The organism is Nocardia sp. 348MFTsu5.1, assembly GCF_000383535.1.
In the GTDB taxonomy this organism is placed as follows: Bacteria; Actinomycetota; Actinomycetes; order Mycobacteriales; family Mycobacteriaceae; genus Williamsia; species Williamsia faeni.
The window spans coordinates 57539-115209 of the sequence record NZ_KB911524.1; the positions used below are offsets into that span (position 1 = coordinate 57539).

Annotated in this window: 57 protein-coding genes and 1 pseudogene (2 of these 58 running past the window's edge); 21 read left to right on the plus strand and 37 right to left on the minus strand. The window is 64.3% G+C overall.

The features are described 5' to 3' along the window. Together aroA and rsgA are read left to right on the plus strand one after the other, a co-directional pair. Positions 1 to 128: the end of a 3-phosphoshikimate 1-carboxyvinyltransferase gene (gene aroA / locus H290_RS0123630; RefSeq protein ID WP_020109324.1), read on the plus strand. 1135 nt of this gene lie to the left of the window's left edge; 128 of the gene's 1263 nt are visible here — the last part of the coding sequence; the start codon falls outside the window, past its left edge; the stop codon is at positions 126 to 128. After that, positions 125 to 1117 (plus strand): ribosome small subunit-dependent GTPase A, encoded by a 993-nt coding sequence (rsgA, locus tag H290_RS0123635; RefSeq protein WP_028463615.1) that lies wholly within the window; start codon positions 125 to 127, stop codon positions 1115 to 1117. Before aroA ends, rsgA begins: the two co-directional genes overlap by 4 nt. Before the next feature lie 95 nt (positions 1118 to 1212). On the opposite strand, the gene H290_RS0123640 is transcribed toward rsgA, so the two are convergent. Continuing rightward, positions 1213 to 2466, minus strand: coding sequence for an acyl-CoA desaturase (locus tag H290_RS0123640; protein WP_020109326.1), 1254 nt, complete (start codon positions 2464 to 2466; stop codon positions 1213 to 1215). A gap of 124 nt (positions 2467 to 2590) precedes the next feature. Then, on the minus strand, positions 2591 to 3892 hold the full coding sequence (locus H290_RS0123645; protein ID WP_020109327.1) for a fatty acid desaturase: 1302 nt from the start codon (positions 3890 to 3892) through the stop codon (positions 2591 to 2593). Positions 3893 to 4311: 419 nt separating this feature from the next. On the opposite strand from H290_RS0123645, the gene H290_RS0123650 reads away from it, so the two are divergent. Continuing rightward, positions 4312 to 5769, plus strand: coding sequence for a DEAD/DEAH box helicase (locus H290_RS0123650; protein ID WP_036520081.1), 1458 nt, complete (start codon positions 4312 to 4314; stop codon positions 5767 to 5769). A 63-nt stretch (positions 5770 to 5832) separates the two neighbouring features. Here H290_RS0123650 and H290_RS0123655 read toward each other — a convergent pair whose 3' ends face one another. The 10 genes from H290_RS0123655 to mtrA all read right to left on the minus strand — a co-directional run bounded on the left by H290_RS0123655 (position 5833) and on the right by mtrA (position 18791). Further along, positions 5833 to 6954 (minus strand): ferredoxin reductase, encoded by a 1122-nt coding sequence (locus H290_RS0123655; protein ID WP_020109329.1) that lies wholly within the window; start codon positions 6952 to 6954, stop codon positions 5833 to 5835. A gap of 61 nt (positions 6955 to 7015) precedes the next feature. Then, on the minus strand, positions 7016 to 7540 hold the full coding sequence (locus tag H290_RS0123660) for a hypothetical protein (RefSeq protein ID WP_028463617.1): 525 nt from the start codon (positions 7538 to 7540) through the stop codon (positions 7016 to 7018). Positions 7541 to 7587: 47 nt separating this feature from the next. After that, a complete protein-coding gene (locus H290_RS0123665) occupies positions 7588 to 9024 on the minus strand; it encodes a wax ester/triacylglycerol synthase family O-acyltransferase (protein ID WP_231373819.1) in 1437 nt (478 codons plus the stop codon). 62 nt (positions 9025 to 9086) lie between these two features. Further along, positions 9087 to 9656 (minus strand): Rv3235 family protein, encoded by a 570-nt coding sequence (locus tag H290_RS30395; protein WP_020109332.1) that lies wholly within the window; start codon positions 9654 to 9656, stop codon positions 9087 to 9089. A 161-nt stretch (positions 9657 to 9817) separates the two neighbouring features. Continuing rightward, positions 9818 to 12646, minus strand: coding sequence for a preprotein translocase subunit SecA (gene secA, locus H290_RS0123675; protein WP_020109333.1), 2829 nt, complete (start codon positions 12644 to 12646; stop codon positions 9818 to 9820). Positions 12647 to 12776: 130 nt separating this feature from the next. Beyond that, positions 12777 to 13433 carry a ribosome hibernation-promoting factor, HPF/YfiA family gene (gene hpf / locus H290_RS0123680; protein ID WP_028463618.1) on the minus strand — a complete coding sequence of 219 codons (657 nt, stop codon included), beginning with the start codon at positions 13431 to 13433 and terminating at the stop codon, positions 12777 to 12779. A 403-nt stretch (positions 13434 to 13836) separates the two neighbouring features. Further along, entirely contained in the window at positions 13837 to 14520 is a 684-nt protein-coding gene (locus H290_RS0123685; RefSeq protein WP_020109335.1) for a ComF family protein, read from the minus strand. A gap of 134 nt (positions 14521 to 14654) precedes the next feature. Further along, positions 14655 to 16433, minus strand: coding sequence for an MtrAB system accessory lipoprotein LpqB (gene lpqB / locus H290_RS0123690; RefSeq protein ID WP_231373820.1), 1779 nt, complete (start codon positions 16431 to 16433; stop codon positions 14655 to 14657). Between the two features lie 40 nt (positions 16434 to 16473). Beyond that, complete coding sequence (gene mtrB, locus H290_RS0123695; protein WP_020109337.1) at positions 16474 to 18117, minus strand: MtrAB system histidine kinase MtrB; 1644 nt, start codon at positions 18115 to 18117, stop codon at positions 16474 to 16476. Beyond that, on the minus strand, positions 18114 to 18791 hold the full coding sequence (gene mtrA, locus H290_RS0123700; protein WP_020109338.1) for an MtrAB system response regulator MtrA: 678 nt from the start codon (positions 18789 to 18791) through the stop codon (positions 18114 to 18116). Before mtrA ends, mtrB begins: the two co-directional genes overlap by 4 nt. A 103-nt stretch (positions 18792 to 18894) precedes the next feature. Between mtrA and H290_RS0123705 the strand changes: the two genes are divergently transcribed. The 4 genes from H290_RS0123705 to H290_RS0123720 all read left to right on the plus strand — a co-directional run bounded on the left by H290_RS0123705 (position 18895) and on the right by H290_RS0123720 (position 22010). Next, the gene (locus H290_RS0123705; protein ID WP_028463620.1) at positions 18895 to 19530 is read left to right on the plus strand and encodes a dTMP kinase; all 636 of its coding nucleotides are present in this window, start codon (positions 18895 to 18897) and stop codon (positions 19528 to 19530) included. Positions 19531 to 19650: 120 nt separating this feature from the next. Beyond that, the gene (locus H290_RS0123710) at positions 19651 to 20166 is read left to right on the plus strand and encodes a nuclear transport factor 2 family protein (protein ID WP_020109340.1); all 516 of its coding nucleotides are present in this window, start codon (positions 19651 to 19653) and stop codon (positions 20164 to 20166) included. A gap of 187 nt (positions 20167 to 20353) precedes the next feature. Continuing rightward, positions 20354 to 21256, plus strand: a complete 903-nt coding sequence (locus tag H290_RS30400) for a hypothetical protein (RefSeq protein WP_020109341.1) — start codon at positions 20354 to 20356, stop codon at positions 21254 to 21256. A 43-nt stretch (positions 21257 to 21299) separates the two neighbouring features. Continuing rightward, positions 21300 to 22010 (plus strand): hypothetical protein, encoded by a 711-nt coding sequence (locus H290_RS0123720; protein ID WP_155977007.1) that lies wholly within the window; start codon positions 21300 to 21302, stop codon positions 22008 to 22010. Positions 22011 to 22133: 123 nt separating this feature from the next. Here the strand turns inward: H290_RS0123720 and ahcY are convergent, their stop codons facing one another. The 16 genes and pseudogenes from ahcY to H290_RS0123795 all read right to left on the minus strand — a co-directional run bounded on the left by ahcY (position 22134) and on the right by H290_RS0123795 (position 34360). Then, on the minus strand, positions 22134 to 23609 hold the full coding sequence (ahcY, locus tag H290_RS0123725; protein ID WP_020109343.1) for an adenosylhomocysteinase: 1476 nt from the start codon (positions 23607 to 23609) through the stop codon (positions 22134 to 22136). A 40-nt stretch (positions 23610 to 23649) separates the two neighbouring features. Then, positions 23650 to 24309, minus strand: a complete 660-nt coding sequence (locus H290_RS0123730) for a TetR/AcrR family transcriptional regulator (protein WP_028463621.1) — start codon at positions 24307 to 24309, stop codon at positions 23650 to 23652. 35 nt (positions 24310 to 24344) lie between these two features. Next, the gene (locus tag H290_RS0123735; RefSeq protein ID WP_020109345.1) at positions 24345 to 24524 is read right to left on the minus strand and encodes a rubredoxin; all 180 of its coding nucleotides are present in this window, start codon (positions 24522 to 24524) and stop codon (positions 24345 to 24347) included. An 11-nt stretch (positions 24525 to 24535) separates the two neighbouring features. Beyond that, positions 24536 to 24691 (minus strand): annotated as a pseudogene (locus H290_RS30940) (rubredoxin); the annotation flags it as partial. Then, complete coding sequence (locus H290_RS0123740; protein ID WP_028463622.1) at positions 24688 to 25938, minus strand: alkane 1-monooxygenase; 1251 nt, start codon at positions 25936 to 25938, stop codon at positions 24688 to 24690. The gene H290_RS0123740 and the pseudogene H290_RS30940, both read right to left, overlap by 4 nt. Positions 25939 to 26109: 171 nt before the next feature. Next, positions 26110 to 27651 (minus strand): APC family permease, encoded by a 1542-nt coding sequence (locus H290_RS0123745; RefSeq protein WP_028463623.1) that lies wholly within the window; start codon positions 27649 to 27651, stop codon positions 26110 to 26112. A 145-nt stretch (positions 27652 to 27796) separates the two neighbouring features. Further along, complete coding sequence (locus H290_RS0123750) at positions 27797 to 28717, minus strand: cation diffusion facilitator family transporter (protein WP_020109348.1); 921 nt, start codon at positions 28715 to 28717, stop codon at positions 27797 to 27799. A gap of 199 nt (positions 28718 to 28916) precedes the next feature. Next, positions 28917 to 29201, minus strand: coding sequence for a WXG100 family type VII secretion target (locus H290_RS0123755; protein WP_020109349.1), 285 nt, complete (start codon positions 29199 to 29201; stop codon positions 28917 to 28919). A gap of 14 nt (positions 29202 to 29215) precedes the next feature. After that, positions 29216 to 29575, minus strand: a complete 360-nt coding sequence (locus tag H290_RS29590; RefSeq protein WP_020109350.1) for a WXG100 family type VII secretion target — start codon at positions 29573 to 29575, stop codon at positions 29216 to 29218. A gap of 118 nt (positions 29576 to 29693) precedes the next feature. After that, the gene (locus H290_RS0123765; protein WP_028463624.1) at positions 29694 to 30521 is read right to left on the minus strand and encodes an ESX secretion-associated protein EspG; all 828 of its coding nucleotides are present in this window, start codon (positions 30519 to 30521) and stop codon (positions 29694 to 29696) included. Between the two features lie 5 nt (positions 30522 to 30526). After that, complete coding sequence (locus tag H290_RS29595; protein WP_020109352.1) at positions 30527 to 31564, minus strand: PPE domain-containing protein; 1038 nt, start codon at positions 31562 to 31564, stop codon at positions 30527 to 30529. Positions 31565 to 31578: 14 nt separating this feature from the next. After that, on the minus strand, positions 31579 to 31884 hold the full coding sequence (locus H290_RS0123775; protein ID WP_028463625.1) for a PE family protein: 306 nt from the start codon (positions 31882 to 31884) through the stop codon (positions 31579 to 31581). A 19-nt stretch (positions 31885 to 31903) separates the two neighbouring features. Continuing rightward, the gene (locus tag H290_RS31310) at positions 31904 to 33244 is read right to left on the minus strand and encodes a hypothetical protein (RefSeq protein ID WP_020109354.1); all 1341 of its coding nucleotides are present in this window, start codon (positions 33242 to 33244) and stop codon (positions 31904 to 31906) included. A 27-nt stretch (positions 33245 to 33271) separates the two neighbouring features. Beyond that, positions 33272 to 33589: a hypothetical protein gene (locus tag H290_RS0123785; RefSeq protein ID WP_020109355.1), complete on the minus strand. Its 318-nt coding sequence runs from the start codon at positions 33587 to 33589 to the stop codon at positions 33272 to 33274. A gap of 94 nt (positions 33590 to 33683) precedes the next feature. Beyond that, positions 33684 to 34052 carry a YbaB/EbfC family nucleoid-associated protein gene (locus H290_RS29600; protein ID WP_020109356.1) on the minus strand — a complete coding sequence of 123 codons (369 nt, stop codon included), beginning with the start codon at positions 34050 to 34052 and terminating at the stop codon, positions 33684 to 33686. Then, entirely contained in the window at positions 34049 to 34360 is a 312-nt protein-coding gene (locus H290_RS0123795; protein WP_020109357.1) for a hypothetical protein, read from the minus strand. The genes H290_RS29600 and H290_RS0123795 overlap by 4 nt, the downstream gene beginning before the upstream one ends. A gap of 236 nt (positions 34361 to 34596) precedes the next feature. Here H290_RS0123795 and H290_RS0123800 point away from each other — a divergent pair, with 236 nt between their 5' ends. The 6 genes from H290_RS0123800 to H290_RS0123825 all read left to right on the plus strand — a co-directional run bounded on the left by H290_RS0123800 (position 34597) and on the right by H290_RS0123825 (position 41149). Then, complete coding sequence (locus tag H290_RS0123800; protein ID WP_020109358.1) at positions 34597 to 36039, plus strand: MinD/ParA family protein; 1443 nt, start codon at positions 34597 to 34599, stop codon at positions 36037 to 36039. A gap of 27 nt (positions 36040 to 36066) precedes the next feature. After that, the gene (locus tag H290_RS0123805) at positions 36067 to 36576 is read left to right on the plus strand and encodes a TM2 domain-containing protein (protein ID WP_231373821.1); all 510 of its coding nucleotides are present in this window, start codon (positions 36067 to 36069) and stop codon (positions 36574 to 36576) included. 66 nt (positions 36577 to 36642) lie between these two features. Beyond that, the gene (locus H290_RS0123810) at positions 36643 to 36984 is read left to right on the plus strand and encodes a hypothetical protein (protein WP_155977008.1); all 342 of its coding nucleotides are present in this window, start codon (positions 36643 to 36645) and stop codon (positions 36982 to 36984) included. Positions 36985 to 36990: 6 nt separating this feature from the next. Further along, the gene (locus H290_RS0123815; RefSeq protein ID WP_020109361.1) at positions 36991 to 39402 is read left to right on the plus strand and encodes a hypothetical protein; all 2412 of its coding nucleotides are present in this window, start codon (positions 36991 to 36993) and stop codon (positions 39400 to 39402) included. 1 nt (position 39403) lies between these two features. Next, entirely contained in the window at positions 39404 to 40270 is an 867-nt protein-coding gene (locus H290_RS0123820; protein WP_036520045.1) for a hypothetical protein, read from the plus strand. 6 nt (positions 40271 to 40276) lie between these two features. Continuing rightward, complete coding sequence (locus H290_RS0123825; protein WP_020109363.1) at positions 40277 to 41149, plus strand: hypothetical protein; 873 nt, start codon at positions 40277 to 40279, stop codon at positions 41147 to 41149. A 110-nt stretch (positions 41150 to 41259) separates the two neighbouring features. On the opposite strand, the gene truA is transcribed toward H290_RS0123825, so the two are convergent. The 8 genes from truA to infA all read right to left on the minus strand — a co-directional run bounded on the left by truA (position 41260) and on the right by infA (position 46023). Next, entirely contained in the window at positions 41260 to 42090 is an 831-nt protein-coding gene (gene truA / locus H290_RS0123830) for a tRNA pseudouridine(38-40) synthase TruA (RefSeq protein ID WP_020109364.1), read from the minus strand. 112 nt (positions 42091 to 42202) lie between these two features. Further along, positions 42203 to 42766: a 50S ribosomal protein L17 gene (gene rplQ / locus H290_RS0123835; RefSeq protein WP_020109365.1), complete on the minus strand. Its 564-nt coding sequence runs from the start codon at positions 42764 to 42766 to the stop codon at positions 42203 to 42205. Positions 42767 to 42819: 53 nt separating this feature from the next. Further along, positions 42820 to 43875: a DNA-directed RNA polymerase subunit alpha gene (locus H290_RS0123840; RefSeq protein ID WP_020109366.1), complete on the minus strand. Its 1056-nt coding sequence runs from the start codon at positions 43873 to 43875 to the stop codon at positions 42820 to 42822. Positions 43876 to 43965: 90 nt separating this feature from the next. Continuing rightward, positions 43966 to 44571, minus strand: coding sequence for a 30S ribosomal protein S4 (gene rpsD, locus H290_RS0123845; RefSeq protein WP_020109367.1), 606 nt, complete (start codon positions 44569 to 44571; stop codon positions 43966 to 43968). A gap of 23 nt (positions 44572 to 44594) precedes the next feature. Then, positions 44595 to 45002, minus strand: coding sequence for a 30S ribosomal protein S11 (rpsK, locus tag H290_RS0123850; protein ID WP_020109368.1), 408 nt, complete (start codon positions 45000 to 45002; stop codon positions 44595 to 44597). Positions 45003 to 45005: 3 nt separating this feature from the next. Beyond that, positions 45006 to 45374 (minus strand): 30S ribosomal protein S13, encoded by a 369-nt coding sequence (gene rpsM / locus H290_RS0123855; RefSeq protein ID WP_020109369.1) that lies wholly within the window; start codon positions 45372 to 45374, stop codon positions 45006 to 45008. A 182-nt stretch (positions 45375 to 45556) separates the two neighbouring features. Continuing rightward, positions 45557 to 45670, minus strand: a complete 114-nt coding sequence (rpmJ, locus tag H290_RS0123860) for a 50S ribosomal protein L36 (RefSeq protein ID WP_024332746.1) — start codon at positions 45668 to 45670, stop codon at positions 45557 to 45559. A gap of 134 nt (positions 45671 to 45804) precedes the next feature. Further along, positions 45805 to 46023, minus strand: coding sequence for a translation initiation factor IF-1 (gene infA, locus H290_RS0123865; RefSeq protein ID WP_020109371.1), 219 nt, complete (start codon positions 46021 to 46023; stop codon positions 45805 to 45807). A 333-nt stretch (positions 46024 to 46356) separates the two neighbouring features. Between infA and H290_RS0123870 the strand changes: the two genes are divergently transcribed. The 8 genes from H290_RS0123870 to H290_RS0123905 all read left to right on the plus strand — a co-directional run bounded on the left by H290_RS0123870 (position 46357) and on the right by H290_RS0123905 (position 57652). Then, the gene (locus H290_RS0123870) at positions 46357 to 46710 is read left to right on the plus strand and encodes an L-rhamnose mutarotase (RefSeq protein ID WP_020109372.1); all 354 of its coding nucleotides are present in this window, start codon (positions 46357 to 46359) and stop codon (positions 46708 to 46710) included. Positions 46711 to 46800: 90 nt separating this feature from the next. Then, complete coding sequence (locus tag H290_RS0123875; protein ID WP_020109373.1) at positions 46801 to 48177, plus strand: MFS transporter; 1377 nt, start codon at positions 46801 to 46803, stop codon at positions 48175 to 48177. A gap of 1 nt (position 48178) precedes the next feature. Continuing rightward, positions 48179 to 49348, plus strand: coding sequence for an L-rhamnose isomerase (rhaI, locus tag H290_RS0123880; protein WP_020109374.1), 1170 nt, complete (start codon positions 48179 to 48181; stop codon positions 49346 to 49348). Between the two features lie 64 nt (positions 49349 to 49412). Beyond that, the gene (locus H290_RS0123885) at positions 49413 to 51449 is read left to right on the plus strand and encodes a bifunctional rhamnulose-1-phosphate aldolase/short-chain dehydrogenase (protein ID WP_020109375.1); all 2037 of its coding nucleotides are present in this window, start codon (positions 49413 to 49415) and stop codon (positions 51447 to 51449) included. Then, a complete protein-coding gene (locus H290_RS0123890) occupies positions 51446 to 52927 on the plus strand; it encodes a rhamnulokinase family protein (protein WP_020109376.1) in 1482 nt (493 codons plus the stop codon). Before H290_RS0123885 ends, H290_RS0123890 begins: the two co-directional genes overlap by 4 nt. Beyond that, a complete protein-coding gene (locus H290_RS0123895; protein ID WP_020109377.1) occupies positions 52924 to 54171 on the plus strand; it encodes an alpha-hydroxy acid oxidase in 1248 nt (415 codons plus the stop codon). Before H290_RS0123890 ends, H290_RS0123895 begins: the two co-directional genes overlap by 4 nt. 107 nt (positions 54172 to 54278) lie before the next feature. Beyond that, positions 54279 to 55292 carry a substrate-binding domain-containing protein gene (locus H290_RS0123900; protein WP_020109378.1) on the plus strand — a complete coding sequence of 338 codons (1014 nt, stop codon included), beginning with the start codon at positions 54279 to 54281 and terminating at the stop codon, positions 55290 to 55292. A gap of 89 nt (positions 55293 to 55381) precedes the next feature. Continuing rightward, positions 55382 to 57652 carry a molybdopterin-dependent oxidoreductase gene (locus H290_RS0123905; protein WP_020109379.1) on the plus strand — a complete coding sequence of 757 codons (2271 nt, stop codon included), beginning with the start codon at positions 55382 to 55384 and terminating at the stop codon, positions 57650 to 57652. On the opposite strand, the gene H290_RS29605 is transcribed toward H290_RS0123905, so the two are convergent. Beyond that, positions 57640 to 57671: the end of an LLM class F420-dependent oxidoreductase gene (locus H290_RS29605; RefSeq protein ID WP_155977010.1), read on the minus strand. Its footprint extends 775 nt past the window's final position; the window shows 32 of its 807 coding nt (coding positions 776-807); its start codon lies off the right edge, out of view; the stop codon is at positions 57640 to 57642. The two genes, H290_RS0123905 and H290_RS29605, sit on opposite strands and share 13 nt — an antisense overlap.

The window sequence follows — 57671 nt, forward strand, 5'->3', positions numbered from 1 at the left end:
ACCGGATGGCAACCGCGGGAGCGCTGATCGGACTGGTCACCGAAGGGGTCGGGGTCGACGATGTCGAGACCACCGCCAAAACTCTGCCAGACTTTCCGGGTATGTGGGCGAGGATGATCAGCGCTTGAGTAAGCGGCAGTACGACGAAACCGATGTCCGGGTACGCCCGGGCCGGGGAAGTCGGCCACGCACCAAGACCCGGCCCACCCATGACGATGCGGCCACCGCCATGGTGGTCTCCGTCGACCGGGGCCGGTGGGGATGTGTGCTGGAAGACGACCAGGACGTCCGGGTCGTCTGCATGCGGGCCCGCGAACTCGGCCGCACCCCGATCGTGGTCGGCGACGACGTGTCGGTGGTCGGCGACCTCTCCGGCAAGCCCGATACCCTGGCCCGGATCGTGCGTGTTGCGCCCCGGCGAACCGTGTTGCGCCGCACTGCAGATGACACCGATCCGTATGAACGGATCGTGGTGGCCAACGCCGATCAACTGCTGATCGTCACAGCCCTGGCCGATCCGCCACCGCGGACCGGATTCGTCGAACGGGCTCTGGCCGCAGCCTACGTGGGAGGACTGCAACCGGTCCTGTGTCTGACGAAGAGCGATCTGGCCGACCCGGAGTCATTCCGCTCCTCGTTTGCCGACCTGGATCTGCCGGTACTCCTCGCCGGCCGCGACGACCCCCTCGAGCCGGCGCAGAAACTCCTCACGGGCAAGGTCACCGCGCTCATCGGCCACAGCGGCGTCGGTAAGTCGACCCTGGTGAATCGGCTTGTGCCCGATGCCTATCGCGCCACGGCGGTGGTATCCGGCGTCGGCAAGGGACGGCACACGTCCACGCAGTCGGTGGTCCTGCCACTCCCCGGCGGCGGGTGGGTGGTGGACACCCCGGGCATCAGGTCGTTCGGCCTGGCGCACATCGGACCCGAAGACGTGATCAAGGCGTTCGACGATCTCAGTGAGACCATCAACGACTGTCCACGCGGCTGCACACACCTCGGACCGCCTGCCGATCCCGAGTGCGCCCTCGACGCACTGACCGGCCAACACCATCGACGGGCCATGGCCGTGCGCGAACTCATCGCCGCGCTCAGCGTCGCCAACCATTGGGACTGAACCCCGGGGGTCCCCGCTCGACAAAACCACATGGTGCAGTCACAACCACACGTTGCAACAGGTGATTGTGACTGCAACGTGTGGAGATACCGAAATCAGCGGGCGCGCAATGCCTTTCGGCGCAACTTGAGCTCGGCTATCGCGGTCTTCAAGCCGTCACGCTTGCCTTCTCCGGCCGCCACGATCCGCTTACCCCGTTCGGTGGCAGCGGCCCGCAGCTCGGCGAACTTCTTCTCCGACGCGGTTTCCGGGGCATCGTCTGAGCTGGCGATCAGCATGCTGTTCGGCAGCGTCAACTTGTTGATCGTCCGGAAGGTCTGCCAATACTGACGGCCCAGCGAACCCGTGGTGTAGGGCAAGTCGTACTTTTCGCAGAGCTGCCGAACCCGTACCGCGATCTCGGCATACCGGTTCGAGGGCAGATCGGGGAACAGGTGGTGCTCGATCTGGTAACAGAGGTTGCCGCTCATGAACGCCATCGCCGGACCGGCATCGAAGTTCGCCGTACCCAGCATCTGACGCAGGTACCACTGACCGGGCGTCTCGTCGACGAGCGATTCCTCGGTGAACTTCTCAGCACCGTCCGGGAAATGTCCACAGAAGATGACGAGATATGCCCAGATGTTGCGGACGAAGTTGGCGGTCAGGTTGGCGGTCAGAGTGCTGCGCGCCGACCCGACGGACAACAGCGGGAAGATCACGTAGTCCTTGGCCAGCTGACGGACGACCTTCTTGGCGAAGTCCTTGATCTGCGGAACCGCGACCTCCTTGGGCTTGATGCCCTGGAAGTATTCCTTCAGTTCGAGATCGTGCAGCCCGATCCCCCATTCGAAGGTCGCGGCAAGGAACAGGTTCGCCAATGGCTGCGCGGCATGCTTCTTCTGCCACGGCTCGTCGCGGGTGACCCGCAGGAGGCCGTAGCCGACATCGTGATCCATGTTGAGGACGTTGGTGTACTTGTGATGGATGTAGTTGTGGGAGTGCTTCCAGTGTGCCGAATAGCAGACCATGTCCCACTCCCACGATGTGGAGTGGATCTCGGGATCGTTCATCCAATCCCATTGGCCGTGCATGACGTTGTGGCCGAGTTCCATGTTCTCGATGATCTTCGCCGCCGAGAGCAATGATGTGCCGGACAGCCAGAGGAGTCGATTCCGGCTGCCCAACAACACAATCCGGCCACCGACCTCGAGGATCCGCTGAGCCAGGATGGCACGACGCAAGTACCTTGCGTCACGCACACCACGATCTGATTCGATCTCACGCCGCAGGGCGTCGAGTTCGGCACCGAGCGCCTCGACATCGGACTCGGTCAGATGTGTGTATTCGTTGATGTCAGTGATTGCCATGCGCCTGTGCAGCTCCCTTGCTGGCGTTTCGCCGGGCCGAGGGGGCCTGTGCCCACGACCAACCGCCATCGTTCAACGTCGACGTCCAGCGTACGGCGTTCGGCGCCGGGGCGCCTGTCTCTGGTCAGGCAGCTCGCACGTCCTTGGCCTGCCGTTGACCGGCGATCGCCGGTACCGGTGAGCGCCGACGACGAAGTTTGCCGATCGCGGTCCGCAGACCGGTGCGACGTCCGGTGGCCGGATCGACTGTCGCAGTGAGACGTTGGTCGGGATCGGTCTTGAAACGCAGTTCCGATGCCGTCTCGGGTGCGTCGTCTACGGTGCCCTTCAGGTACTTGTTCGGCAACGACAACTTCGCAATCGTCCGCCACGCCTTCGCGTACTGCAGCAGGAACGGTCCGGTGGTGTACGGCAGGTCGTACTTGTCGCACAGTGCGCGGACGCGGACGGCGATCTCCGCGTACCGGTTGGACGGCAGATCAGGGAACAAGTGGTGCTCGATCTGGTAGCTCAGGTTGCCGCTCATGAACGCGAGGGTCTTACCCGAGTCGAAGTTGGCGCTCCCCAGCATCTGACGCAGGTACCAGTGGGCCTGCGATTCATCTTCGAGGTCCTGCCTGGTGAACTTCTCGGCCCCGTCGGGGAAGTGTCCGCAGAAGATGACCGCGTTGGTCCAGATGTTGCGAATCGTGTTGGCGGCCAAGGTCGCAGTGATCGCCCGCAGCCAGGTCTTGCGTGACCGGGTGACGGCACCGACCAGAGCCGGGTACACCACGTAATCTTTGCCGACCTGTCGGCCGATCTTCATGCCGACGTCACGCAGATCTTGCTTGAAGGCGTCCGGATTCGGATGCCGGCCTGCGGCCACCCGCCCGAGCTCCAGATGCTGCACCGCGACGCCGTACTGGAAGAACAGCATCAGCAAGGTGTTGTACGCGATGTTGCCGAGGTAGAAGGGCTTCCACCGCTGATCGCGGGTGACCCGGATCAGGCCGTAGCCCACATCGTCGTCCATGCCGAGCACGTTTGTGTACTTGTGGTGGATGTAGTTGTGGGTGTGCTTCCAGTGTGCGGACGGGCCGGTGTTGTCCCATTCCCATCCGGTGGAGTGCACCTCGGGATCGTTCATCCAATCCCATTGGCCGTGCATGATGTTGTGACCCAGCTCCATGTTCTCCACGATCTTGGAGACACCGAGCACACCCGCGCCCAGGGCCCAGATCTTGCGGTTACCGGAGCCGAACAACAGCGCCCGTCCCGAAAGCTCCAGTCCACGCTGGAAGCGGATGGAGTTGCGAATGTATGTGGCGTCGCGTTCACCGCGATCGTTCTCGACGTCGCGACGGATCGCGTCGAGTTCCTGACCCAGCGCCTCGATATCGGCGTCGGTCAGGTGTGCGTACTCAGGAATGTCGGTAATTGCCACCGCTTCGAACCTCTCGTAGTGGGGACCGAACCGAGGTCGGTGCAGTCGTTGCAACAAACCTACGGATACGTAACTTACGCAATCGTAGGTTACGTCTCGGGAGGTGTCCAGAGGAGGGTGAGACTGATCTCACCTGCCTCACGATGGGAGGAAACCGCTCCCGCCGGGCTATGGTTGTCGAGTACTTCGCGCAAGATGCGCGGAACCGTCGTGGAACTGCTTCCTCGCGACGTGGTCCCCAGGGAAACCCGGGCCACCTGTTGCGAGTCGATCAACCCCACTGAGCTATTCACACGGCGATCGTTACTGCCCACCATCTGCGGTGGTCGACCTTGTCGGCCCCCAGATCCGGGCAGTCGCGCCAACCAGCGGTGAATCGTGCTCGAGACGCCGCGTAATCCAGAAACGTGATCTATTTGATGACCCCTGTTTCCAGTCCTGCCACAACAACGTTCGCCGAGCTCGGCGTGCCCCCTCGTCTGGTCAAGACGTTGACGGCCGGCGGCATCACCGCCCCGTTCCCCATCCAGGCCGACACTCTTCCCGACAGTCTTTCGGGACGCGACGTGCTGGGCCGCGGAAAGACCGGCAGCGGCAAGACGCTCGCTTTCGCAATCCCTCTCGTTGCTCGCCTCTCCGCCGGCTCGTCCGCCGGCGCCGGCCGCCCGCGCGGCCTGATCCTGGCTCCAACCCGTGAGCTCGCCACCCAGATCACCGCCGTGGTGCAGCCGATGGCCCAGGCCCTCGGCCTGACCGTGACCACCATCTTCGGTGGCGTCCCCCAGGGTCGCCAGGCCTCTGCACTGCGCGCCGGTGTCGACATCGTGGTGGCCTGCCCCGGCCGTCTCGAGGACCTCATGCGCCAGCGCCTCGTGCGTTTGGACCGCGTCGAGATCTCCATCCTCGACGAGGCCGATCACATGGCTGACCTGGGCTTCCTGCCCGGCGTCACCCGCATCCTGACCGCCACCCCCGAGGGCGGCCAGCGACTGCTGTTCTCGGCGACCCTCGACAACGGTGTCGACAAGCTGGTCAAGCGGTTCCTCAACCAGCCGGTCATGCACTCGGTCGACGAGGCCACCTCACCGGTCGCCGCCATGACCCACCACATCTACGAGGTCTCCGGCGCCGATTCCAAGAAGGGTGTCGTCTTCGCACTCGCCTCGGGCCGCGGCCGTCGCATCCTGTTCATGCGCACCAAGCACCAGGCCCGCAAGCTGGCCAAGCAGCTCACCGACGCCGGCATCCCCAGCGTCGACCTGCACGGCAACCTCTCGCAGGGTGCTCGTGACCGCAACCTCCTCGCGTTCTCCAGCGGCAAGGCACGAGTCTTGGTCGCCACCGACGTCGCAGCCCGTGGCGTACACGTGGATGACGTCGAACTCGTCGTCCACGTCGACCCGCCTGCCGAGCACAAGGCGTACCTGCACCGTTCGGGTCGTACCGCGCGCGCCGGCAGCGCCGGTGACGTTGTCACCCTGACCCTGCCCGAGCAGCGTCGCGACATGTCGCAGCTGCTGCGCAAGGCCGCCATCAAGGCCACCCCGATCAAGGTCACCGCCGATTCGGCAGAGCTCAAGGCACTGGTCGGCGAGACTGCCGAACTGGTCGCACCGCCCGCCGTCACCTCGGTTCCCAACCGCTCGGTGAAGTCGCCGGGCAGCCGTACCGGTCGCAGCCCGCGCCCCACCGCTGACGGATCAGCTCCGTACGAGGGCCGTGGTCGCGGACAGAGCGCCCGCTCACAGGGTGGTCGCGCAGCGGCCGGCCATACCGAGGGCAGCCGCAGCCGCGGCGGATACTCCGGACACAGCGGCGGCGGATCGTCGCAGGGCGGCGCACGTCGCAGCCAGTCGCGCGCGAGCAGCGCCCGCTAGTCCCGCAGACAACACAATGGGGGCCCAAGTGAAAACTTGGGCCCCCATTGTTGTCGGTACAGGTCAGACCTCGAGGGTGCAGTCCCCGGCCGCGACGCTGATGCAGGTTTGAATACGTTCTCCGGCAACATGTTCCGCACCGCTGCGCAGGTCCCGGACCACACCCTTGTCGAGCATCACCACACAGCTCTGGCAGATACCCATCCGGCAACCGAACGGCATCTGTACGCCGACGTCCTCGCCGGCGGCCATCAATGTGGTGGCACCATCGGCCGTGGCGGTACGCCCGGTCTTCGAGAAGGTGACCGTGCCACCTTCGGCACCGACCTCGCCGCGTTCGAGCGCAAATCGCTCGATGTGCAGGTGATCCCGCAATCCGGCCTGCGTCCACATCTGGGTCAGCGAGTCGAGCAACGGGGCCGGGCCACAGGCCCACGTCTGTCGCTGCCCCCAATCCGGACACAAGGCGTCCAGACCTTCTGCGTCGATCTTGCCCTCGGAACGCGTCCGCTGAACATGGACCCGCAACAGGCCGTCGGCCTCGAACTGCTCGAGTTCGGCAGCGAACATGAGGTCTTTGTCGGTGGGCACCGAATGGATCAGGTGGACGTCGGTGTGCTGTTTGCGCGACGACATCGTCCGCAGCATCGACATGATCGGCGTGATGCCGCTGCCCGCCGTGACGAACAACAACTTCTCGGGCAGCTCCGCCGGAAGTACGAACTCCCCCTGCGGCGCGGCGAGCCGCACCACCGTGCCGGGTGCCAAACCGTTGACGAGGTGGCCGGACAGGAATCCCTCGGCCATCGCCTTCACCGTGATCGACACGATCTTGCCGTGCGTGTCGGATGTCGTCAGCGGTACCGACGTCAGCGAATAGGAACGCCACGTCCATCGACCTTCGACCAGGACGCCGATGCCCATGTACTGCCCGGGGTGGTAGTCGAACGAAAAACCCCAGCCCGGCTTGATGACCAGGGTTGCCGAGTCGTCGGTTTCGGGCCGAACCTCGACGATCTTGCCGCGCAGTTCCCGCGCCGACCACAGCGGATTCGCCAGGTGCAGGTAGTCGTCGGGCAGCAACGGGGTCGTGACCCGCGATGCCGCGGCACGGACCATGTTGACCGCCCGGCTACGGCTCGCGATATCGCGAACCGGCTCCTCGAATCGTTCACGCCAACCCATCAGGTGCCTCCAGTCGAAGAGCTTCAATACTGCTAACTTACGCTACCGTAGGTTAGCGGGGTCAGAGCAACTCGAGCAGGAATGGAAGCTCCTGGGTGGCGTACCAGCCCAGGTCGAAGTCTTCGACGTCGCCGATGGCCAGTTCGGCATCCTCGTCACCCAGATCTGCGGCGTCGACGAGTTCCATCGCCCGGATGACCTTGTCCTCGGCCTCGCTGCCGTCGACCAGCAGCGATGCGACAGCCGAGAGAGTCACCATTCCAGAGGTTTTCACCACCGCCACATCGAGATCCGGGCGCAGCTTCACCTCATCGACATCAGCGGCGATCACCACGCGCCGGGCCGGCAACGGTGTCCCCTCACCCTCGCCGTCACCGGGTCCGTCACCTTCGGCTGCCATGAGCCGCAGCGAGGCACGTGCGGCTTCGCGAATCGCGGCCTCGGCCAATTCCTCGTCGTCGCCATCGAGGTACGACTCCCGGAGCGCGGGTGTGAGTGCAAATGCCGTTCCGCCGACGGGCCGGAACTCGCCGGAGGAGTTGAGCGCTGTCAGCATTGACAGGGTGGCGGGCAGATAGATTCTCATCGGACCTTTCTCAGGGTGATTCGTGGGCGGGACCCGGGTGGGGGGTGTCACCGTTGTGGAAGCAATTCTTCGAACGAATCGGTGAGATATTCGGCCATCGCACCGAGATCCCACATCACACCGCGGTCGGCGTTGAAGCCGAAGCAGATTCGACCGTTGTACGACGTGATACCGATCGCCAGCGCCCGCTTGCGGACCAGCACCGGGACGGGATAGATGGCCAGGATCTCGTTGCCGCCCAGGTATTGAGCCGAGCGTGGACCGCGTGCGATGGTGACCGGCACATTGAACGAACGCCGCGACAACGACGCCGTCGCCCGTGCGCTCATCGCATGGAAGGTGGCCGGCCCGATTTCCGGGATCCACGGTTCGACCGCGGCAGACCAGTTCCGGTTCGAATGTGAGTGCCGCTCCGCCAGCTGCGCGACCTGCGACAGCCTCACGACCGGATTCGGTTCTCCCACCGGGAGATCGGTGACAAAACCCTGTAATCCGCCGACCATCCACGACGCAGACGACGACTCACCCTGCGCATCGAGGTCGGTTTCGAACTCGGGTTGGTCCTCCCCCGCCGGGTACGCCGACAGCGGCACCATGACACGCACGGTCTCCACCTGATCAACAGCCTGTGACCGCGAGAGCAGCCACCGGCGAATGGCTCCCGCGATCGACGCCAGGAGCACATCGTTGGGAGAACAGCCATGACGCTCGGCGATATCCACACAATCATCGGCCGAGCAGGATGCCACGGTGAAGCGACGGGTGGGGGCCGTCGAACCGTTGAGCGGACTCGGCGGTGCCGTGGTCGTGGCCATCTTCATCACCGATTCCACCCGGCGGACGGCACCGGACAGGACCTGGCCCACGGAAGCCAGCTGGTTGGACGCCGCACGCACCTGATCGACCATCTCCCACGGCCGGGTCAGCACATCGGTGATCGCGCCGACGACCAATTCCCCGCTCCCCGGTTCGCGGTCGGGCAACCACAGATCCTCGGGCATCGACGGCGGCTCGCGGACGTCGTCGACGATGATCTGATTGATCTCGAAGGCCTCGGATCCATCGACCAGCGCACGATGGGTCTTCGTCAGGATCGCCATCCGGTCGTCGGACAAACCCTCGACCAGGTACATCTCCCAGAGCGGCCGCGTCCGTTCCAACGGGCGCGACATCAAGCGGGCAACGAGGTCGTGGAGCTGATCGTCGGCGCCCGGGCTCGGCAACGCCGAGCGGCGAACGTGATAGGTGATGTCGAACTCGCGATCGTCGACCCATACCGGACGGGCCAGACCGAGCGTGACCTCACGGATCTTCTTGCGATACCGCGGGACCAGCTGCAGACGGCTCTCGACGGTACGCAAAAGGCCCTGGTAGTCCAGACCTCCGGCTCGTCGCTCGAGGATCAGCAGTGAACCCACCTGCGTTGTCGAGCCGCGGTCATCGAGGTAGTAGTACATCGAATCCTGAGGGGACAGCCGGTTCACCGGGCAATCGTAACCGGCTGATAGCCGCCCGGTCGCCGCGAACCTCTGACGCGCAGCAGAGATCAGCCAACGCTGACCGACACCAGGACACATCGCCGCTCTTTGCGCCTCCGGCCGCCGGGCGTGGTGGGGCGGACGGTCATCAGGCGGCGCTCCACCCGGGCGCCCATCGCCTGGACCCTCTCACCCCGGCTGTACACAACCGTGATCTCGGCGACGTCCGGGCCCGGGTGCTGGGTGTGCAACCGCAGCAATGTGCAGGCCGGCCCGCGAGCGAGGTCGGCGGCGAGCAGCACCCGGAACTGATCGACGATATGCGGCAACGCGACACCGCTGAGATGCGCAACGGGCCGCCGCCCTCCCATCAACTCGAGCAGCACCGTTGTCGCGCTGATCGCGAACCGGCGCAATCCCACATCGATGGGGTCCGGCGGCGGTACCGAAGTCCGTACCGGTGCAACAGGATCCAACGTGACAGACAGCGGTGATCGGAGACCGAGTGGCGGCGGCTCACTGTTGGGCACCCGGCTGATCCGCAGGCCCCCGCCCGCCCCCGGATCTCCACCGCTCTCCCCGATCTCACCGGCTTCACTTCCGCCGCAGCCGATCTCGGCGATATCCGTGGTTGTCATGGCGCCCCCCCGGGCCGTGTCCGGCAGGACCGGCGACGCCGGCCCGATAGCCGGAAAACCCGGATACCAGCAGTACGACGCGTACTGCCCGTTCCTGGTTCCTTTCGGAACAGAACGGCGGTATCCGGGTTTTCAAGCGCTACGTTGTCAGCGCCGCGGTGTCAGCGCCTGCGGCGGGCCTTCGGGGGTTTCGGGGCGTCGCCCTTCGTTCCGGCACGGGCGGCTGCACGCCGCTCCTTGCGGGTGCCCGACTGTCCGTCCGAGGCCGCACCGGAACGACGGACGGTCGTACCACCGGTCTCGGACGGGCCGCTGTACGTCAGGCCCGCGTTGCCCGAACCCTCGTCGATACCCTTGGCCCGCAACGCCGCCGGAGCAGCCGTACGGACAGGGGCGGCCTGCTCGGTGGGCAGCGGAGCCGGCGCGGCAGGAGCCTTCGCCGGCGGTACCGCCGCCGCGGCCGGCTGGGCCGCTACGGGGGCCGGGGTGGCCTCGACACTGACGTTGAACAGGAACCCGATCGACTCCTCTTTCAGGCCTTCGAGCATGCCCGTGAACATGTCGAAACCTTCGCGCTGGTACTCGACCACCGGGTCGCGCTGTGCCATGGACCGCAGGTGGATACCTTCACGCAGGTAGTCCATCTCATAGAGGTGATCGCGCCACTTCCGGTCGAGAACGCTCAGCAGGATGGTCCGTTCGAGCTGACGCATGGCCGTGTCACCGGCAATCGACTTGATCTGTTCTTCCCGCTTGTCGTAGGCCTCGTGGGCATCCGTCACCAGGATTTCGCGCAGTTCCTCGGCCGGGAGGTCCTTGCGCTCACCGAACTCGTCCTCCTCGAGCAGCTCCTTGTAGTCGAGCTCGATCGGATAGAGCGTCTTCATGGCCGTCCAGAGCTGGTCCAGATCCCAGTCCTCGGTGTAGCCCTCCGACGTGGCGCCATCCACATATGCGCCGACGACATCGTCGATCATCCGCTTGACCTGCTCGCTGTGATCCTCGCCCTCGAGAATCGTGCGGCGCTCGGCGTAGATGACCTTGCGCTGCTGGTTCATCACCTCGTCGTACTTGAGGACGTTCTTGCGGACCTCGAAGTTCTGCTGCTCGACCTGGGTCTGCGCGCTGCGGATGGCCTTGGTGACCATCTTGGCCTCGATCGGGACGTCGTCGGGAAGGTTCACCCGGTTCATGATCGATTCGAGCGCGGCCCCGTTGAAGCGGCGCATCAACTCGTCACCGAGCGACAGGTAGAACCGCGACTCACCCGGATCACCCTGTCGACCGGAGCGGCCACGCAGCTGGTCGTCGATACGACGCGATTCGTGCCGCTCGGTGCCCAGGACGTACAGACCGCCGAACTCCTTGACCTTCTCCGCGTCTTCGGCAACCTCGGCCTTGACCGCAGCGATCACCTCATCCCAGGCGGCCTCGTACTCTTCCGGGGTCTCCACCGGGTCCAGACCCGCCTTACGCAGGCGGATGTCGGCCAGGATGTCCGGGTTACCACCGAGCACGACGTCGGTACCGCGACCGGCCATGTTGGTGGCAACGGTGACCGCGCCACTTCGACCCGCCTCGGCGATGATCTGCGCTTCCTGCTCGTGGAACTTCGCGTTGAGCACGTTGTGCGGAATGCCACGCTTCTTGAGCTGACGCGCCAGGTACTCCGACCGTTCCACGCTGGTGGTACCGATCAGGACCGGCTGGCCCTTCTCATGCCGTTCGGTGATGTCGTCGACCACCGCGTCGAACTTGGCTTCTTCGGTCTTGTAGATCAGGTCGGTCTGATCCGTCCGGAGCATCGGCTTGTTCGTCGGGATCGGGAGCACACCCAACTTGTAGATCTGGTCGAGCTCGGCGGCCTCGGTCTGTGCGGTACCGGTCATCCCCGACAACTTCTCGTACATGCGGAAGTAGTTCTGGAGGGTGATGGTGGCCAGCGTCTGGTTCTCGGCCTTGATCTCGACCCGCTCTTTGGCCTCGAGGGCCTGGTGAAGCCCCTCGTTGAAGCGACGACCGTCCAGCACGCGGCCGGTGAACTCGTCGACGATCAGGACCTCGCCGTTTCGGACGATGTAATCCTTGTCGCGTTCGAAGAGCTCTTTGACCTTGATCGAGTTGTTGAGGTAACTCACCAGCGGCGAGTTGGCGGCCTCATACAGATTGTCGATGCCCAACTGGTCCTCGACGAACTCGACACCCTCTTCGTGCACACCGATGGTCCGCTTGCGGATATCCACCTCGTAGTGGACGTCTTTCTTCAAAAGCGGTGCGATGCGGGCGAATTCGGCATACCACTTGCTCGAGGAATCGGTCGGGCCCGAGATGATCAGCGGGGTCCGCGCCTCGTCGATGAGGATCGAGTCGACCTCGTCCACGATCGCGAACGCGTGGCCACGCTGGACCAGATCGCCGAGCGAATGCGCCATGTTGTCGCGGAGGTAGTCGAAACCGAATTCGTTGTTGGTGCCATAGGTGATGTCGGCGGCGTAGGCCTCACGACGCGCGGCCGGTGTCATCCCGGTCAGGATCACCGCGGTGTCCAGACCCAGGAACCGGTGGACGCGACCCATCCACTCGGAGTCACGCTTGGCCAGGTAATCATTGACCGTGACGACGTGGACGCCTTCACCGGCAAGTGCATTGAGGTAGGCCGGGAGCACACAGGTCAGGGTTTTGCCCTCACCGGTCTTCATCTCGGCGATGTTGCCGAAGTGCAGGGCGGCGCCGCCCATGATCTGGACGTGGAAGTGTTTCTGCGAAAGCACCCGCCACGCGGCTTCACGGGCTACGGCAAAGGCCTCGGGCAGCAATTCATCGAGGGTCTCGCCGGCGATGAACCGTTCCTTGAACTCGTCGGTCTTCGCACGGAGTTCCCCGTCTGACAGGGCTTCGGTCTCTTTGTCGAGCGTCTCCACATGCGTAGCGATGGCATCCAGGCGTTTGACCATCCGGCCTTCGCCGACGCGCAGCAGCTTGTTGAGCACTGGTAATTCCCTCTATCCGGTCGACTACACACGAAATCCGACCTACAGATTCCCGCAGGTCGGACTCCATGGTAGCCAGCGACTCGGTCGACCGAGTCACGCGAGGCGAATCAACGGCCCCGCCGCCCTCTCAGGCGAGGCGGATCAGGCCGTAATCGAACGCATGCCTGCGGTAGACGACGGTCGGTTTGTCTGATTCCTTGTCGTGGAAGAGGAAGAAGTCATGTCCGACCAATTCCATCTCGTAAAGGGCGTCGTCGACGGACATCGGATCAGCAGGGTGGTCTTTCACCCGGATGATCTGTCCTGGACCCGCTGCTTCCGGATTGTGGTCGGCCCAGCGGTCTTCGGCGCTCTGTTGCGCCGGGGCATTACCGTTCAGCGACGGATCGGCCGCTGCGGTGGCTTCGGCCACAGAAATGGGTGTTCTGAGACCGTGGTGGACCTTACGACGATCTTTGGTCCGGCGGAGCCGCGATTCCAGTTTGGACAATGCGGCATCGAGTGCGGCGTAGAAGTTGTCAGCGCAAGCCTCTCCTCGGACCACCGGGCCTTTGCCCCGTGCGGTGATCTCGAGTCGTTGACAGATCTTGGACTGACGGCGATTTCGCTCGTGGTGAAGTTCGACATCAAACCGGAAGATCCTCGGATCGAACCGTTCCACCCGGGACAGTTTGTCCATCACATGTATGCGGAAGTGGTTGGGGATTTCGACGTTGCGGCCACTGACCTGCACTTCGGCGTCAGGGCGGGAGAGTTCTTCGGACGAGTCGGTTCGGACGTATATGCCGGGATCAAACGGGTCGGTTCGGGTGGTGGTGTCGGGACTCGTGCTGGAATCCGCGCTTTCAACAGATTCGGAAACGGCTGTTTTGCCGACGCTTGTTGTCACTTGCGATACCTCCTGGATCGGTGAACAAAGATCCCGGTCCCCGCAGCGCGCACACTCGGGCAACCGGTCTGTGAGTTGGGCTCTCACCTCCCCCGGTCGCCTCTGACTTCGGCAACCTTTGTGCGGCTAACTGACGCACCTCCGACCGTAGTCCCCCGGCCAACTGTTCGCCACAGTTTCGTCCCTGCGCGTTCATCGACGCGTTCCCGCCGGTCATCCGATCGAGCGACGTTTCGCTTTGTCCGAATGGCTTTGGCCAGCACATCGTTTCGCCGCGGTCGGGGCCACACCCCGGCGATCACGCGGCAGCGATCACCAGCACGAGGTGCACCTCGACGCCGGCATTCGCCAGAACCGAGACGGACTCGGCCACGGTCGCCCCGGTCGTCAGCACGTCGTCGAGCAGGACAACCGCGGCATCAAGGCCGCAAACCGCCGAGAAGCGGCTGCGAACGCTGCGGCGGATCCGGATCGCGCCGGTGAGATTGTCACCGCGCTCGCCTGCCGACAGGTGCGCCGAGTCACGCGCCCACATCGACGTCACGAGCAGCGGCGTCACCTCGACCCGGCCACCCAGCGCACGGGCCGCGGAGCCGGCGATCGCCGTCACCGGATCACCTCCACGACGCCGCGCCGACATCCGTCTGGTCGGTGCCGGGATCAGCAACAGACGTTCGGCAGCGGGTAGTTCAGACCAGCGGTCGAGTGCCAGCAGCGCCGTGGCCACAGCCCGGCCCAACGGGACGGACAGGTCGCTGCGGCCGCGCTCCTTGAGCTCGAGGATCGCCTGCCGGCGGACACCGGAGTACCGCCCCAGCGCGTACGCAGGCACAGGCAATGCCACCCGGGTCCGAACCTCGATCGGCGCATCGGCGATCTCCCGGGCGCACGTACGACACCACCGGGTCCCGGGTCTGGCGCATCCACCGCACTGCAACGGAACCACCAGATCAACGAGTGCCGGCCACACCCGCTCGACCATGGTCGGAAATGATGCCCGGACGGCGCGCCCCCGGGGCACCCGGCCCGCCGTCGCCGAGCAGACCTGTCCACAGATCGCCGCCCTCTCCACAGGCACACCGGATCGTGGTCCGGCAGTCCGCGTGGTGCAGGAAACTAATGTGGCAGAACAGGTATTGCCGCCGAGCCCATCGTCGGCGGAACCTCGCTCCAATACTGGTCCGGCTCATCACTGGTCCCACCGAGGCGCAGGACACCTCGACTGTCGGCCGCGTAGATGGTCGACGGACTTGCGGCAACGGCCGTCACCGGCGGGGTCAGGTTGCCACTGGGCAACGCTCCCGGCGGCATCCCGTCGATCCGTAGCTGCACCACCGGTCCCTCGGTCGAGCTGCGCCCGACCACCAGTTTCTCGCTGCTCAACCAGTCCAGCGACACCGCGCCGACGATGTTCAGGGCCTCCGCACCCAGCGGGTTCGACAGCAGCAGTCTGCCGTCGGCACTGTCCTCGATGATCGCGAGCACCACCTGGCCACCGACGATCAGCGCGGCGCGTGCGCCGTCCGGGGACACCTGCAACTCGGTGATCGGGCCCTGTGCCACTGCCCGGATCGCCGACGAATCGACTTCTTTCTCGGTGACCTGACTATTGCCCGACATCTGCGTGATCTGTGTGACCCGCGTCTCGTCGACGACCGCCCACACTGTTTGCGAATCACCGGCAAAAGAGGGTCGCGTGATCCGCTCGCCCTCGATCACGGGTGTCACACCGGCACCATAGTCACCGATCGAGAGCGCCAACGCCGGCGCCGGGCCCGGTGCGGGGTTCCGCGACACCGCTGCCACCCGCCCGCCGTCCGCCGAGAGGTCGGCCGAGGTCAGATCCCGGGTCTCGCCCAACGCACCCGGGACCGGTGTCAGGGCATCATCCGCGACGAGCTGGAACGAACCGCCCTGCACGACGTGCAGGCCCACCGGACTGCTCGGTGGATGCGGATTGAGCGACTCCACGTCCTTTGTCTGCCATCCACCCGCGTAACGCTCGTTCAACGGCGCGCCGTCGGCATCGATCACGTACGGGCCGCTGATGTCGGCATCACTGAGCGTCCAGATGATCTGCGCCGCCAGGCGATTACGCTCGGCACCACCGAGCGCGCTCAGACCGACCAGGTCGATCCGGATGCCGCCCCCGGTGAGCGACTCGATCGATCCACGCAACGACGACCGGGCCGGGAACTCATTCGTGACAGCACCGCGGAGGTCGTCAACAGGTCCGGCGATCAGCGCCCCGACCAGCTGATCGGCCAATTGGTCGCTGCCCGAGTAGAACCAGCGGGGGTCGGCGACCAGATGCTGATCGTCGTTGCTCGGGAAATAGAGCACGTGCGGCCGGTACGACGCCTCGAACTGTTCGCGGTCCATGATCACGCCGGCCGGCAATGGCCCGTTGATCCGCCACTCACCGTCGACCCTGGTCAACGACAACCGGATCTCGATGCGTCCCGAACTCGGGATGAGCTGCCCGCTCGGATGGAGTACGCCGGTGTTCTCGCCGTTGACCCGGACGGTGATCGTGTCGTCGGTGCGGGCGTCGGACAGGACGTTGATCTCGTCGAGCAGCAGTGCGCCACCCTGGTCGTCCCACGTATCGGAAGCGTCCTTGGTCAGGAACTGCCGGGCCGCGAGATGATCCGAACCAGGTTGCGCGGAGGCTTTGAGGTAGCCCCGGACCAGCGCCTCCGGGTCCATCCCGGGACCCGGCGTCGGGACGTTGGTGGTCGGCTGCCGGCGCTCGAGCGATCCGAGCGGCTGCGGGCTGGAATTGTTCGGAATCGAGACGCAGGCCGACAACAGCGATACCAGGATCCCCATCACCAACCCGGCGCAGAGTCGGCGACGACCAGCGCGCCGACGCATCACACGGCCCATCGTCATCTCACGTCGCCTTTGCCCATCGGCTGCCACCTTCTGCCCCTCACTCACCGGAGGCCCCCGGATCCCGGGGTGCGCGACGCGAACCCGGAGGTTTGAGCGGCAGCGGGCTGCCCAGCACCTTGTGGCCGCGCACGAGTGGCAGGGTCAACCGGAAGCAGGCACCGTTGCCCGGTTCACCCCAGGCCTCGAGCCGGCCCTGATGAAGTCTTGCGTCCTCGACGCTGATGGCCAACCCCAGGCCGGTACCGCCGGAGCGGCGGAAGCGGGACGGGTCGGACCGCCAGAATCGATTGAACACCAGCTTTTCCTCACCCGGACGCAGACCGATGCCCCGGTCGCGCACGGTGATGGCCACCGCGTCCCCATCCGTGCGCATGGTCAGCGTCACCGGCTGCTGATCGCCGTGATCGATCGCGTTGGCCAGCAGGTTGCGCAAGATCCGCTCCACCCGCCGAGGGTCGACCTCGGCGATGATCGGGTCGTCCGGGAGATCCAGGATCAGCTCGGTGTTGGTCTCTTCGGCGAGGTGCCGCACGGTCTTCACCGCGGCATCGATCGGGATCGTCATGTTCAGCCTGTCCGCCGACAGCTCGGCGACGCCGGCATCGTGGCGGGAGATCTCCAACAGTTCGCCGAGCAGGGTCTCGAACCGTTCGAGTTCCATATCGAGCAGTTCGACGGATCGCTTCAGAACTGGTTCGAGGTCTTCGCGACTCTCGTAAAGGACGTCGGCGGCCATCCGGACCGTGGTCAACGGGGTCCGCAATTCATGGGAGACGTCGGAGGTGAACTGCCGCTGCAACCCACCGAACTCTTCGAGGTGGGAAATCTGTTTCGACAGGCTTTCGGCCATGTCGTTGAAGGACATGGCGAGCCGGGCCATATCGTCCTCGCCACGCACCGGCATTCGCTCGTTCAGTCTGCCGTCGGCGAAGCGGACAGCGATCCGCGACGCCGAACGGACCGGGATCACCACCTGACGGGACACCAGAATGGCGATCGCGGCCAGCAGACCGAGCAACACCAGGAAACCGGTGAAGATCGTGCCGCGGACCAGGGAGACGGTGCTCTCCTCATTCGTCAGTGGAAAGACCAGATACAGCTCGAGACCGGGGATGTCGGTGTTGGTCGGGGTGCCGATGATCAGCGCCGGAATCTGCTGACCATTCGATCCGGTGACCGACGAATACCGATACGCGATCTGACCGCCCTGAACCATCGAACGCAGGTTCTCGGGGATCTCGCCGATCGAGCCGACACCGGTGGGTCCGGTCGGGCCAGAACTCGGCACCAGCAACACCGTGTCGAACGTACCGACAGAACCCGAGGTCTCACCCGAATCGATGCCCGTGTCAGTCAGGATCGACCGGGTCTGGCGCAGACGGTTTTGCAGCGATGCATCCGCGTCGGCTCCCGTCAGATCACGTTCGACGGCGAGTCGGGTGCGCTCGAGTTGCTCGGTCGCGGCCTGGAGCTTGAGGTCGAGCAGACGGTCGGTGATCTGACTGGTGAGCACAAACGCGAGGATCAACACGACCACAAACGACAACACGAGGGTCGACACGACCACTCGCAACTGCAGGGACCGCCGCCACATCTGGGCGACGAACCTGCCGACCGAGCCCACCCGGCGCATCGCCGGTCCGAACGTCCCATTGATGCGGCGCCGTGGGCGTCCGATCACGGCGGTCCGGCCTTGTAGCCGACCCCCCTCACGGTGAGAACCACTTCAGGGTTCTCCGGATCTGTCTCGACTTTGGCCCGCAGGCGCTGCACGTGCACATTGACCAGCCTAGTATCCGCCGGATGGCGGTAGCCCCACACCTGCTCGAGCAGCACGTCGCGGGTGAACACCTGCCGCGGCTTGCGCGCCAGGGCGACCAGGAGGTCGAACTCGAGCGGCGTCAGCGAGATGGGCACGCCATCGCGGGTCACCTTGTGCGCCGGGACGTCGATCTCGATGGGCCCGATGGCAAGTAACTCGGCAGGTTCGTCCTCGGTGCGCCGCAACCGGGCGCGCACGCGGGCCACCAGTTCCTTCGGCTTGAACGGCTTGACCATGTAGTCGTCGGCGCCGGACTCGAGCCCGAGGACAACGTCCACGGTGTCCGACTTCGCCGTCAGCATCACAATCGGAACACCGGAATCCGCGCGCAATACGCGGCACACGTCGATGCCGTTCATGCCGGGCAACATCAGGTCGAGCAACACCAGATCCGGCCGGATCTCCCGGACTGCGGTGAGGGCCTGGGTGCCGTCGCCGACGACAAAAGGCTCAAAGCCCTCTCCGCGCAACACGATGGTGAGCATCTCCGCCAATGCTGCATCATCGTCCACAACCAGAATCCTGGGTTTCATTTCCACATCGTGTCACCGAATCGTTGCAATGTGTGCGTGACGCGCCGACTTTCGTCACCTGGGCTGTGGCACCCCGCTTCCCAAGACAGTTAGTCTCGACGGTGTGGGCGTATTGATCGCAGTAGAGGGCTTGGACGGCGCCGGTAAACACACCCTGGTGTCGGGACTCGTAAACCGTTGGGCCGCAGAGGGTTATCGCGTCGCGACCATCACCTTCCCCAGGTATTCCGAATCAGTGACCGCCGACATCGCAGCCGAGGCACTGCACGGCGAGCACGGCGATCTGAGGTCGAGCGTGAACGCAATGGCGTTGCTGTTCGCGCTCGATCGCAAAGACGCCGATGCGGAACTACGGAAGTTGTTGTCCGCCAACGACGCCGTGATCCTCGACCGGTATGTCGCATCGAATGCCGCGTACAGTGCGGCCCGTCTCGGGCAAGGCGACGATGGCGAAGTGGTCGAATGGGTGACCGCTCTCGAGTTCGGGCGTTTCGGCCTGGCCGTACCCGACCACCACCTACTGCTCGACGTGCCGACCGAACTTGCGATCGACCGGGCCAAGTCGCGCGCCGCGACCGACGTCTCGCGCACCCGCGACCACTACGAACGCGATCACGTTCTGCAGGAACGCACGGCGCTGGTCTACCGCGGTCTGGCCGACCGGGGCTGGATGTCTCCATGGTCACGACTTGGTACCGAACCCGACCCCGATCTGGCCGATCGGCTCATATCCATCTGAGATTCAGCGGATTTGGTCACAACCCCATCAAGAGAACGTAACGCCGACCGTGACGTGCCCGGTTTAGCCACCACCTATCGCTAGCGTCTGGGGATAGTCGCAGTCGGATGGGAGGTCTTGATGATCCATCTCCCGGTCCATGTCGGCCACCATCACGGATCTCACTCCACCGCACCGGTGCCCGTGCGGCCCATCGCGGCGATCACAGCTGGTGTCCTGCTCGTCAACATCGTGCTCCTCTGGATGGCCTTCGGCCTTCGCGGCGGTCCGCCGAGCGACTCCGCGCAGATCGAAGAACTCGTCCACCGTCAGATCACCGCGCTCAACAACCGCGACCCGGCCGCGCTGCAACTCACGTACTGCGCCGAGAGCGGTCCGATCGGCGCACTGATCATCGACACCCTGGGTCCCGCCGACTCCGGGAGCACAGTAGATGTCGCCCGGATAACCGACATTCGGTTCATCGGTTCATCGCCGGCGGATCTGGCCACCGCAAGCGTCACACTGACTGTCTCCGGCACCGGGAACGAGGCGCTGTCGACACCGCCACAGTCCGTCTCGTATTTCAAGCGCGAGGAAACCGGCTGGAAGATGTGCCAACAGAACGATCTGCAACAGTTCACTCGATATCTTTGATCATCCGTTGCCCCCTCTGAACGAACGGACAACCGCGCGGCGACACGTACGCGGCGTGGGCACGATGAGGTGTTCGGTGTCGTCCTCGCGACGTAAAGTTCGCAGTCAGCGAACTCACCCCGTACCCACCCACCGCCCTGTCCCGACCGTCCTCATCCTGCCTGCCTGATCCCGCTCGGAGGTCTCCATGACGCAACCACCCAACGGTCCATCCGGATCCGGTGACAACCCGGACAACTCGGGATGGGGCCAGGGCCCGGACCGCGGACCGAATCAACCGGGTAGGGGCGACCAGTCCCCGTCAGAACCGACGTGGGGTGGACAGACCGGATCCGAACCCACCTGGTCCGGGTCTCCGGGAGCCGGACCCGATTGGGGTCAGACCCAACCACCCCAGAACCAGCCACCCCAGAACCAGCCTCCGCAGTATGAGCCGACTGCCGAGTATCGGCCGGATCAGTCCGGCACCGGATATGGCACCGGCTACGGAACGGGCTACGGCACCGGTTACGGAGCCACCACGCCACCACCGGCCGGACCTGGTGGAGCGGGACCGGCCGGACCCGGTGGAGCGGGACCGGCCGGATACGGTCCCCCACCGACCGGACCCAAGCCACCGAGCAAGACACCGTGGATCATCGGGATCGCCGCCGCCGCAGTGGTTGTGGTGGTCCTCGCAGTGGTTCTGTTCGTGACCCTCGGCAGCGACTCCGATCCCAAGGCCGACCCGGTACTGCCGACCACCACGTCACAGTCATCTGAGGAAGAGGCCGAACAGCAGATCGAGGATGCGATCCGGACGTACACCATCGCGTTCAGCGACGCCGACTGGGACACCGCGCTGGCGGTCACCTGCGGGGCCGAGCAGGACATCATCCGCGACCTCCAATCGGACACCAGCGTCGAACTGAACGACATGCAACTGAACTCCGTGACCGGCATCATGGTCAACGGCGACACCGGCGAGGCCACCGTGTCACTGACCTATGTCGACCCGGCCGACCAGAGCCCGGTCAAGACCAGTCAATTCACCTTCACCATGGAGAATCGACTGGAAACCTGGAAGATCTGCGACACCCGCGAGATCTGACAGTGAGCCGGACGCATATCGTCGACCCTGCGGGGAGGAATTCTTGACCTATCCACCGGCGGGTCCTTTCGGGCGGCCGAACCCCGACCCACGTCAATATCCACAGCACCGGGGACCGCAACAACCACCCCTGCAGCAACCACAGCCGGGTCCGTGGGGACCGGCGCCCGGTTATGGCTCGCCGCACTCGGGGCAACCGGGTCAGTCCGGCGGCTGGCGCGCGCCACCCCCGCAACCGCCGAGGAAGAACCACAACGGCCTGATCATCGGGGCGATCGTCGCCACCCTCGTGGTTGTCCTGGGTGTGGTGATCACCGTGGCCGTACTCGGTGGTGGCAACGAGAGCACCGACAATGAGGTGGTCGCCGACCCGTCCACGAGTTCTTCCGCCGAGAAGAGCCCGGGCGCATCCCCAGACGAGGACGACGTTGCGGCCGCCGCCGAAATGCGCGTCGAACTGATCAACGAACAGGACGCGGTAGGCCTGCACCAGATGGCCTGCGAAGCCGACTCACGCACGGAATCCACCGCCGGATATCAGGACCTCTTCGACGAGAACGGGCCCATCTCGGCATCCATCGATGTTCAGGATGTGGTGGTCGACGGGCAGGTCGGCACCGTCGAGGGTGTGATGTCGATCGAAGACGACAGCGGCGACATCACCTGGTCATTCAAGAAGGAAGACGGTGAATGGCGCTTCTGTCCGAGCCTGATCCAGACGCCGACCGAAGACGACGACATCATCACCGGATAGCCCCACAAACCCGAAAATGGTGGGTTCGGGCGAGCGTCACCAGGAGACGCAGCCGGAGGCGGACCTCGACCATGTCATGCATGAATGCTCGCCGGAACCCACCATTTCCGGTGGTTCTAGAAATCAGTAGCGGTAGTGCTCGGGCTTGTACGGGCCCTCGACGTCGACGCCGATGTATTCGGCCTGCTCTTTGGTGAGCTTGGTCAGCGTGCCACCGAGTGCTTCGACGTGGATCTTGGCGACCTTCTCGTCCAGTGCCTTGGGCAGCCGGTAGACCTCGTTGTCGTACTCGTCGTTCTTGGTCCACAGCTCGATCTGGGCGATCACCTGGTTGGAGAAGCTGTTGCTCATCACAAACGACGGGTGGCCGGTGGCGTTGCCCAGGTTCAGCAGGCGACCTTCGGACAGAACGATGATCGACTTGCCGTCGGGGAAGATCCACTGATCGACCTGCGGCTTGATGTTGATCCGCTTCACCTCCGTGGACGACTCGAGGCCGGCCATGTCGATCTCGTTGTCGAAGTGACCGATGTTGCCCAGGATCGCCTGGTGCTTCATCTGCTTCATGTGGTCGAAGGTGATGATGCCGAGGTTGCCTGTCGAGGTGATGATGATGTCGGCGTTCGCGACGGCCTCTTCGACCGTGACGACGTCAAAACCGTCCATCAGTGCCTGCAGTGCGTTGATCGGATCGATCTCGGTGACCTGGACACGTGCGCCCTGGCCGGCCAGCGATTCTGCGCAACCCTTGCCGACATCGCCGTAGCCGCAGATCAGCACCTTCTTGCCACCGATGAGGACGTCGGTGCCGCGGTTGATTCCGTCGACCAGCGAGTGCCGCGTGCCGTACTTGTTGTCGAACTTGCTCTTGGTGACCGAGTCATTGACGTTGATCGCCGGGAACACCAATTCGCCGGAAGCAGCGAACTGGTAGAGCCGCAGGACGCCGGTGGTGGTCTCTTCGGTGACGCCCTGGATCGAGTCGGCGATCGTGGACCACTTGGTCTTGTCGCTCTCGAACCGCTCGCGCAGCAGTGCCAGGAAGACCTTGTACTCGGCCGAGTCGTTCTCGTCGACCGGCGGTACAACGCCCGCCTTTTCGAACTGGGCGCCGCGCAGGACCAGCATGGTCGCGTCGCCGCCGTCGTCGAGAATCATGTTGGCCGGTTCACCGGGCCAGGTGAGCATCTGCTCGGCAGCCCACCAGTACTCCTCGAGGGATTCACCCTTCCACGCGAAGACCGGAACACCCTTGGGCTCGTCGACGGTGCCGTACGGCCCGACGACGATCGCGGCAGCGGCTTCGTCCTGGGTCGAGAAGATGTTGCAGGACGCCCAGCGCACCTCCGCGCCCAGCGAGACCAGCGTCTCGATCAGCACTGCGGTCTGGACGGTCATGTGCAGCGAGCCCGAGACGCGAGCGCCCTTGAGCGGCAACACATCCGCATACTCACGACGCAATGCCATCAGACCCGGCATCTCGTGTTCCGCAAGCCCGATCTCCTTACGGCCGTATTCGGCCAGCGAAAGATCCGCCACCTTGAAGTCGATACCGTTGCGGCTGTCCGCGATGAGCGGGCCGTTCTGGACCGATGTCATATACCACTCCTCAAAGTCCCACTGAATGTTGCCTATCAGGCTAACCCGTGGACGTAGAAGGTCCACCTCCGGCTGCGGCATCGACGACGGGGGCGAAGATCTCGGCCAGATCGTCGGCGACATCTCGATCGGCTTCCGGTGGCATCGACACATAACTCAGTGCCATCCGGACCACTGCGCGAGCGATCCGCACGGCCGCGGTCTCGTCGGCCCGCACCCAGCTGTGCTGCAGAAGTTCACTGATCCGGTGGCTGGCCTGATCGATCAACGGCCCGGCATCGGTGGTGATCAGCCGGAGCAGGTCGGGCTTGGCCTGCCCGGTCAGCAGCGACTGGATCAGCGGATCGGTGGCAGCAGAGGCAAAGAAATCCGAAAAACCTTCTGCCAGAGCCGTTTTGACCTGACCCTCGTGGGCGAGCACGGCTTCGGAGATCAGGTCGACGAACTCATCGGTCAGACGGAGTGCATACGCCGTGGCCAGCCCCTGCCGCGAACGGAACTCGTTGTAGACGGTCTGCCGACTGACCCCTGCGGCCGCCGCGACATCGGCCATGGTGACCGCCGACCAGTCCTTCGACCGCAGCAACTCACGCATTCCGTCCAGGACGCTGTTGCGCAGCAGTCGTTTGCTGACCTGCGCGAACGGGATTGGCGCAGCAGACTCCGCAATGGCCGACGCGGATTCCGATACCTCTGACATGTCGGTCAGGGTAACGGCCCGCTCGGCCACCGGGTTCACGAGCGGGTCACTTCCTCCATATAGAAGTCCGATTTGGCGGCTCCGCAATCCGGGCAGGTCCAGTCGTCGGGGATGTCCTCCCAGCGGGTCCCGGGGGCGATCCCCTCGTCGGGCCAGCCTTTCGCCTCGTCATACTCGAATCCACACTGCATGCAGACGTAGAGCTTGTAATCCATGGTGACACCGTCTCCTCGAAATCGATCTTCTCGCGGACGCCGCAGTCGGGGCAGGGCCAGTCGTCGGGTATCTGCGCCCACTCGGTCCCGGCCGGAAATCCCTCACGCGGCGCGCCGGCGGTCTCGTCGTAGACGTAGTCGCAGACCGGGCAGCGATACGCGCTCATCTCCTGGTTCCCTTCGCATCACCGGGTGTGGACAGCGAGTGGGCGGCGAGGATCTTCTCGCGCCGCCGCGGCACGATGTTGGCCCGCGACAGGTCGCCCTCGTAGTGCTCGATCACCCTGTGATCCATGACCTTTCGCCATAGTGGGGGGAAGTAGGCCAGCCCGATCATGCTCGCGTAGCCGCTCGGCAGATTGGGGGCGCCGTCGAAGCTGCGCAGGGTCTGATAGCGCCGTGTCGGGTTCGCATGGTGGTCGCTGTGCCGCTGCAGGTGGTACAGAAAGATGTTGGTGCAGATGTGATCGGAGTTCCAGCTGTGTTCCGGACGGGCGCGTTCGTAGCGACCGCCGGCGGTCTTCTGGCGCAACAGGCCATAGTGTTCGAGGTAGTTGACGGTCTCGAGCAACGAGAAGCCGAAGACAGCCTGGATGACCAGGAACGGCAGGATCTGCCAGCCGAAGATCGCGGTCAGGACACCCCATAGGATCACCGACATCAGCCAGGCGTTGAGTACGTCGTTGCGAATGTTCCACGCCGAACGGTCCAGTCGATGCATCCGGGTGCGTTCGAGGCTCCACGCAGACTTCAGACTTCCCCACACACTGCGCGGGAGGAAGGCCCAGAAGGTCTCACCATATTTGGAGCTGGCCGGATCGTCCGGCGTCGCCACCCGCACGTGGTGGCCGCGGTTGTGCTCGATATAGAAGTGTCCGTAGAACGTCTGCGCGAGAGTGATTTTCGACAACCACCGCTCCAGCGAATCCTTCTTGTGCCCGAGTTCGTGGGCGGTGTTGATGCCGATGCCGCCCATCACACCGATCGACAGGGCGAGACCCAGCTTCGACACGAGCCCGAGGCCACCGTCGATTCCCAGCCAGCTCAGGTCGTCGGCGGACCACAGGTAGCAGGCAAAAGTCAGGCTCGCCAGCTGGAACGGGATGTAGGCGTAGGTGCAGTAGCGGTAGTACTTGTCGTTTTCCAGTTCATCCATCAGCTCCTCGGGCGGGTTCTGCCCGTCGGGCCCGAAGAACAAATCGAGGATCGGCAGCAACACGTACACGAGCAGCGGTCCGATCCACCACCAGACCGGAGCGAAGGCGTCGGCGCCGATCCAATTGAAACCGGCCACCAGCGCGGTCGCAAGAAACAGAGCCGTCGGCGGGATGAGGCCCAAGAGCCACAGGTGCCGCTTCTTGTCCCGCCACTGGTCCACCGACTGTTCGACGGTCGACGATTCCCCCGTACTCATCATCATCCTCCTGGCTGATTTTCGAACTAGATCTGATGTGGACAATACTGCGGTTGCCGTCGCGTGTCTATACAAATTCTCTTGTTTGTAAAGTCCGCACATACACAAAGAACCCCGGCCCGAGGATCGAAACTCGGACCGGGGTCAATGCGCCGTCAACTCATGGACTGCCTACGCCGGCGGATCATTCGCCTTCGCGACACTCGCTCGCCTGTCGTCGCCGACTTGATCAGGTATCTCACCCCGAGCGCGCTTCCCGACCATCGAATGCTTCTGGCTGTACAGGAAGTAGAACGCGACACCGATCGCCATCCAGACAAAGAACCGCACCCAGGTCAGCGCCGAGAGGTTCAGCATCAGCCACAGGCAGGAGATGATCGCCAGGATCGGGATGACCGGCATCAACGGAACCTTGAAACCGCGCGGCAGATCCGGGCGCGTTTTCCGAAGCACGATCACGCCGGCGGCGACGACCACAAAGGCGAACAGAGTACCCACGTTGACCATTTCTTCCAGTTTGTTGATCGGGAAGAACGCCGCCACCACCCCGACGACGACACCTACCGCGATCTGAATCCGAGCCGGGGTACCGAACCGGCTGGTGTGGGCAAATGTGCGGGGCAGCAGACCGTCTCTCGACATCGCGAACAACACGCGTGACTGGCCGAGCATCAACACCATCACAACGGTGGTCAGGCCGGCGAGGGCACCGATCGAAATCACCTTCTCGGCCCATGTCACACCGTTCAGGCCGAATGCGTACGCAAGGTTCTTGGGCTCCCCGTCACCGGCGGAGGTCGCCAACTCTTTGTAATTGACCATGCCGGTGACAACGATGGTGACCAGGATGTACAGCACCGTGACGATGGCCAGGGAGCCGAGGATTCCGCGTGGCACATCCTTTTTCGGGTCCTTGGTCTCCTCGGCGGTGGTTGCGACCACGTCGAACCCGATGAAGGCGAAGAACACGATCGAGGCGGCGGCGAGGACGCCGTACCAGCCATAGCTCGAATCACCACCTCCGGTGATGAGCGAGAAGACAGTCGACTCGATCGATTTGCCACCAGATTCCGACGGTTGAGATTCCGGCACAAACGGCTTGTAGTTGTCGGTCTTGATGTAGAAGGCGCCGACGACGATCACCAACAGGACAACGCTCACCTTGATCGCCGTGACCACTGCACTGAACCTCGAGGACAACTTCGTGCCCACCACCAGCAAGACGGTGATCGCGGTGACCACGATCAGAGCACCCCAGTCGACCTCGATACCCGCGATTTCTGATGTGCCGCCGGAGAATCCGAACACGGTGCCCAGGTAACTCGACCAGCCCTTGGAAACAACCGCCGAACCCACCGCGAACTCGAGGATCAGGTCCCAGCCGAGGATCCAGGCCAAGAACTCACCGAAGGTCGCATACCCGAACGTGTACGCCGAGCCGGCAACCGGAACGGTCGAAGCGAACTCGGCATAACACAGCGCCGCCAGCGCGCACGCCACCGCGGCCATGACAAAGGACAGCGAAATCGCCGGTCCCGCTTTATCTCCGGCCGTCGATGCGGTGATGGTGAAGATACCGGCACCGATCACCACCGAGACGCCGAAGACGGTGAGATCCCACCAGGTCAAACTCTTTTTCAGCTGAGAACCGGGTTCTTCGGTGTCAGCCATGGATTGCTCCACGGATTTTGTCCGTGTCAGCGGATTGCTCATCACAACTCCTCACGTGAATTGCGTTCACTGCGGCGAAAGCAGCCTGCCTGCGAAACTATCGGACCACACCGATAATCGTCGGTTAATCCGCGGCGATCGGCGCAATCAATTCGCGAGCGAGTTCGAGACCTTCACCCGAACTGCATCAAGCGCCTGGTCCGCGGTCGATATCGGGTTCGAGGTAAATCACCCGGGCAACCGGAACCCGCTCGCGCACGCTGGCCTCCGCGGCATCGATGGCAGCGGCGAGTTCGAGCGCGGAAGATCCCGGGGTGATCGCGATCTTCGCGGCCACGAGCATTTCATCCGGACCCAGATACTGCGTCTTCATGTGGATGATCCGCTCGATGCCGGGCGCAGCTCCCAGGGTTTCCCGGATGGCCCGCTCATCCGACTCCGTGGCACCCTCGCCGATCAGTGCGCTCTGCATCTCGACGATCAGGATTATCGCGATGACACCGAGCAGCACGCCGATACACAGGGTTCCGATCGCATCCCAGATCGGGTCACCGGTGATGGTGGCCAAACCGACGCCGCTGAGCGCCAGGACCAGACCGATCAGTGCACCGGTGTCCTCCATCAACACCACCGGTAGTTCCGGGTTCCGGGACGTACGGATGAACCGCCACCACGAAACGTCACCCTTGAGGGGTTTCGATTCCCGAAATGCGGTGGCAAAACTGTAGGACTCGAGCCCGACTGCAACGACCAAGATGATGACCGCGACCATCGGCGACTCGAGATCATGCGGGTGCTTGATCTTTTCGTAGCCCTCATAAAGGGCAAATAGGGAGCCCAGGCTGAAGAGGACCAGCGCGACCACGAAGGAGTAGAAGTACCGGCTCCGTCCGTATCCGAACGGATGGAGCTGATTGGCTTCTTTGCGTGCCCGGTGCTGACCGAACAGCAACAGCCCCTGATTGGATGTGTCCGCGACCGAGTGCACTGCCTCGGCGAGCATCGACGACGACCCGGTGATCGCCCAGCCCGCAAACTTGGCCACAGCGATTCCGGCGTTGGCGAGCAACGCCGCGACTATCGCCTTCTTGGAGCCCTCAGCAGACATGTCCACCTCACTTGTGGTCAGTTTGAACCCGGTCTGATCCCCGTGTCAGTTCGTTTCACAGCCGCCGAAGCACGGACTTCGGCGATGCCGCTGAACATACCGCCCGGCGAGCGGTCGCGACCCTTCAACACCCCCGGACACCGAAACCCGCCGGTGCGTCGTCCGGCGGGTTTCGGGTCTGGTGATCGCGGTCGGCGATCTATGTGAAGTAGCCGGCCGTCCGCTTGTCGGCACCCTGCATCGTCGTGCCTGCGTCACGCACCTTTGTCGACAGGTTCGTCAGCAGCTGACGGGAGTCGGAAAAGCTTGTATCCCAACGCTGCTGCGCGACACCGTAGGCTTCGGCCGCTTGCGGGGACTCCCAATTGGAGTGCAGTCGGGCGACTTCGGACTTGAGCGTCCCGGCCAGTTCTTCGAGCTGCTTGAAGTCGGAATCGAGCTGCGTCGACAATTCGTCGATCGCGGCAAAGTTGTACTTGATCATGGAGACGTGCCTTTCTAGACGTTGGTGACGGACGGACCGAGGTTGAGGCCCGATCCCCCACCGATGACGGAGTTGATGGTTCCCGCGAGATCTGAATCCTCGTTCTCGTAGCCGTTGAACCCACTCTCCAGCGATGCCTTCAGACTGTCGAGAGCCGTCTTGAGCTCAGTCCCTTCGGCCTGCCATGCCGCCGCCGCATCCTGAAATGCCTTGCCGGCGGTGCCCTGCCACATCGCTTGCGCGTCTTCGGCATTCTTGTTCAACCGCTGGAGCACAACACCCATGTCCTCGATGAGCTGTCCGACCGATTTGGTCGTGATCAACGCGTCTGGGACGTCGAGTTTCAACCCACTGTTACCGCCGTCGGCAGCCATAGTGATACCCCTTCATTGTGATTGCCGCGGAAATCGATCGAAATCCGCGGATTCATTCGAATCTGCTCCGGCACCACTCCGGCTGATCACCGGGTGGGCCCCCCTCCGGTTGGCCGAATCACGGCAACCACCTCCGCGCCGGCAACGTCTCCATCAGGAGCGAAACCGCCTGGGAGATCCGATAGCCGGTACCCGGCGACAATGTCGACCAGATCTGGCCATCGGGAGACATACTTGGGCCGGCCACAATCCGGCCCCGGGCGGTGTCATAGACAGCCACCGCACCGGCCGATCGGCGCATCCTCCCGGCCGCGCACTCGATCGCAACGATTTCCGTGTGCCCACGACAGGTATCGAACGCAACCGCATAGCCGGCGGCGTCGGCGGCCGCAACACCCATGGCGTGCAGGGCATCGGAGTAGTCGGCTGCGGACTGCGCGGAATCGAGCCGTCGCTGCAGTTCGTCGGCACTCACGCTGACCGGTGACACCTGCGCCGCATCGGATGGGTCGAGTAACCGTGCAACCAATTGGCCCACGTCCGCATCAGTGCCGATCGGAATATCCCGGAACAACAGACCCGACTCTGTACTGGACGCCAGGACGTGGTGATCACCGCGCCGCGCAAGACAAATTCGCCGGATCGAAGTGTCGTGGTGACAACGGATTTCAAGGAGAACGTCGGGTCGGGAGAGGATCGCCAACGCCTCGGCCAGTGCCTCGGTGACACTCACCCCGACGACAGGATCGGGGTCGTCGGTCAGCAATCCGGCGGCATACAGGTTCGATGCCGCGACCGCCCAGGCCTTCTCACGCTCGTAGACGAACTCGTGCCGCGGCCCGACCGCCAGCACCGAAGGCCACGTCTGTAGGTCGAGAATCCTTGCCAGATAGTCGATCTGGTCCTGCGTGAGATCGAACTCGCATGCAACCGGGGTAGCCCACATATCGTTCACCTGTTCTGGTCCGTCGCGCCGAGTACGGCCGGCACCGATGTGGCGGACGGTAGATCGAGGATTCCGCTGCGATAACGCGGATCCGGATGGTCACCGAGATCGACCGCGACTGCGATCGGCGCATGGTGGGAGCTGCCGTCGTCGGCAGCCCCCGAGCGGGCGGTCGGATCGATACCCGCTCCGACCTGCACGGGGCCTCGCCGCGCGACGGTATCCCCACCCTGACCGGGAGCACCCATCATGGGTGCCATCGGGGTCGCGGGCACCGCCGGCCGCGGATTGGTCGACGCCGGCGCCGGTTGCGTCGTCGCGGGCGTGGCCGACGATCCCGCCAGAATCGTTGTGGCATAGCGGGTTTGTCGGCGAGGTGCGGACGCCGGCGCGTATCCGCCCGTACCACCGGGCACCGGGCCCACCGTTGGCTCCGGTCGGGTGGGTACTACCCGGGTGGCGTCGCGAATCGCCTGCTCGGCCGCGAGCGCCCCAGACGACACGATCTCGGCCGGATGCGGTACCGCCCAGGCCCGCGCCACCGGTTCAGTGGCCGCCTCGTAGGTCTCCATAACCCGTGCGGCACGGTGCTTCTGGTCGAGTGCCGCGCGCTCGGCATCGGCGGCCACACCACCGATGGGCGCACCGGTTGCGGCGCCGACCGTGATGGCCATGCGGTGGATGTCTTCTGTGATCTGCAGTTCAGGCAGTCCCGGCATGCTGATCCGCGCCACCGTGGTCGCGGCCGCTTGCGCACCGGCCCGTCCCGCACTGTCGGCCGCGGCTGCCGCGGCATCGGAAAACCAGCCGGCAAACGAGGCCAGCTTGCCGAAAGCCTCGTCACTGGAAGCGGACTCCCAGGCGATACCGCGTTTCGCGAGGATCCGAACGTAGTCGACACCGACGTCCGCAAGCAGGGCCGACAACTGCGCCCAGCCGAGTGCGGCAGCAATCAGCGGACCGTCGCCGGCCCCGGCACCCAGATCGGTTGCCAACTGCTTGGTTGGTCTGGCGCCCCACACCACGTTCGTGAATCCTGTCATGATCGTGTCCCGGCTCAGAGCCGGAATGTCCCCTCGATGTCGGCCTCGACCGCGCCGAAATCACGCGCTTGCGCGCGCAGTACCGCAGCAATCTTCCGCAGTTCGTGCACGCCGGCGGCCGCGCTGTCGGTGAACGTCTCGGCGACGCCTCCAAAAGTGACGGCGGCGGTGGTCGACACCTCATCGCGTCCGGCCGCCTGCACGACCAGCGACGGTCGGTGCAGAGCCACACCCTGTTCGAGCTCGTCGGCAAGCCGGTCGAGATCACTTGCCGCTCGCAACAATTCGCCCGAGTCGACGTTCAACTCACCTGTGGACATCGATTCCCCCATGTTCGTGTCAGGCTTCTTGGTTCTGGTCGGTCTGATTGCGGGCCGTTGGCCCCAACCGCAGACGAATGTCCGGTGTCGGTGTGGCTTCCGGTGCCTGGGGTTCACCCAGGACCGCCGGAGCGACCGCAGGCATCTCGCCGATGATCCTGGTGCCGTTGAGTTCCGTGACGAGATAATCCGCGGCTTCGTGCTGATCATCAGACGCGCCGGCACCCCGTCCGGCTCCCATCCCACCACCACCCATCGGTGTCATCGGTCCGGTCAGTCCGGCGGGGACCGCGGCGTTCTGGTTCCTGTTTGCCGTCCCACCTCCGGATTCCGGGGCAGATCCGCCGAGCAGCCCGGGGGTTGTTCGCGCACTCAGCGGATTGGGCCCGGAACCGCCACCGCCGCCACCGCCTCCACCACCGCCGCCTCCGCCCCCACGGCCGGCGGACATCGCACCACCGAATGCTGACGGAACGGTCTTGGTGCCGGCATCGATGGTCTCGCTGTCGTACGCCGACTTCAGTTGGGCCTGATGCGATTTCATCAGATCGGTCGCGGCCTTCGACGACATCGTGCCGAGTTGGCCCACACCGGTCAGCATCGGTTTGCCCACCGAGTCGAGCACCGTACTGGCAATCGAGAACGGCGATGCTCCCGCTGCGGGCGCCCCGGTCACCGGCACCGGTTGGCCCGTCGCAACCATGTGTGTCGTCGGTGCCAGCAACTGGGCTCGGGTGGAGGCAACCACCGCGGTCGCCTCGGCCAGGCCGTCGGCGGCCGCGGCGAGAGCGATCGCCTGTCCGGGAGGGGTCACCAGGATCGGCGCCGAAGCGCTGATGATGGCAACCGTTTTCGCGATGATCCCCTGAACCAGCCCGAGGCCGACACCCACGATCGCGGCGGCCCCCTGGGTGTCGGCCGACATGGTTGTGCCCTGCGTGGACAACGCGGCTGTATCGGCGCCCGCCTGAACACCTTTGGCGGTGGCGGCGGTGGCGGACTGCCCCGTCCACACCTGATCGAGGACCTTCAGCGCACCGGAACCCATTGACATCGACATGTCCAGGATCTGCGAGAGCGCCTCGAAGATGGCAGTGGGGTCGAAGTCGCCGGCACCGAGATTGCCCGTCCCGAAGCCGCCCACCAGATCCGTCAGCGGTTTGAGCAGGAGATCGAGATCGAGCGGCGGCAGCGGCGGCAGATCTGGCAACGGAGGCAGCCCGGGTAGCTCGGGGAGGCCCGGTAGGCCAAGGTCTTTCAGGACCTGACTGACCGGGGTGTCGAGGATCGGCCCGAGTGGGCTCGAATCGATCAGTTGCCGGATCGTCGGATCAAGCGGTGGTGCCGCGGAAATCGGCATCGTCGGTAGGCTCACGTGCGCCCAGGCCTACAGTGCTGCCTGTACGGCGGCAAAACCTCGACCGCTGCCGTCATCGGCCTCGGTGAGCTGCGCCGCCGTGGCGATCGCGGCTGCTGCCGAACCCGCGTGGACCGCGGCCAGTTGGCCGACACCCAGCAGATGACTGGCTTGCGCCTGCGCGAACGCCAGCAGGAACTCCTGCCCGATCAATCCGAAAACCGGCACCATCTCCGCGATGTTCGCAGCTGCGTTGATCGAACCCGCGCCGGCTACGGCTGCCGACATCAGCGCAGCCGTGTCCGCGTACGCCTCAATTGCCGCCGGTACCGCTGTGACCTCAGACATCTGTCCCCCGTTTGCTCGAAAAATCGGTGTGTACTGCCCCAAAACCTTTGGTTGCCTCGCAACCACTCCCACCCACAGTTCAGCGATAGGACGCCTACTGAGCCGAGCCGGTTCCCTCCCACGTCTGCGGACCGGTCGACATCGAAGCCGGCCGACTGTTCACCAGGTCGGCAAATGATTCGTTGAACTCCTCGAGAATCTCGGCCCGTCGCGCAAAAGCCCGCCCGGCCGCAACCCCGGCGGTCGAGACGATCAGGTCGCCGAGCGGCCCCGCGCCGAGTTGCGGCGCGGAGGGCGCGAACCACAATCCGGTCAACTCACCGATTCCGTTGACCTCGGCAGTGACATGGTCTCCGGGCGAGGTCTCCCGTGCCGCGATCGCGGTCAGCCGCTCATTGACCTCATGCAATCGATCGAGTTGTGCCCGCGCTCTTGCCTCGAGTTCATCCATCGCCGAACTCATACCGACCTCATCCAGCTACCCGGCGCGCCCGCTGAGGAGTCGTCCTCGTATTCGGCCCTGGCGAGATCGTCGGGCCGGGGAAGGTTCATCCGGTCGATGATGTCGGCGCCGACCCCGGCGGCACGCAACTCCTCACGGCGTGCGACCCCGGCGCGCATCGCGGCCTGCCGGCACAGCCGCAGCACTTCGCCGGCGAGTATCGCCGGATCCTTGTGTAATTCGGCAGGTTCGATCCGTACCGATGTCGGCAGACCCTGTTCTGTCGTGACGACAGACAGGCCCCCCGTCCGCGATGTAGCGGCAGCCATAGTTCCCCCTCAAGAACTCCCCTGGCGACAGATAGTACCCACATCGATTCGAAAAGCGGTGTTCGGCACAGACTCGAGCTGCAATTCACCCGACCACGGGTCGTCGCCGTGGTCTATCATCGCCGTTATCCAGGGGTGGCGGGGGGATGCGACATGCGGGAACACCTGGGGTGATCCACCGTCGCCAAGACTTGAATCAACGTGCAAGACGAAGTGCAACAACGGGGGGCTGTTCTGTGAGCTACAACAATGCCGATGTGCCGGCGGCACCGCCGTGGCTTCAGACCGCGGCCGACATCGACGTCGCGGCGTTCGAGCGCGCCCACCAGTCATCACCGGCGCCTCGCGCCCACCAGTCATCACCGGCGCCTGAGGTTCCCGCAACTCCGCCCGCACCCGAGCTCGCCGCTGTGCCCGAAGTGGTCAGGGCACCTGAGCCGCCGTCCGCTCCCCCGCTCCCACCGCCCACCGAGCAGTTCTGGCAGCCGGCGGCCAACGTTTTCGCGCCTCCGCCGCCGCAGCAAACACCGGCAGCCCCGGGTTACCCGGCCGACCCGAATCATTACGGCAACCACAACCCGTACGCCGAAAGCCCAGCAGCCCAAGGTAATCCGGGCACCGTATTTCCACCTCAGGGAAATCCGGCACCGGGCAATCCACCGCCGGGATTCTTTCCCGGACAACCGATGCACCCCCATCAGCACTACGCGCCCGGGCAACCACAGGCGCCTGCACCGACAAGCCTCGATGAGGTGGCATTGCTCCGCAAGGCCCGTCGGGCCCCGGCCAGCGGATGGCGGCGTACCGTGCACAAACTGTCAGCCGGAACAATCAATCCCGGCGAGTCACCGGACGATCTGGTCTACAAGCAACTACTCGAACGGGTGAATCAACCGGTCCGCGGCGACTACCGGATCGCGGTTCTATCGCTCAAGGGCGGCGTCGGAAAGACCACGACCACAGTTGGTTTGGGCTCCACGTTCGCATCATTGCGCGGTGATCGGGTCATCGCGGTCGATGCGAATCCCGATCTGGGCACCCTCGCCCAGCGCATCCCGCAACAGACCCGATCCACCGTTCGCGACCTGCTCGCCGACGAGTCGATCTACCGCTATTCCGATGTCCGGGCGCACACCTCCCAGGCGCCGAGCCGACTGGAAATACTTGCATCCGAACGTGATCCGGCCAAAGCCGAGGCGTTCAGCGAAGCCGACTACCGCGGTGTGATGACGGTTCTGCAGCGCTTCTACAACATCATCATCACCGATTGCGGTACCGGACTGAGCCATTCGGCGATGAACGGTGTGCTCGACATGGCCAACGCGCTGATCCTGGTGACCTCCCCCGCGATCGACGGGGCTCGTAGCGCCGGAGCAACTCTCGATTGGCTGCAGGCCCACGGATTCGGGCATCTGGTTTCGGGAGCCGTAGTGGTTCTCAGTTCGTCGCGGCCCGGCGCATCGACCATCGACACCGATCAGCTCAGTGCACACTTCCTGACCAGGTGCCGTGCCGTGCAACAGATTCCCTTCGACGATCATCTCGCCGAAGGTGCCGAGGTCGACCTCGATCTCCTGACCAAGAGCACCCGCCGCGCCCTCGTCGAGATGGCTGCCACCGTGGCCGACGACTTCCCGGCCACCACGATGCGTCGAGGCGACCCGTACTACACATCCTGATCACCGGACCCACCAAACAAGGACACCGTGACCTATCCCGACCCGTATAACGGTCCGCAACAGCCGGATTGGCGCAATTCTGCGCAGGCTTTTCCAGAGTTTCCGGCGACGCCGGGTTACCCGGACCCCAATGTGCCACCAGGGGCCGCATATCCACCCGCTGCCGCATATCCGGTCATGCCTTACGGCCAACCGGTATACGGCGCACCGGTCTACGGTGTACCCGGCTTCGGTTTTGATCCGGCAGCGCCCTACGGTCGCGACCCGTACAGCGGAGAACCACTGTCGGACAAGTCGAAGATCTCTGCCGGCATGCTGCAACTGTTCCTCGGTGGATTCGGCGCGGGCCGCTTCTACCTCGGACACAACGGAATTGCGATTGCGCAGCTGATCACGCTCATCCTCGGATGGTTGCTGGCGATCATCGTGATCGGCTATCTCGTTCTACTCGGTCTGAGCATCTGGGTGTTCATCGACGCGATCATGATGTTCACCGGCGGTGTCCGGGACTCACGGGGATTCAAACTCCGGAATTGACCTGACCGGCGGCACGGCAATCAGTCGCCCTGGGGCGGACGACTTGAACGAACTACAGGGGGACGCTTGACCACTTTCGGAATGGAACCCGACGATGTCGCGGGTGCGGCCACACAGGTCTCGGGAACTGCCGATCGCATCAGAGCAGGGCATTTCGAGTATCAATTCAGTACTCTGAGTGGCGCGTTCACCGGGGCGGCCAACCCGATGACGGATGTCGCGGCAGGCGGTGACAACCGCGTACAACAGTCGATCACCAACGCCGCGGGGGCCGTCACTGCATTTTCCGAACTTGTCACCAGTGCGAAAGGCACGTCCGAAGGACTGGACGACGACAACGCCGCATACATCCGGAACGCGACGCCCTACCCGTCAGTTCTTCCCGTCGATCCAGACAATGAGCGCTGACCAACGGTGACACCGACCTACGACCAGGTGAGCACCTGGAAGCCACACAACCTGTCCATCGTTGCCACCGCGGTCCGCGAACTTCAGGACACCTTGTCGCGCGAGGCACCGAATGCCGGGAACCCCGTCTTGAACCTCACGTCCACGCAATGGCAGGGGCTCAGTCGAACCGCATCGGATGAACGCGCCGAATCCATCACCCGGTGGCTGCGGAACGCCGCTGATATCAGCGGAGATCTTGCGACGACGTTGGAGGATTCGGCCGCCGATATCCGAGGAGCCATGGATGCCTTGGGTAACGGCCGCGAGGCAGCCGCGCTCCAGGGTTATCTACTACGCACCGGGGACTCGAATTACAACGTGAGCTTCTCCGAAGACAACGCTCCCGAGGGGAACGAATACGACGCGCAGGCGGCCCATGAGTGGCAGGGCTATCTGCTCGGCCTCGGGCAGGCAGCCGATACGGCGGTGACCAACGCGAACACTGCAATCGGGGCTGCGCTCGACAATCTCGCCGGCGTCGCGCCGGCGTCGATCGCGCAGAACAGCACCACCATCGATCCCACACGGGCCGCCGCCGATGCCGAAGCGATTCTCGACGGAACCTCAACACCCGAGCAGCGCGCACGATTCATTCAGGCCACCCGCTTGACCCCCGAGCAGCTGGCCAAACTCGAGGCCGGCGAACGGATCGAAATACCGCCGAACCAACTCGAGTACATCCGTCTTGCCACCGGCATGATCGATGTCGGCAACGGCCAGGTCAGCGGAATAGGGGCGTTCGAGAAATTCGGTACACGTCCAGGTGAAGAACCCTTGCGGTCGTCCCTCGCGAACGGTCTCCAGATCCTGTCGAATGAAAAGGTCCATGCCGGTGACACACAGGGCGGATATGGCGCTCTTCCCCAGTCCATCAAGGATGTGATCGTGGCGGGTGGCTCGCCTCTGGGTGCGTCGCTCACCGACTCCCAACGTGTCACGTTGCAGCGCGCCGGCGTCCTCGGTAATTTGTTGAACACCGGCGATCCCCGCTATCAGGCAGGAACCGAGATCGACCGCGGTCTTGGCGAACTCGCCCTGAACTACACCGATTTCCAGGCAACCCATGAACAGCAGCTCTACGGCAGCGGTCTGAATCCGAACGACTTCGGATCGCTGCAGGACGTACTCGAGACGGTCGGGCAGGACAAGCAATGGGTACATGCGGCCTTCACCGGGTCGGGCGGCGCTGACGTCATCCACGATCTGATGACGGTTCAGTTCACCGACGACGGCAAAGCGGCCGGTGAGTTCTGGAGGATCAGCGAAGACAGCGCCCGCTTCACCGATTGGGGCACGCCCAGCGACGCCAGAACGGCAGATCAGCGCGCCGACTCCGCCACCTCCGAACGTTCGGGGGAAATTCTCGATGCGATGTTGCGCTATGCCGGTAGCCCGGAGGGATACAGCAGCCTGATGGACATTCCTGGCGTCGCCGACAATCAATCTGTCGGACAGTTGAACCCGGAAGCCTTGCGCATCCTTGCCGAAACGCTCAAGCCTTACGCCGCGGAACTCGGTGACCAGCAGGATTCGTCTCTCGTCGGTTTCAATGACGCCGATCCAGGAATGGGCGATTCGTATCGGAATCTCCTGCACCAGCGCGAGAACGATTTCGAAGGCGGTTCGCGCATCTTTGCTCTACTTGGTACCGATGAGGTCGCGGCGAAGAACTTCTATGGCGCGGTCTATGACCAGATTGCCGAAGAGTCTGTGGCCTACGCGAAGAATCCCGATGACGGCGATGCCGCCGACCGACTCGCATTGATGGCGCATCTGCGGGGTCTGTCCGATGAGGGCCTGCTGTATGCGGCGCAGGATGCAGCCGGCGACGACTACGAAGCGGCACAGAAGGCATACGAGATGAAGAGCAACATCCTTGACGACTTCGTCAGCATCAGCGATCTGGTAACGGACAAGGCCCCGGGATCGAGCATTCTCCTCGATCTCGTCGAAAACGATCTCAGGAATTCACTGCTCGGCCCTTCGCCGGACAGTAAAGATTTTGACGCAGAGAATTACAAGGCGCACCTCGGTCAGTCTGGCGCGACGGGCGATGCCGTGAACGACCTACGCGCAGCGATCGTCACCGCCACCGACGGCGATATCCGGTCGGTTATGGACCCAGATTGGGTCAAGCACCACGAAGGCTGGTTCAACTCGGACGGCACCCTCCGGACGCGACAAGAGATCGTTGACTACCAAGACGACAATGGCGCACGTCCTTACAACGCGGGTGCGTTCGACAGGGGCGCCCGAACCATTCTGGATCAGATCGCACAGACCAAGAACAGCAACCCCGGTTACCTCAACGACGACTATCTTGACGTGTGGGCCACATCGGAAGAACTGGACTCAAAATGGGATCTGCCGCACTGAAATGAGAGACCGAAATCGCCCGCTGACGAAGATAACCTTGGCATTCGCCGCCGCCACGGCCTTGGTCCTGACCGGTTGCAGCACTGCCAACACACCAGCCCCCACCAGCACCCAACCGACGCCCGACGTGCCGTACACCACCGTCTGGTCCGCCGCGGACGGAATCAATCTGAACGCTCGTCCCGCCGAACTCATCCGCGCCACAGTCGAATCCGGCGAAATGAGCGGCTGGACCGGGGTCGACTACTCTTTCCCCGGCTTCGCAGACGCCATCGCCAACGCCACCGACTACAACGGCTACTGGGGCAACACCACCCAACCCCCCAGCCCCGACAACCTGGTTAGTCTTGACTGGAGGCTGTTCGCCCGGCACATCACAACCCTGAGTGCCACCGACAGCCACGTCACCGCCCGCGTCTGCACCCTTCACCTCCCCCTCGTAGACCAGGACGTCGTCCTCAAATCCACCGGATACACGAGCAGCTTCGGGTCGGTCACCCAGCCGTACACCGTCGACGTCACTCTCACGAAACCCGCCAGCACCACCCCTGGCACCAGCGGCCAACCCGACCGCGCCCCCGACATCCACAACCCCCGCGCCCTCGACGTCCCCGACTGGAACGTCTTCTCTCCCTGGACGATCAGCTCCATCACACTCCTCGAAGGCGTCAACGATTACTACGGCACAGAGCCCGAATGCATGGCCTGGTGGCGGCAGAAATACCCCGGCTGGGACGGCACCTCACTGACCTTCGGACCACCCGCCCCCATCACCACCGACACCGGGTTCTTCGAAGCACTCATGATCACCCGGCCCGGACCACCCAACTACCCCGAATGGTTGGGTCCCAAAGGCGCCGACGCCTGAAACCCGATGACACCACACAAATACCCCACCGCCCGCACTGTCCTAGCGGCCACCGCGGCCACGGCCCTGATCATGGTTCTGACCAGCTGCATCAGCACCAACACGCCAGCACCGCCCAGCACCCAACCGACGCCCGACGTGCAGTACACCACCATCTGGTCCGCCGCCGACGGCATCAACCTGAACACCCGCCCCGCCGAACTGATCCGCGCCACAGTCGAATCCGGCGAAATGAGCGCCTGGGCCGGCGTCGACCATTCCTTCCCCGGCTTTGCCGACGCCATCGCCAACGCCACCGACTACAACGGCGACTGGGGCGACACCACCCAACCACCCAAACCCGACAACCTGAAAACTCGTGACTGGAGACTGTTCGCCCGACACATCACAAACCTGAACGCCACCGATAACCACGTCACCGCCCGTGTTTGCAATCTCCACCTCCCCCTCCTCGACGAGGACTTCGTCGTCACACCCAAGGCTGAACTCGACAGCTTCCGGTCGGTCACCCGACCAATTACCTTTGACGTCACCCTTACCAAACCCACCGACACCACCTCCGGCACCAGTAGCCAACCCGACACCAAACCTGACACGCGCAATCCGAGCGCCCTCGACACGCCCAACTGGAACGTCTTCTCCCCCTGGACGATCAGCTCCATCACAGTCCTCGAAACCGTCAATAACTACTACGGCGACGAACCCGAATGCATGGCCTGGTGGCGTCAGAAGTTCCCCGGCTGGGACGGCACCTCACTGACCTTCGGACCACCCACCCCCATCACCACCGACACCGGGTTCTTCGAAGCACTCATGATCACCCGGCCCGGACCACCCAACTACCCCGAATGGTTGGGTCCCAAAGGCGCCGACGCCTGAAACCGAAACCGATCCGGAATGGACCTCGCCGCAGATGATGTGGTGTTCTGGCGAACAAACGCCCAGCTCGCGACCGCCAAAACGGCACATCATCGGGGTGTGGGAGCCCGTCAGTCGCCGCAGCAGCCGGAGGGTTCGATCGCGGCCCGGGTTTCGCGGGTGATCGCATTACGTTGCGCCAGTGCACTATCCACCGGGTAGTCGACACCGATCAGGGTCAGTCCACATGCCGGGGCCACCGGGATCTCACTGGATCGCGAGCGTTGCTGTAGCAGCCCGGCGCACCACGCGACCGAACGGCGACCTTCGGCGACAGTTGCGACGGCTCCGACGAGTGATCGAACCATCGACCAGCAGAACGCATCTGCGCTCACCATGGCCACCAGAACGCCGTGATCGTCCCGCATCCAGGTGAACTGCTGCAGGTCGCGGACCGTGGTCGCACCATCGCGCCTCTTGCAGAATGCCGCAAAGTCGTTGAGGCCGAGCAAGGTGGCGGCCGCTTCGTCGAGAAGGTCGGCGTTCAGTGGTCGGTTCCAGGCCGCGGTGGTGCGGGCGACAACCGGTTCGGCGCCCCACGGGTCGTCGGTCAATCGGTATTCGTAGTGGCGGCGCAGGGCAGAGAAGCGCGCATCGAACTCCGCAGGCGCTTCTTCGATGTCCTTGACCCGGACATCAATGGGGAGCATCTTGGCAAGCCGCCGAACGAGTTTGGCCGGATCCCCGTCGATCGACCGGGTCTGCAAAGCAAGCTCGGGCACGTCGAAGTGTGCCACCTGACCGGTGGCGTGCACGCCGGCGTCGGTGCGCCCGGCGACGGTGAGCGTCACCGGTTCTCGCAGGACGGTGCCGAGGGTTTCTTCCAGAACGCCACACACAGTTCGCTGGCCGGGCTGACGCGCCCACCCCGCGAAGTCGGTTCCGTCATAACCGATCTGCATCCGTAGCCGGACAACAGGTCCCTCGAAATGACGAGACCCGCCACCGGAAATTCCGGTGGCGGGCTCAGATACTCCCCCGAAGGGGCCTGAAGTCACCGACTCGTTCAGTCGACTACTTCTCGTCAGCCTTGGCGTCAGCAGCGGTGGCAGCGGTCGACTCGTCGTCGACGGCTTCGGCCACAGCATCTGCGTTCTCGACCTCGGCATCGGTGGCGTCGGCTTCAACAGCCTCGACCACGTTCTCCTCGGTTGCGGCTTCTTCAGACTTCTTCTTCGATGCCGCTGCGCGGGTGGCGCGATCGGCTTCCGAGGAAGCGGTCTTGTCCCGGACCAGTTCGATCACTGCCATGGGGGCGTTGTCGCCCTTCCGCGGCAGGGTCTTGATGATGCGGGTGTAGCCGCCGTCACGGTCCGCGTAGAACGGGCCGATCTCGGCGAACAGGGCATGCACGATGTCCTTGTTGCGGATGACTTTCAGCACCTCACGGCGATGCGCGAGGTTACCGGCCTTGGCATGCGTGATGAGCTTTTCCGCGTACGGACGCAGACGCTTCGCCTTGGTCTCGGTGGTGGTGATCCGGCCGTGCTCGAAGAGCGAGGTGGCGAGGTTCGCCAGCATCGCTTTCTGGTGCGAAGCCGACCCGCCGAGGCGGGTACCCTTTGTGGGCTTGGGCATTTCGAACTCCTAGGGTTCGCTCTCGACCTCTCGGCCGTGAGCTGGGGGTCTTGTTAAAGCTGTTCGGTTTCCGCGAAATCTTCGCCGGCATCGGCGTCGGAGAAGGAGGTGTCATCGGTCCAGGTGCCGGTGGCAACGTCGTATCCGGCCACCTGGGACGGATCGAAGCTTGCCGGGCTGTCCTTGAGTGCCAGGCCGAGTGCGTGCAGCTTGACCTTGACCTCGTCGATGGACTTCTGACCGAAGTTGCGGATGTCCAGCAGATCCGATTCGGTCCGGGCCACCAGCTCGCCGACGGTGTGAACTCCCTCGCGCTTGAGGCAGTTGTACGACCGGACGGTGAGTTCGAGGTCCTCGATCGGGAGGCTGAACGACGCGATGTGATCGGCCTCGGCGGGCGAGGGTCCGATCTCCACACCTTCTGCTTCGATGTTGAGTTCACGGGCCAGACCGAACAGCTCTACGAGGGTCTTACCGGCCGAGGCCAGCGCATCCCGCGCGGAGATCGAGTTCTTGGTTTCCACATCGAGAACGAGCCGATCGAAGTCGGTGCGCTGCTCGACGCGGGTGGCCTCCACCTTGTACGTGACCTTGAGAACCGGCGAGTAGATCGAGTCGACCGGGATACGGCCGATCTCGGCGCCGGACGCCTTGTTCTGGACGGCGGGGACATAGCCGCGACCGCGCTCGACAACGAGCTCGATCTCCAACTTGCCCTTGTCGTTCAGGGTGGCGATATGCAGATCCGGGTTGTGCACGGTGACGCCGGCCGGCGGCACGATGTCGGCACCGGTGACAGCACCGGGGCCCTGCTTGCGCACGTACATCGTGACCGGCTCGTCCTCTTCGGAGCTCACGACGAGGCCCTTGAGGTTCAGGATGATGTCGGTGACATCTTCCTTGACCCCGGGGACGGTGGTGAACTCGTGCAGGACTCCGTCGATCCGGATGCTGGTGACAGCGGCTCCGGGGATCGACGACAGCAGGGTGCGGCGCAGCGAGTTGCCGAGCGTGTACCCGAAACCTGGCTCGAGGGGCTCGATGACGAACTTCGAGCGGTCTCCCGAGATGATCTCTTCGGACAGTGTGGGTCGCTGTGAAATCAGCATTGAATCTTCTTCTCCTCTTGGACGCCCGCTATATGACGACCGGTTAGATGCCGAAAGTGCTGCCGGACATACGGATCCGACAACCGGCGATTACTTCGAGTAGAACTCGACGATGAGCTGTTCCGACAAAGGCACGTCGATCTGTGCGCGCTCGGGCTCCGAGTGCACCAGGATGCGCAGCGTGTTCGGCACGACCTGCAGCCAACCCGGGACCGGACGATCGCCCTGGATCTCCTTGGCGATCTGGAACGGCACGGTCTGCATCGACTTCGGCCGGACATCGATGATGTCGTAGCGCGAGACGCGGTAGCTGGGCACGTCGACCTTGACACCGTTGACGGTCAGGTGGCCATGGCTGACCATCTGACGCGCCTGGCGGCGGGTACGAGCGAGTCCGGCGCGGTAGACGACGTTGTCGAGACGGGTCTCGAGCAGACGCAGCAGCTCGTCACCGGTCTTGCCGTTGCGACGGTTGGCCTCTGCGTAGTAAAGGCGGAACTGCTTTTCCATGACGCCGTAGGTGAAGCGAGCCTTCTGCTTCTCCTGCAGCTGGAGCAGGTATTCGCTCTCCTTGATCCGCGCGCGACCATGCTGGCCGGGCGGGTAGGGGCGACGCTCGAACGCCTGGTCTCCGCCGACGAGGTCGACGCGCAGACGGCGAGATTTGCGGGTTGCGGGTCCGGTATAACGAGCCATTTTTTAAAGTCCTCTTCTTCCGACTAGACCCGGCGCCGCTTGGGCGGGCGGCAGCCGTTGTGCGGCTGCGGGGTGACATCGGAAATGGTGCCGACCTCGAGGCCTGCGGCCTGGAGTGATCGGATAGCGGTCTCACGACCCGAACCCGGGCCCTTCACGAAGACGTCGACCTTCTTGACGCCGTGTTCCTGTGCCTTGCGGGCAGCGTTCTCGGCAGCGAGCTGCGCAGCGAACGGGGTGCTCTTACGAGAACCCTTGAAGCCGACATGGCCGGACGAAGCCCAGGCGATGACGTTTCCGGCAGGATCGGAAATGGAGACGATGGTGTTGTTGAACGTGCTCTTGATGTGCGCGCTGCCGTGCGGGACGTTCTTCTTCTCGCGACGACGAGTGCCCTTCTTGGGGCCGGCGCTACGTGACTTAGGAGGCATGGATTACTTCTTCTTCCCGGCGATGGTCTTCTTCGGGCCCTTACGGGTCCGAGCGTTGGTCTTGGTGCGCTGACCACGAACGGGCAGGCCACGACGGTGACGCAGACCCTGGTAGCAGCCGATTTCGATCTTGCGACGAATGTCGGCCTGCACCTCGCGACGCAGATCACCTTCGACCTTGACCGAGGATTCGAGGTATTCACGAAGCTTCGAAACGTCTTCGTCGGTGAGGTCCTTGGCCCGCAGGTCGGCGCTCAGGCCGGTAGCGGCAAGGATCTCTTTGGAGGTGGTACGACCAACTCCGTAGATGTACGTGAGTGCGATCTCAAGGCGCTTTTCGCGCGGAAGATCAACACCAGCAACACGTGCCATGTGGTGTTTCCTTTGGTTCTCGGAGGTCTGCTCCCAATCCGTCCCCGACTCTTGCAGGGCCCCGGCCTCCGTGCCGGGGGTAGGCGGACTCGCGTATGAGTCCGCTGGTGTTGAGAGGTCATCTTTTGTTGCCTGTATTCAGTTGTGGTCGCTCTTTACAAGCGATCAGGTCGAAGTGCTGATCAGCCCTGGCGCTGCTTGTGACGCAGGTTCTCGCAGATCACCATGACGCGGCCGTTACGCCGGATCACTTTGCACTTCTCGCAGATCGGCTTGACGCTCGGATTAACCTTCACGTCACTCTCTCCTTTGCCTGTGACCACCGCCGCGAACGGTCGGTACTCACGGATCTACTTCAAAGCACAGGGACAGCCAGAAGCTGTCCCCAGCTGGGTTTCCTACCCGGAGGGATCCGGGAAGTCTGTGGGTCTTACTTGTATCGGTAAACGATGCGGCCGCGAGTCAGGTCGTAGGGCGAAAGCTCCACGACCACGCGGTCTTCCGGCAGGATCCGGATGTAGTGCTGCCGCATCTTGCCGCTGATGTGGGCGAGTACCTTGTGGCCGTTCTCCAGCTCAATGCGGAACATCGCATTGGGCAGGGGTTCGACAACGCGGCCCTCCACCTCGATGGCGCCTTCTTTGGCCATAGCCTCCACGATTCTGGTGTGTTGACCACACCTGAACTGTTGTGTTCGATTACCGTCATGACACGCACGTGATCCGGGCTCTTCGAGTGGCAGCCGGCAGGCGAATCGAGCAAGCTCTGCGGATCTGGGCACAAAAACAATCCGGCGCGCGTGCGCACCGTTGATCAACATTACGCTGCCGCGCAGCTCAGGACAAATAAGCGCATTCCTCGGTGGACCCCGACTCCCCCAGCGATCACGATTTTGGTCTTGACGCAATCCGATAGTTCAGTTTATGGTGATCCCACTCACAAATTGAAACGTTTCAAATTGCCGATCAAGACAGGCCCACTCATGCACAACGACGAACCGCCAACAGGCACCCCACGTCAGCGGGTGTGTTTCACCATGAACGTGCGGCCCGACCGCATCGACGACTACCTGGCCGCCCACGAGCACGTGTGGCCGGACATGCTCGACGCACTTCGCGAGACCGGCTGGTCCAACTACTCGCTGTTCATGCAGCCCGGCACCGGACTGGTGGTCGGCTACGTGGAAACCGACAACTTCGACCGTGCGCACGAACTGATGGCACAGACCGCGGTGAACTCCCGCTGGCAGGCATCCATGGCGCAGTACTTCGCCGATCCCACGGCCGGACCTGACACGACCATGAGCCGACTCGACCACTACTTCCATCTCGCCTGACCCCGCACTCATCTCCGCCGAGCCCGACCCAGCATTCATCTCCACCCCGCCCGACCCACTACCCTTCGTCCACACCCCAAAGGAGCGCCCATGAAACTCGGGGCCAAGAACACCACCGGTTGGAAGGCAACGATCTCCGTTGCCATGTCCAACTACATCGAGGCCGGATCGATCATCGCGATCGCCACCAGCCTCGGTTTCTGGCAAGACGAGTTCGGCATCAGCAACTTTGCCGTCGGCTTGCTGGCCGCCTTGAGCGCCAACGCCTTCGGCGCCGCAGTCGGTGCCGCTGTGGGCGGCCCGCTGTGTGACCGCTACGGACGCAAGGCGATCTACACGTACGACCTGATGGTCTACATGGCCGGCGTGCTGATCGCAGCCTTTGCCTTCAACTTCGGGATGTTGCTGATCGCCTTTGTGGTCACCGGCCTCGCGGTCGGCGCAGGTGTCCCGGCATCGTGGACCTACATCGCCGAGCAGGCCCCATCGGGAGCGCGGGCCAGACACGTCGGTACCGCCCAGCTCGCCTGGTCAATCGGACCGCTGGTCGGGTTCGCACTGGCTGCCGCCCTCGCCCCGCTCGGGCTCCTCGGTTCACGGCTGATCTTCTTGCACCTGTTCGTGGTCGCCGCGGTGGTCTGGTGGATCCGTCAGGGTCTGACCGAATCCAAGATCTGGACCGAAGAGGGTCGCGATTCCGCGACCACCGAAACCAAGGGTGCTCCTGCTCAGGTCTCGGCCGCGGGTGGTGAAGGTCTGCGTGGCCTGTTCTCCAAGAAGGTGAACATCACCGCGTTGCTGGTGCTGATCGGTATCTACGGTTTCTGGAACACCGTTGCCGGCCAGGCGGGCATCTTCATGCCGCGGGTCTACGAGACCGCAGGTGTCGACAGTGCTGTCCAGCAGGACCTGCTGCAGGTCCTGGTGTGGGGCATGACCGTTCTCGCGACGTACTTCGTCTTCATGCGACTCGCCGACCACATGTCCCAGCGACTGCTGTTCGCACTCGGCGCCATCCCCGGAATCTTCGCCTGGGCCGTACTCGTCATGTTCACCGACGGCGGTATGCCGACACTGCTCATCTTCGCGATCTGCTGGGGTATCTCGAGTGGTGTCGGAGCACAGGCCTTCTACAGCCTGTGGGCCAGCGAATTGTTCGCCACCCCGTACCGGGCCAGCGCGCAGGGCTTCATGTTCTTCGTGGTCCGCTCCGCAACCGGCGCGCTGAGCTACTTCTTCCCCACCCTGCTCGCCGCAACCGGGCTGGCCTGGGTCGGACTCATCCTGATCAGCTGCTTGACGATCTCGCTGATCATCGGTGTCGTCTGGGCCCCGAACACCCGTGGCAAGGAGCTCAAGGACATCGAAATCGAGCGCTACGGGCAGCCCATCAGCCCCGAACTCACCGGCGCATCAACCCTCGCAAACACCCCCGCCTATTCAGTCGGCACCGCTGGGAGCAACTGACATGAAAAACTTTGACACCGCTGAGATTGAAACGTTTCATAACCTGGCCATCGAGCTGCCTTCCTGGGCTTTCGGCAACTCCGGCACCCGCTTCAAGGTCTTCGGAACGCCCGGAACCCCGCGCACCATCGAAGAGAAGATCTCCGATGCCGCGACCGTGCACCGGTTCACCGGACTCGCGCCCACCGTCGCACTGCACATCCCGTGGGATCTCGTCGACGACTTCGGTGCGCTGCGCCGCTACGCCGCCGATCAGGGTGTCGGCCTGGGCACGATCAACTCCAACACCTTCCAGGACGACGACTACAAGTTCGGCAGCCTGACCCACACCGACAAGAACGTCCGGCAGAAGGCCATCGATCATCACCTCGCCTGCATCGAGGTCATGAACGCGACCGGATCGCGTGACCTGAAGATCTGGCTCGCCGACGGCACCAATTACCCCGGGCAGGGCGACATCCGCGGCCGCCAGGACCGCCTCGCCGAATCGCTGTCGACGATCTACCAGCACATCGGCAAAGAGCAGCGGATGGTGCTCGAGTACAAGTTCTTCGAGCCGGCCACCTACATGACCGACGTTCCGGACTGGGGCACGTCGTACGCCCAGGTCAGCGCACTCGGCGAACGGGCCCTGGTCTGTCTCGACACCGGCCACCACGCCCCGGGCACCAACATCGAATTCATCGTCGCGCAGCTGCTCCGCCTCGGAAAGCTGGGTTCATTCGACTTCAACTCGCGCTTCTACGCCGACGACGACCTGATCGTCGGGGCCGCCGATCCGTTCCAGTTGTTCCGCATCATGTTCGAGGTCATCCGCGGCGGCGGCCTCGACACCGGCTCCCCCGTGGCGCTGATGCTCGACCAGTGCCACAACGTCGAGGAGAAGATCCCCGGTCAGCTCCGTTCGGTGCTCAACGTCCAGGAGATGACCGCCCGCGCCTTGCTGGTCGACACCGAGGCGCTGACCGCCGCCCAGGACGCCGGCGATGTACTCGGCGCCAACGGAATCTTCATGGACGCGTTCTACACCGACGTCCGGCCCGAGCTCGCACAGTGGCGCGCCGAGCGCGGACTCCCCGCCGATCCGATGGCCGCGTACGCCGAGTCGGGCTACCGGGAAAAGATCGTGGCCGAGCGCGTCGGAGGCACCCAGTCCTCTTGGGGCGCTTGAGTTCTCACCTATTGACACAGTCAGTTTTTGAACACTTGTTTTCTCGATATCTGTAAGGAATGCAATGACCAACCCCACCGTCAAACAACTCATCGAACGTTCCAACCGGCTCGGCGCCGATCCCAAGAACACGAACTACGCGGGCGGCAACACCTCCGCGAAAGGCGTCGACCGTGATCCCGTCACCGGCCAGGACGTCGATCTGATGTGGGTGAAGGGTTCGGGCGGCGACCTCGGAACCCTCACCGAGAGCGGCCTGGCCGTGCTGCGCCTCGACCGCCTGCGGGCCCTCGTCGACGTGTACCCCGGCCTGGACCACGAGGACGAGATGGTCGCCGCATTCGATTACACGCTGCACGGTCGCGGCGGCGCTGCGCCATCGATCGACACCGCGATGCACGGACTGGTCGACGCGCAGCACGTCGATCACCTGCATCCCGATTCGGGCATCGCACTGGCCACCGCGGCCGACGGCGAGGCGATCACCAAGGCGATCTTCGGCGATCGGGTGATCTGGGTGCCATGGCGCCGTCCCGGTTTCCAGCTCGGCCTCGACATCTCCGAGGTCAAGCGGGCGAACCCGCAGGCCATCGGCACCATCCTCGGCGGACACGGCATCACCGCCTGGGGCGAGACCTCCGAAGAGGCCGAGGCCAATTCCCTCGAGATCATCAAGGCCGCGGAGGACTACCTCGCCGAGAACGGCAAGCCGCAGCCGTTCGGTCCCCCACTCCGCGGATTCGGACCGCTGAACCCGGCCGAGCGCCGCGCCAAGGCCGCCGCACTCGCGCCAACCCTGCGAGGACTGGCATCGACCGACAACGCCCAGGTCGGACATTTCGACGACTCTGATCCGGTTCTCGAATTCCTCACCAGCGCAGAGCATCCCCGACTCGCTTCCCTCGGTACGTCCTGCCCGGACCACTTCCTGCGCACCAAGGTCAAGCCGATGGTGCTCGACCTGCCCGCCGACGCCTCCATCGAGGACTGCATCGCTCGCTTGAAGGACCTGCATACCTCGTACCGGGCCGACTACACCGCGTACTACAACCGGCACGCCACCGAGGATTCCCCCGCGATGCGCGGCGCCGATCCGGCGATCATCCTCATCCCGGGCGTCGGAATGTTCAGCTACGGCAAGAACAAGCAGACCGCACGCGTCGCCGGCGAGTTCTACCTCAACGCGATCAACGTGATGCGCGGCGCCGAGTCCGTCTCGACGTACTACCCCATCGACGAGGTCGAGAAGTTCAACATCGAGTACTGGGCCCTGGAAGAGGCCAAGCTCGCCCGCATGCCCAAGCCCAAGCCGCTCGCCACCCGTATCGCGCTGGTGACCGGTGCGGCCTCCGGCATCGGCAAAGCGATCGCAACCCGTCTCGCCGCCGAGGGCGCTTGCGTGGTCATCGCCGACCTCGACGAGGAGAAGGCCCAGGCCGCCGCGGCAGAGATCGGCTCGTCCGACGTGGCGATCGGCGTCCGCGCCGACGTGACCGACGAAGCGCAGGTGCAGGCGGCGGTCGACGCGTGTGTGCTGGCCTTCGGCGGTATCGACCTGGTGGTCAACAACGCCGGACTGTCGCTGTCGAAGTCGCTGCTGGAAACCAGTGCGGCCGACTGGGATCTGCAGCACAACGTGATGGCCCGTGGTTCGTTCCTGGTGTCGAAGGCGGCCGCCAAGGCCCTCATCGATCAGCAGATGGGCGGCGACATCCTCTACATCTCGTCGAAGAACTCGGTGTTCGCCGGACCGAACAACATCGCGTACTCCGCCACCAAAGCCGATCAGGCACACCAGGTTCGCTTGCTGGCCGCCGAGCTCGGTGAGCACGGGATCAAGGTCAACGGCATCAATCCCGACGGCGTGGTCCGTGGCTCGGGCATCTTCGCCGGCGGCTGGGGCGCCAAGCGCGCCGCGGTCTACGGGGTCCCGGAAGAAGAGCTTGGCGAGTTCTACGCCCAGCGCACCCTGCTCAAGCGGGAAGTGCTGCCGGAGAACATCGCCAACGCTGCGTTCGTGCTCTGCAGCTCGGACATGTCACACACCACCGGACTGCATGTGCCGGTCGATGCCGGTGTCGCCGCGGCATTCCTCCGATGAGTCCGGGTACCCGCACCCGGAAGCTGGCAGCGGTCGATCTCGGCGCCACCAGCGGCCGGGTGATGCTGGCCGAGGTCGGCCCGGATCTGCTCCGGATCCGGGAGGTGACCCGTTTCGCCAATGGTCCACTCCCGATCTGGAACGGCAACCGGACCGCACTGCACTGGGATGTCCCCGGGCTGTTCGCGCACATCCGCGAAGGACTTGCGGCGGCCGGACGCGACGCCGGCGACCTGGCAGCGATCGGTGTCGATTCCTGGGCGGTCGACTACGGACTGCTCCGTGACGGCCGTCTTCTGGGACTGCCGTACCACTACCGCGACGACCGTAACAACGACGGCGTCTCGGCGGTTCACAGTGCCATCGACCCGGCAGATCTATACGCCCGCAACGGTTTGCAGTTCCTGCCGTTCAACACCGTGTATCAGCTGATGGCCGAGAAGCAGGCCGGCACGCTTGACCTGGCGGATCAGGCACTTCTGGTTCCCGACCTGATCGGGTACTGGCTGACCGGCGAGATGGCCACAGAACGCACCAACGCCTCGACCACCGGGCTGCTCGGTGCCGACGGTCGGTGGGACGACGAACTCCAGCGCATCCTCGGACTGCCCACCGGTCTGTTCCCCGGATTGATCGAACCCGGATCGCAGCTCGGCACGCTGCTGCCGGACCTCGCGTCCGGACTCGGTCTCTCGTCGTCCGTGTCGGTCAATGCCGTCGCGTCCCACGACACCGCTTCAGCGGTGGTCGCCGTGCCCATGCGGCCGGGGTCGTCCGCGTACATCTCGTGCGGCACCTGGGGCCTGGTCGGGGTCGAGTTGACCTCGCGGGTCACCGATCCGGCCGCGCGGGTCGCCAACTTCACCAACGAGGTCGGAGCCGACGGTCGGATCCGGTTCCTGCGGAACGTGATGGGCCTGTGGCTGCTGAGCGAGTCGGTCCGGCAATGGGAACGCGCCGGCGCCACCATCGATCTGGCCGAACTGCTCGAGCAGGCCGCCGCCGCAACGCCGCCTGCCGAACTCTTCGACACCGACGACCCCGAGTTCCTGTCGCCCGGCGACATGCCGGGCCGGATCGCCCACTGGTACGCCGCTCGCGGTCTGCCGGCGCCCGGCGGACCGGCGCAGATGGTGCGGGCGATCCTCGAGAGCCTCGCCGGCGCCTTCGCCCGGCGGGTGCACGAGGCGGCGTCGTTGTCCGGCACAGCGGTCGAGACCGTCCACCTCGTCGGCGGCGGTGCCCGCAACCGGCTGCTGTGCCAGCTCACCGCCGACCGGCTCGGCATGCCGGTGCTCGCCGGACCCGTCGAAGCCACCGCGATCGGTAATGTCCTGGTCACCGCCCGCGCCCAAAACCTGATCGCCGACGACCTCGAGAGCGCACGAGCGATGGTCGCCGCAACCTTCCCACCAGAGCGCTACGAGCCTCGTACGACGGCTTCGGATCGCACCGATTTTGTAGGGGTATCACGATGAAACGGCAGTTCCCCAAGGTCCACGACCTGGCGCCACTGATGAAGTTCAAGAAGCCCGAGATCAATGGCAAGAAACGGCGCCTCGATTCGGCACTGACCATCGAAGACCTCCGGAAAATCGCCAAACGGCGCACACCGCGCCCTGCCTTCGACTACACCGACGGTTCGGCCGAGGCCGAGATCTCGATCAGCCGGGCCCGCGAGGCGTTCACCGACATCCAGTTCAACCCGGCGATCCTGCGCGACGTCTCCACGGTGAACACCGGGTGGGACGTCCTCGGAGCCCCGGTGGCGTTGCCATTCGGTATCGCGCCCACCGGCTTCACCCGAATGATGCAGACCGAAGGTGAGATCGCCGGCGCCCACGCCGCGGCGAAGGCCGGTATCCCCTTCTCCCTGTCGACGATGGGCACCGCGTCCATCGAGGACGTGAAGGCCGCCAACCCGAATGGCCGCAACTGGTTTCAGCTCTACATGTGGAAAGAGCGCGAGCGTTCGATGGCGCTGGTCGATCGCGCGGCCGCCGCGGGATACGACACCCTGCTGGTGACCGTTGACGTCCCGGTCGCCGGAGCCCGTCTGCGCGACAAGCGCAACGGCATGTCCATCCCGCCGGCACTGACACCGGGCACCGTCATCAACGCGTTGCCGCGACCCCAGTGGTGGATCGACTTCCTCACCACCGAACCGCTGGCATTCGCCTCGCTCGACCGCTGGTCCGGCACGGTGGCAGAACTCCTCGACACCATGTTCGACCCCACGGTCACCTTCGAGGATCTCGCGTGGATCCGCGATCAGTGGCCCGGCAAGATCGTGGTAAAGGGCATCCAGACCGTCGCCGACGCGAAAGCTGTTGTCGATCTGGGTGTCGACGGAATCGTGCTGTCCAATCACGGTGGCCGCCAACTCGATCGGGCCCCGATCCCGTTCCACCTGTTGCCGGAGGTCGCGACAGAGGTCGGCAACGACACCGAGATCGTGCTCGACACCGGCATCATGTCCGGCGCCGACATCGTCGCATCGATCGCACTCGGAGCCCGCTTCACCCTCATCGGCCGGGCCTACCTTTACGGCCTGATGGCCGGTGGCGAGGCCGGCGTGGACCGCGCGATCGAAATCCTTCGAGAACAGGTCGAACGCACCATGCGACTGCTGGGTGTGGTCAGCCTCGAAGAACTGACACCCGCGCATGTCACGCAGCTGACCCGCCTGGCACCGCGGGCACGTACCGCCGAGCGCGTCTGAGCCGGGTTAGCCTGTCCCATGGACCCGTTTTGTCACCAGGTGACGGCGGGTCCATGTTGTCGGGTTCGGTCAATGGCAGTCTGAGGCACAGGAACGAAAGGCAAGCGATGGCGTCGGTGAGCATGCGCGATGTGGCGGCGAGCGCCGCCGTCTCGATCGGCACCGTGTCGAATGTCCTGAACTCCCCGGAGAAGGTTGCCCCCGCGACTGTCGAGCGGGTTCACAAGGCGATCGCCGAGCTCGGTTTCGTCCGCAATGACGCCGCCCGCCAGCTCAAGGCCGGCCGGTCGCGATGCGTCGGTCTGATTGTCCTGGATGTCGGCAACCCGTTCTTCACCGACCTCGCCCGGGCCGCCGAACGCCAGGCCGCCGACAACCATCTCACCCTGCTGCTGGGTACGTCCGACGACGACGTCGACCGCGAGCACACCTACCTCGACACATTCGACGAGCAACGGGTGTACGGCGTGCTGGTCTCACCGGTCGGCGACGACCTCAGCAGACTCGAAGCGTTGCAACAGCGCGGCACACCCGTGGTCCTGGTGGACCGCAACGGCGAAAACACCCCGTTTCCCTCGGTGTCGGTCGACGACGTCGCCGGCGGCGCCATGGCCTGCCGCCACCTCTGCGACACGGGCCGGCGGCGGATCGCCTTTGTCGGAGGTCCACTGGCAATCCGTCAGGTCGCGGACCGGCTGGAAGGGGCCCGCGAGACCATCGACCAGGTCCCCGGCGCCACGCTCGAGGTCGTCAAGACCCGGTCCCTGAGCGTCTTGGCCGGACGCGCCGCGGGTGAAGAGATCCGACGTCGGCCGGCTGCGGAGCGCCCGGATGCAGTGTTCTGCGCCAACGACCTGCTCGCCGTCGGCGTCCTGCAGGCTCTGACGATGGTCGGCGACGTCGCCGTACCCGGCGACATCGCGCTCATCGGCTACGACGACATCGACTTCGCCGAAGCCGCAGTGGTGCCGTTGTCGTCGATCAGCCAGCCGAGCCGCCAGCTCGGGTCCCGCGCCATCGACCTCCTGGTCGCCGAGGCCACCCGGACCTCGGACAACCCACCCCGTCACGTGCGTTTTCAGCCACGTCTGGTCGTTCGCGCGTCCACCGCCCCCGCCTGATCCCGACTCGCCAACACGTGGCATCAATCCACCCATACGTGAAACACTCGTAGTCAGATGTGAAACCGGATTCACCAGGGAGAGTGCTCATGGCGCAGGAGAAGACCACCTACTGCCGGATCTGCGAACCGCTGTGCGGGATGATTGCGACCGTCGAGGACGGCGAGCTGCTGTCACTGCGGCCCGACCCACACAATCCGCTGTCAAAGGGTTTCGCCTGCCCGAAGGGGATCGCCTTCACCGAGATCGTCAACGACCCCGACCGGGTCCTGCATCCACTCCGCAGGAACGCGCAGGGCGAGTTCGAGCAGGTCTCCTGGGAGACCGCGATGGGCGACATCACCCGCAGACTCGCCGCGATCCACCGCCGCGACGGGGCCTCGGCCGTCGGCTGGTATTTCGGCAATCCGGCGACGTTCTCCGCCGGACATGTCATGTGGGCGGCCATGTTCCTCAATCTGCTGGGAACACCGCACGTCTATTCGGCGGGCTCACAGGATGTGAACCAACGGTTCGCGGCCAGCCATTTCTTGTACGGCAACCCCGTCGCCGCCCCGATCCCCGACATCAACCGGGTTCAGTTCCTGGTCATCATCGGCGCCAATCCCGTTGTCTCCCACGGCAGTGTGATGAGTTCCCCGCGCATCCGGGAGGGCCTGACCGCCATCACCAAACGCGGCGGACGGGTCCTGGTGATCGACCCACGCCGCACCGAGACCGCTCGCGAATTCGACTGGCAGCCCATCGTGCCCGACACCGATGCACTGCTGCTGCTCTCGCTCCTGCACGTCATGTTCGACGAACAACTCGCAGATGAACGACGTCTCGATGCCCGCAGCACCGGGTTGGCGACGATCAAGGATGTGGCACAGAGGTATTCACCTGAGACCACCGCCGAGCGCACCGGTATCGACGCCGAGACGGTACGCGCCCTCGCGCGTGAACTGGTGTCCACCGAGCGGGCCGCGGTGTACGGCCGGGTGGGTACATCACTTGGCCGCACCGGCACGCTGACCACCGCACTCCTGGACATCGTGAACCTGGTGGCCGGCAACCTCGACGAGGTCGGTGGGTCGATGTTCGGCGACCTGGGCATCCCCGGACAGCGACTCGGCGTCACTGCACTGCAGCATGTTCCGAACTTTGCCTGGGCGGGCCGGCGGAGCCGGATCGGTAGCCTGCCGCAGATCATCGGAACCGCGCCGGCGTCGGTCATGGCCAAGGAGATGACCACGCCGGGACCCGGTCAACTCAAGGCGATGTTCATCAGTGCCGGCAATCCCGTGCTCTCGGTTCCCAACGGCGCGGAGTTGAGCGCGGCACTCGATGACGTGGAACTGTTTGTCTCACTGGACATCTACCAGAACGAGACCAACGCCAACGCCGACTACATCCTCCCGACAACGACGATGTACGAGCGGTCCGACTTCCTGCTGCCGTTCCAGGCTTTGTTCACCACACCGTTCAAACAGGCCACCGATGCGGTGATCCCGCCACGCGGCGAGGCCCGCGAGGAATGGGTGATCATCAACGAGTTGGTGGCGGCACTGGCCACCACCAGGGCACCGCTGGTCGGCGCCCTGCATCTGTGGAACCGGCTGGGCGAACGCATCGGCAAGCCCTGGACGCCGGATCGGCTGTCAGATCTGGTGATCCGGATCGGTGCCGGCGGAGATCGATTCGGCTTGCGGAAAGCGGGCCTCAACCTGCGCACGCTCACCACGAAGTTCCCGCACGGCAAGATCATCGCCGACCACCTCACACCCGGACAGCTTGGTGGCATCGTCACCCACCGCGGCCGCAAGATCCGATTGGACGCACCTGAGCTGATCGCGGAGCTCGAACGCCTCGACCCCACCGCCGACCCGGCATACCCGCTGCGGCTCATCGGTATGCGCGAGATCCGCTCAGAGAACAGCTGGCAGCACAACGCTCCAATGTTGCTCCGCGGCGGCCGCACCCACGCGGCCCGAATGCATCCGCTTGATGCCCAGGCCCGCGACATCGCCGAAGGTGAACTGATCAGCGTCCGTTCCCGGCACGGACAGATAGCCCTGCCCGTCATGGTCACCGACGACATCAAACCGGGAGTTGTTGCGATACCGCATGGTTGGGGTCACAACGGGACCGGAGGCTGGACTCAGGCCAACACCGCAGCGGAAAACGACCTGGGAACCGGTGGCGCGAATATCAATGCCCTGATCTCGTCGGACCCGAAAGACCTCGAACGACTTGCCGGCATGGCGAACATGACCGGTGTGCCGATCGAGGTCGAGGCCCTCGAGCAGTCCGTCCGCGCGCAAAGTGCCTCGCAGACGGAAGCTTTCGCCACCCGGTCGGACCGCGCTCAGATCAGCTGACTGAGAACCTCGACGATGT

What these genes read in the sequence shown, in the direction of transcription:
- H290_RS0123640 (WP_020109326.1), bottom strand. Translation starts at nt 2,466, where the DNA reads ATGGCAATCACTGACATCAACGAATACACACATCTGACCGAGTCCGAT.
- H290_RS0123650 (WP_036520081.1), top strand. Translation starts at nt 4,312, where the DNA reads ATGACCCCTGTTTCCAGTCCTGCCACAACAACGTTCGCCGAGCTCGGC.
- H290_RS0123655 (WP_020109329.1), bottom strand. Translation starts at nt 6,954, where the DNA reads ATGGGTTGGCGTGAACGATTCGAGGAGCCGGTTCGCGATATCGCGAGC.
- H290_RS0123660 (WP_028463617.1), bottom strand. Translation starts at nt 7,540, where the DNA reads ATGAGAATCTATCTGCCCGCCACCCTGTCAATGCTGACAGCGCTCAAC.
- H290_RS30395 (WP_020109332.1), bottom strand. Translation starts at nt 9,656, where the DNA reads ATGACAACCACGGATATCGCCGAGATCGGCTGCGGCGGAAGTGAAGCC.
- H290_RS0123685 (WP_020109335.1), bottom strand. Translation starts at nt 14,520, where the DNA reads ATGGTCGAGCGGGTGTGGCCGGCACTCGTTGATCTGGTGGTTCCGTTG.
- lpqB (WP_231373820.1), bottom strand. Translation starts at nt 16,433, where the DNA reads ATGACGATGGGCCGTGTGATGCGTCGGCGCGCTGGTCGTCGCCGACTC.
- mtrA (WP_020109338.1), bottom strand. Translation starts at nt 18,791, where the DNA reads ATGAAACCCAGGATTCTGGTTGTGGACGATGATGCAGCATTGGCGGAG.
- H290_RS0123710 (WP_020109340.1), top strand. Translation starts at nt 19,651, where the DNA reads ATGATCCATCTCCCGGTCCATGTCGGCCACCATCACGGATCTCACTCC.
- H290_RS30400 (WP_020109341.1), top strand. Translation starts at nt 20,354, where the DNA reads ATGACGCAACCACCCAACGGTCCATCCGGATCCGGTGACAACCCGGAC.
- ahcY (WP_020109343.1), bottom strand. Translation starts at nt 23,609, where the DNA reads ATGACATCGGTCCAGAACGGCCCGCTCATCGCGGACAGCCGCAACGGT.
- H290_RS0123730 (WP_028463621.1), bottom strand. Translation starts at nt 24,309, where the DNA reads ATGTCAGAGGTATCGGAATCCGCGTCGGCCATTGCGGAGTCTGCTGCG.
- H290_RS0123735 (WP_020109345.1), bottom strand. Translation starts at nt 24,524, where the DNA reads ATGGATTACAAGCTCTACGTCTGCATGCAGTGTGGATTCGAGTATGAC.
- H290_RS0123740 (WP_028463622.1), bottom strand. Translation starts at nt 25,938, where the DNA reads ATGAGTACGGGGGAATCGTCGACCGTCGAACAGTCGGTGGACCAGTGG.
- H290_RS0123745 (WP_028463623.1), bottom strand. Translation starts at nt 27,651, where the DNA reads ATGAGCAATCCGCTGACACGGACAAAATCCGTGGAGCAATCCATGGCT.
- H290_RS0123750 (WP_020109348.1), bottom strand. Translation starts at nt 28,717, where the DNA reads ATGTCTGCTGAGGGCTCCAAGAAGGCGATAGTCGCGGCGTTGCTCGCC.
- H290_RS0123755 (WP_020109349.1), bottom strand. Translation starts at nt 29,201, where the DNA reads ATGATCAAGTACAACTTTGCCGCGATCGACGAATTGTCGACGCAGCTC.
- H290_RS29590 (WP_020109350.1), bottom strand. Translation starts at nt 29,575, where the DNA reads ATGGCTGCCGACGGCGGTAACAGTGGGTTGAAACTCGACGTCCCAGAC.
- H290_RS0123765 (WP_028463624.1), bottom strand. Translation starts at nt 30,521, where the DNA reads ATGTGGGCTACCCCGGTTGCATGCGAGTTCGATCTCACGCAGGACCAG.
- H290_RS29595 (WP_020109352.1), bottom strand. Translation starts at nt 31,564, where the DNA reads ATGACAGGATTCACGAACGTGGTGTGGGGCGCCAGACCAACCAAGCAG.
- H290_RS0123775 (WP_028463625.1), bottom strand. Translation starts at nt 31,884, where the DNA reads ATGTCCACAGGTGAGTTGAACGTCGACTCGGGCGAATTGTTGCGAGCG.
- H290_RS31310 (WP_020109354.1), bottom strand. Translation starts at nt 33,244, where the DNA reads ATGCCGATTTCCGCGGCACCACCGCTTGATCCGACGATCCGGCAACTG.
- H290_RS0123785 (WP_020109355.1), bottom strand. Translation starts at nt 33,589, where the DNA reads ATGTCTGAGGTCACAGCGGTACCGGCGGCAATTGAGGCGTACGCGGAC.
- H290_RS29600 (WP_020109356.1), bottom strand. Translation starts at nt 34,052, where the DNA reads ATGAGTTCGGCGATGGATGAACTCGAGGCAAGAGCGCGGGCACAACTC.
- H290_RS0123795 (WP_020109357.1), bottom strand. Translation starts at nt 34,360, where the DNA reads ATGGCTGCCGCTACATCGCGGACGGGGGGCCTGTCTGTCGTCACGACA.
- H290_RS0123820 (WP_036520045.1), top strand. Translation starts at nt 39,404, where the DNA reads ATGAGAGACCGAAATCGCCCGCTGACGAAGATAACCTTGGCATTCGCC.
- H290_RS0123825 (WP_020109363.1), top strand. Translation starts at nt 40,277, where the DNA reads ATGACACCACACAAATACCCCACCGCCCGCACTGTCCTAGCGGCCACC.
- truA (WP_020109364.1), bottom strand. Translation starts at nt 42,090, where the DNA reads ATGCAGATCGGTTATGACGGAACCGACTTCGCGGGGTGGGCGCGTCAG.
- rplQ (WP_020109365.1), bottom strand. Translation starts at nt 42,766, where the DNA reads ATGCCCAAGCCCACAAAGGGTACCCGCCTCGGCGGGTCGGCTTCGCAC.
- H290_RS0123840 (WP_020109366.1), bottom strand. Translation starts at nt 43,875, where the DNA reads ATGCTGATTTCACAGCGACCCACACTGTCCGAAGAGATCATCTCGGGA.
- rpsD (WP_020109367.1), bottom strand. Translation starts at nt 44,571, where the DNA reads ATGGCTCGTTATACCGGACCCGCAACCCGCAAATCTCGCCGTCTGCGC.
- rpsK (WP_020109368.1), bottom strand. Translation starts at nt 45,002, where the DNA reads ATGCCTCCTAAGTCACGTAGCGCCGGCCCCAAGAAGGGCACTCGTCGT.
- rpsM (WP_020109369.1), bottom strand. Translation starts at nt 45,374, where the DNA reads ATGGCACGTGTTGCTGGTGTTGATCTTCCGCGCGAAAAGCGCCTTGAG.
- infA (WP_020109371.1), bottom strand. Translation starts at nt 46,023, where the DNA reads ATGGCCAAAGAAGGCGCCATCGAGGTGGAGGGCCGCGTTGTCGAACCC.
- H290_RS0123870 (WP_020109372.1), top strand. Translation starts at nt 46,357, where the DNA reads ATGCACAACGACGAACCGCCAACAGGCACCCCACGTCAGCGGGTGTGT.
- H290_RS0123875 (WP_020109373.1), top strand. Translation starts at nt 46,801, where the DNA reads ATGAAACTCGGGGCCAAGAACACCACCGGTTGGAAGGCAACGATCTCC.
- rhaI (WP_020109374.1), top strand. Translation starts at nt 48,179, where the DNA reads ATGAAAAACTTTGACACCGCTGAGATTGAAACGTTTCATAACCTGGCC.
- H290_RS0123885 (WP_020109375.1), top strand. Translation starts at nt 49,413, where the DNA reads ATGACCAACCCCACCGTCAAACAACTCATCGAACGTTCCAACCGGCTC.
- H290_RS0123890 (WP_020109376.1), top strand. Translation starts at nt 51,446, where the DNA reads ATGAGTCCGGGTACCCGCACCCGGAAGCTGGCAGCGGTCGATCTCGGC.
- H290_RS0123895 (WP_020109377.1), top strand. Translation starts at nt 52,924, where the DNA reads ATGAAACGGCAGTTCCCCAAGGTCCACGACCTGGCGCCACTGATGAAG.
- H290_RS0123900 (WP_020109378.1), top strand. Translation starts at nt 54,279, where the DNA reads ATGGCGTCGGTGAGCATGCGCGATGTGGCGGCGAGCGCCGCCGTCTCG.
- H290_RS0123905 (WP_020109379.1), top strand. Translation starts at nt 55,382, where the DNA reads ATGGCGCAGGAGAAGACCACCTACTGCCGGATCTGCGAACCGCTGTGC.